The sequence below is a fragment of the Aestuariibacter salexigens DSM 15300 genome (genome assembly GCF_000429145.1).
In the GTDB taxonomy this organism is placed as follows: domain Bacteria; phylum Pseudomonadota; class Gammaproteobacteria; order Enterobacterales; family Alteromonadaceae; genus Aestuariibacter; species Aestuariibacter salexigens.
In genome coordinates, this window is sequence record NZ_AUBH01000002.1 from 57,672 (window position 1) to 115,342 (window position 57,671).

The 57,671-nt window shown below is 50.2% G+C and carries 58 protein-coding genes (2 of these 58 cut by a window edge); 33 read left to right on the forward strand and 25 right to left on the reverse strand.

The window, feature by feature from the left end; genetic code table 11:
- A protein-coding gene (locus G441_RS0104420) for an efflux RND transporter permease subunit (RefSeq protein WP_026375234.1) crosses the window boundary here: on the reverse strand, positions 1-653 show its start. The gene continues 2,488 nt to the left of window position 1, outside the view; only the first 653 of its 3,141 coding nucleotides appear in the window; the start codon lies at positions 651-653; the stop codon falls past the left edge of the window.
- A 3-nt stretch (positions 654-656) separates the two neighbouring features.
- Positions 657-1,718, reverse strand: coding sequence for an efflux RND transporter periplasmic adaptor subunit (locus tag G441_RS0104425; RefSeq protein WP_026375235.1), 1,062 nt, complete (start codon positions 1,716-1,718; stop codon positions 657-659).
- Between the two features lie 161 nt (positions 1,719-1,879).
- On the opposite strand from G441_RS0104425, the gene G441_RS0104430 reads away from it, so the two are divergent.
- Positions 1,880-2,851, forward strand: coding sequence for a Gfo/Idh/MocA family protein (locus G441_RS0104430; protein WP_026375236.1), 972 nt, complete (start codon positions 1,880-1,882; stop codon positions 2,849-2,851).
- Entirely contained in the window at positions 2,830-4,026 is a 1,197-nt protein-coding gene (gene chrA / locus G441_RS0104435; protein WP_026375237.1) for a chromate efflux transporter, read from the forward strand. Before G441_RS0104430 ends, chrA begins: the two co-directional genes overlap by 22 nt.
- Here the strand turns inward: chrA and G441_RS0104440 are convergent.
- From G441_RS0104440 to G441_RS0104490, 11 genes are all read right to left on the reverse strand, one after another.
- Positions 4,020-4,781, reverse strand: a complete 762-nt coding sequence (locus tag G441_RS0104440; protein ID WP_026375238.1) for a type 2 periplasmic-binding domain-containing protein — start codon at positions 4,779-4,781, stop codon at positions 4,020-4,022. The genes chrA and G441_RS0104440 overlap by 7 nt on opposite strands.
- A 67-nt stretch (positions 4,782-4,848) precedes the next feature.
- A complete protein-coding gene (locus tag G441_RS0104445; RefSeq protein ID WP_026375239.1) occupies positions 4,849-6,528 on the reverse strand; it encodes a Na(+)/H(+) antiporter subunit D in 1,680 nt (559 codons plus the stop codon).
- Positions 6,528-6,842, reverse strand: a complete 315-nt coding sequence (locus tag G441_RS0104450) for a hypothetical protein (RefSeq protein ID WP_026375240.1) — start codon at positions 6,840-6,842, stop codon at positions 6,528-6,530. The genes G441_RS0104445 and G441_RS0104450 overlap by 1 nt, the downstream gene beginning before the upstream one ends.
- 2 nt (positions 6,843-6,844) lie before the next feature.
- Positions 6,845-8,305 carry a proton-conducting transporter transmembrane domain-containing protein gene (locus tag G441_RS0104455; protein ID WP_026375241.1) on the reverse strand — a complete coding sequence of 487 codons (1,461 nt, stop codon included), beginning with the start codon at positions 8,303-8,305 and terminating at the stop codon, positions 6,845-6,847.
- A gap of 4 nt (positions 8,306-8,309) precedes the next feature.
- Positions 8,310-9,806: a monovalent cation/H+ antiporter subunit D family protein gene (locus G441_RS0104460; RefSeq protein WP_026375242.1), complete on the reverse strand. Its 1,497-nt coding sequence runs from the start codon at positions 9,804-9,806 to the stop codon at positions 8,310-8,312.
- Positions 9,803-10,162, reverse strand: coding sequence for a cation:proton antiporter subunit C (locus G441_RS0104465; protein WP_026375243.1), 360 nt, complete (start codon positions 10,160-10,162; stop codon positions 9,803-9,805). Before G441_RS0104465 ends, G441_RS0104460 begins: the two co-directional genes overlap by 4 nt.
- Entirely contained in the window at positions 10,159-10,581 is a 423-nt protein-coding gene (locus tag G441_RS19890; RefSeq protein WP_026375244.1) for a Na(+)/H(+) antiporter subunit B, read from the reverse strand. The genes G441_RS0104465 and G441_RS19890 overlap by 4 nt, the downstream gene beginning before the upstream one ends.
- A complete protein-coding gene (locus G441_RS19895) occupies positions 10,571-11,134 on the reverse strand; it encodes a DUF4040 domain-containing protein (protein ID WP_026375245.1) in 564 nt (187 codons plus the stop codon). The genes G441_RS19890 and G441_RS19895 overlap by 11 nt, the downstream gene beginning before the upstream one ends.
- On the reverse strand, positions 11,131-11,469 hold the full coding sequence (gene mnhG, locus G441_RS0104480; RefSeq protein WP_034474449.1) for a monovalent cation/H(+) antiporter subunit G: 339 nt from the start codon (positions 11,467-11,469) through the stop codon (positions 11,131-11,133). The genes G441_RS19895 and mnhG overlap by 4 nt, the downstream gene beginning before the upstream one ends.
- Entirely contained in the window at positions 11,466-11,777 is a 312-nt protein-coding gene (locus G441_RS0104485) for an MrpF/PhaF family protein (RefSeq protein ID WP_026375247.1), read from the reverse strand. The genes mnhG and G441_RS0104485 overlap by 4 nt, the downstream gene beginning before the upstream one ends.
- Positions 11,777-12,268 carry a Na+/H+ antiporter subunit E gene (locus G441_RS0104490; RefSeq protein ID WP_156896271.1) on the reverse strand — a complete coding sequence of 164 codons (492 nt, stop codon included), beginning with the start codon at positions 12,266-12,268 and terminating at the stop codon, positions 11,777-11,779. Before G441_RS0104490 ends, G441_RS0104485 begins: the two co-directional genes overlap by 1 nt.
- A gap of 237 nt (positions 12,269-12,505) precedes the next feature.
- Here G441_RS0104490 and G441_RS0104495 point away from each other — a divergent pair, with 237 nt between their 5' ends.
- The 11 genes from G441_RS0104495 (at position 12,506) to G441_RS0104545 (ending at position 22,688) form a co-directional block, all read left to right on the forward strand.
- Complete coding sequence (locus tag G441_RS0104495; protein ID WP_026375249.1) at positions 12,506-14,446, forward strand: DNA repair helicase YoaA; 1,941 nt, start codon at positions 12,506-12,508, stop codon at positions 14,444-14,446.
- Positions 14,427-15,107, forward strand: coding sequence for a tRNA (adenosine(37)-N6)-threonylcarbamoyltransferase complex dimerization subunit type 1 TsaB (gene tsaB, locus G441_RS0104500; RefSeq protein ID WP_026375250.1), 681 nt, complete (start codon positions 14,427-14,429; stop codon positions 15,105-15,107). The genes G441_RS0104495 and tsaB overlap by 20 nt, the downstream gene beginning before the upstream one ends.
- A 93-nt stretch (positions 15,108-15,200) precedes the next feature.
- On the forward strand, positions 15,201-15,521 hold the full coding sequence (locus G441_RS0104505; RefSeq protein WP_156896272.1) for a hypothetical protein: 321 nt from the start codon (positions 15,201-15,203) through the stop codon (positions 15,519-15,521).
- Positions 15,522-15,624: 103 nt separating this feature from the next.
- Positions 15,625-16,290, forward strand: coding sequence for a Slp family lipoprotein (locus G441_RS17865; RefSeq protein WP_051275331.1), 666 nt, complete (start codon positions 15,625-15,627; stop codon positions 16,288-16,290).
- A gap of 79 nt (positions 16,291-16,369) precedes the next feature.
- Positions 16,370-17,224, forward strand: a complete 855-nt coding sequence (locus G441_RS0104515) for an alpha/beta fold hydrolase (protein ID WP_026375252.1) — start codon at positions 16,370-16,372, stop codon at positions 17,222-17,224.
- 152 nt (positions 17,225-17,376) lie between these two features.
- Positions 17,377-19,029, forward strand: coding sequence for a long-chain-fatty-acid--CoA ligase FadD (gene fadD, locus G441_RS0104520; RefSeq protein WP_026375253.1), 1,653 nt, complete (start codon positions 17,377-17,379; stop codon positions 19,027-19,029).
- Between the two features lie 57 nt (positions 19,030-19,086).
- Complete coding sequence (gene rnd / locus G441_RS0104525) at positions 19,087-20,232, forward strand: ribonuclease D (protein WP_026375254.1); 1,146 nt, start codon at positions 19,087-19,089, stop codon at positions 20,230-20,232.
- Positions 20,233-20,240: 8 nt separating this feature from the next.
- A complete protein-coding gene (locus tag G441_RS0104530) occupies positions 20,241-20,522 on the forward strand; it encodes a YcgL domain-containing protein (protein ID WP_026375255.1) in 282 nt (93 codons plus the stop codon).
- 2 nt (positions 20,523-20,524) lie between these two features.
- Positions 20,525-21,502, forward strand: a complete 978-nt coding sequence (locus G441_RS0104535; protein WP_026375256.1) for a lytic murein transglycosylase — start codon at positions 20,525-20,527, stop codon at positions 21,500-21,502.
- Positions 21,502-22,194 (forward strand): fumarylacetoacetate hydrolase family protein, encoded by a 693-nt coding sequence (locus tag G441_RS0104540; protein WP_026375257.1) that lies wholly within the window; start codon positions 21,502-21,504, stop codon positions 22,192-22,194. Before G441_RS0104535 ends, G441_RS0104540 begins: the two co-directional genes overlap by 1 nt.
- Positions 22,191-22,688 carry a YcgN family cysteine cluster protein gene (locus G441_RS0104545; RefSeq protein WP_026375258.1) on the forward strand — a complete coding sequence of 166 codons (498 nt, stop codon included), beginning with the start codon at positions 22,191-22,193 and terminating at the stop codon, positions 22,686-22,688. Before G441_RS0104540 ends, G441_RS0104545 begins: the two co-directional genes overlap by 4 nt.
- Here G441_RS0104545 and G441_RS0104550 read toward each other — a convergent pair whose 3' ends face one another.
- Genes G441_RS0104550 through hutI form a run of 4 tightly spaced genes read right to left on the reverse strand, consistent with a single transcriptional unit; the run spans position 22,689 to position 26,002 of the window.
- Complete coding sequence (locus tag G441_RS0104550; RefSeq protein WP_026375259.1) at positions 22,689-23,441, reverse strand: substrate-binding periplasmic protein; 753 nt, start codon at positions 23,439-23,441, stop codon at positions 22,689-22,691.
- A complete protein-coding gene (locus G441_RS0104555) occupies positions 23,442-23,822 on the reverse strand; it encodes a hypothetical protein (RefSeq protein WP_026375260.1) in 381 nt (126 codons plus the stop codon).
- Between the two features lie 48 nt (positions 23,823-23,870).
- Positions 23,871-24,815, reverse strand: a complete 945-nt coding sequence (gene hutG, locus G441_RS0104560; RefSeq protein ID WP_026375261.1) for a formimidoylglutamase — start codon at positions 24,813-24,815, stop codon at positions 23,871-23,873.
- Positions 24,806-26,002, reverse strand: coding sequence for an imidazolonepropionase (hutI, locus tag G441_RS0104565; protein ID WP_026375262.1), 1,197 nt, complete (start codon positions 26,000-26,002; stop codon positions 24,806-24,808). Before hutI ends, hutG begins: the two co-directional genes overlap by 10 nt.
- A 106-nt stretch (positions 26,003-26,108) precedes the next feature.
- Between hutI and hutC the strand changes: the two genes are divergently transcribed.
- From hutC to hutH, 3 genes are read left to right on the forward strand one after another with little or no spacing between them, the layout of a single operon-like run.
- Positions 26,109-26,807, forward strand: coding sequence for a histidine utilization repressor (gene hutC / locus G441_RS0104570; protein WP_026375263.1), 699 nt, complete (start codon positions 26,109-26,111; stop codon positions 26,805-26,807).
- Between the two features lie 11 nt (positions 26,808-26,818).
- Entirely contained in the window at positions 26,819-28,486 is a 1,668-nt protein-coding gene (hutU, locus tag G441_RS0104575; protein WP_026375264.1) for a urocanate hydratase, read from the forward strand.
- A gap of 11 nt (positions 28,487-28,497) precedes the next feature.
- Entirely contained in the window at positions 28,498-30,018 is a 1,521-nt protein-coding gene (gene hutH / locus G441_RS0104580) for a histidine ammonia-lyase (protein ID WP_034474555.1), read from the forward strand.
- 37 nt (positions 30,019-30,055) lie between these two features.
- On the opposite strand, the gene dsbB is transcribed toward hutH, so the two are convergent.
- Positions 30,056-30,580, reverse strand: coding sequence for a disulfide bond formation protein DsbB (gene dsbB / locus G441_RS0104585; RefSeq protein WP_051275332.1), 525 nt, complete (start codon positions 30,578-30,580; stop codon positions 30,056-30,058).
- Positions 30,581-30,625: 45 nt separating this feature from the next.
- Positions 30,626-32,206: a sodium/proton antiporter NhaB gene (gene nhaB, locus G441_RS0104590; RefSeq protein ID WP_026375267.1), complete on the reverse strand. Its 1,581-nt coding sequence runs from the start codon at positions 32,204-32,206 to the stop codon at positions 30,626-30,628.
- A gap of 220 nt (positions 32,207-32,426) precedes the next feature.
- Between nhaB and fadR the strand changes: the two genes are divergently transcribed.
- From fadR to arsB, 7 genes are all read left to right on the forward strand, one after another.
- Positions 32,427-33,137 (forward strand): fatty acid metabolism transcriptional regulator FadR, encoded by a 711-nt coding sequence (gene fadR / locus G441_RS0104595; protein ID WP_026375268.1) that lies wholly within the window; start codon positions 32,427-32,429, stop codon positions 33,135-33,137.
- A 154-nt stretch (positions 33,138-33,291) separates the two neighbouring features.
- Complete coding sequence (locus G441_RS0104600; RefSeq protein ID WP_026375269.1) at positions 33,292-33,651, forward strand: phasin-related domain-containing protein; 360 nt, start codon at positions 33,292-33,294, stop codon at positions 33,649-33,651.
- Positions 33,652-33,734: 83 nt separating this feature from the next.
- Positions 33,735-34,373 (forward strand): hypothetical protein, encoded by a 639-nt coding sequence (locus G441_RS17870; RefSeq protein WP_156896273.1) that lies wholly within the window; start codon positions 33,735-33,737, stop codon positions 34,371-34,373.
- A 138-nt stretch (positions 34,374-34,511) separates the two neighbouring features.
- On the forward strand, positions 34,512-34,850 hold the full coding sequence (locus tag G441_RS0104610) for a metalloregulator ArsR/SmtB family transcription factor (protein ID WP_026375270.1): 339 nt from the start codon (positions 34,512-34,514) through the stop codon (positions 34,848-34,850).
- Between the two features lie 9 nt (positions 34,851-34,859).
- Positions 34,860-35,330, forward strand: a complete 471-nt coding sequence (locus tag G441_RS0104615) for an arsenate reductase ArsC (RefSeq protein WP_026375271.1) — start codon at positions 34,860-34,862, stop codon at positions 35,328-35,330.
- Between the two features lie 3 nt (positions 35,331-35,333).
- Positions 35,334-36,050: an arsenical resistance protein ArsH gene (gene arsH, locus G441_RS0104620; protein ID WP_026375272.1), complete on the forward strand. Its 717-nt coding sequence runs from the start codon at positions 35,334-35,336 to the stop codon at positions 36,048-36,050.
- Between the two features lie 8 nt (positions 36,051-36,058).
- Complete coding sequence (gene arsB / locus G441_RS0104625; RefSeq protein WP_026375273.1) at positions 36,059-37,078, forward strand: ACR3 family arsenite efflux transporter; 1,020 nt, start codon at positions 36,059-36,061, stop codon at positions 37,076-37,078.
- Between the two features lie 16 nt (positions 37,079-37,094).
- Here arsB and G441_RS0104630 read toward each other — a convergent pair whose 3' ends face one another.
- Both G441_RS0104630 and G441_RS0104635 read right to left on the reverse strand, forming a co-directional pair.
- Entirely contained in the window at positions 37,095-37,754 is a 660-nt protein-coding gene (locus G441_RS0104630) for a hypothetical protein (RefSeq protein ID WP_026375274.1), read from the reverse strand.
- Positions 37,755-37,869: 115 nt separating this feature from the next.
- Positions 37,870-39,357 carry a DUF3336 domain-containing protein gene (locus tag G441_RS0104635; RefSeq protein WP_051275334.1) on the reverse strand — a complete coding sequence of 496 codons (1,488 nt, stop codon included), beginning with the start codon at positions 39,355-39,357 and terminating at the stop codon, positions 37,870-37,872.
- A 295-nt stretch (positions 39,358-39,652) separates the two neighbouring features.
- Between G441_RS0104635 and G441_RS0104640 the strand changes: the two genes are divergently transcribed.
- Genes G441_RS0104640 through G441_RS0104650 form a run of 3 tightly spaced genes read left to right on the forward strand, consistent with a single transcriptional unit; the run spans position 39,653 to position 43,028 of the window.
- Positions 39,653-40,861 carry a DUF445 domain-containing protein gene (locus G441_RS0104640; RefSeq protein ID WP_026375276.1) on the forward strand — a complete coding sequence of 403 codons (1,209 nt, stop codon included), beginning with the start codon at positions 39,653-39,655 and terminating at the stop codon, positions 40,859-40,861.
- 9 nt (positions 40,862-40,870) lie between these two features.
- Positions 40,871-41,539 (forward strand): TetR/AcrR family transcriptional regulator, encoded by a 669-nt coding sequence (locus G441_RS17875; RefSeq protein ID WP_084407272.1) that lies wholly within the window; start codon positions 40,871-40,873, stop codon positions 41,537-41,539.
- A 1-nt stretch (position 41,540) separates the two neighbouring features.
- The gene (locus tag G441_RS0104650) at positions 41,541-43,028 is read left to right on the forward strand and encodes a wax ester/triacylglycerol synthase domain-containing protein (protein WP_026375277.1); all 1,488 of its coding nucleotides are present in this window, start codon (positions 41,541-41,543) and stop codon (positions 43,026-43,028) included.
- On the opposite strand, the gene G441_RS0104655 is transcribed toward G441_RS0104650, so the two are convergent.
- Entirely contained in the window at positions 43,025-43,762 is a 738-nt protein-coding gene (locus G441_RS0104655; RefSeq protein ID WP_034474452.1) for a DUF1439 domain-containing protein, read from the reverse strand. The two genes, G441_RS0104650 and G441_RS0104655, sit on opposite strands and share 4 nt — an antisense overlap.
- A gap of 177 nt (positions 43,763-43,939) precedes the next feature.
- Here G441_RS0104655 and G441_RS17880 point away from each other — a divergent pair, with 177 nt between their 5' ends.
- Together G441_RS17880 and G441_RS0104665 are read left to right on the forward strand one after the other, a co-directional pair.
- Positions 43,940-45,634 carry a GMC family oxidoreductase gene (locus G441_RS17880; RefSeq protein ID WP_084407273.1) on the forward strand — a complete coding sequence of 565 codons (1,695 nt, stop codon included), beginning with the start codon at positions 43,940-43,942 and terminating at the stop codon, positions 45,632-45,634.
- A gap of 282 nt (positions 45,635-45,916) precedes the next feature.
- A complete protein-coding gene (locus G441_RS0104665) occupies positions 45,917-48,313 on the forward strand; it encodes a TonB-dependent receptor (protein WP_034474567.1) in 2,397 nt (798 codons plus the stop codon).
- A 48-nt stretch (positions 48,314-48,361) separates the two neighbouring features.
- Here G441_RS0104665 and G441_RS0104670 read toward each other — a convergent pair whose 3' ends face one another.
- Positions 48,362-49,594: a M24 family metallopeptidase gene (locus G441_RS0104670; RefSeq protein WP_026375280.1), complete on the reverse strand. Its 1,233-nt coding sequence runs from the start codon at positions 49,592-49,594 to the stop codon at positions 48,362-48,364.
- A gap of 12 nt (positions 49,595-49,606) precedes the next feature.
- Complete coding sequence (locus G441_RS0104675; RefSeq protein WP_240485082.1) at positions 49,607-51,448, reverse strand: DUF885 domain-containing protein; 1,842 nt, start codon at positions 51,446-51,448, stop codon at positions 49,607-49,609.
- Between the two features lie 178 nt (positions 51,449-51,626).
- Here G441_RS0104675 and G441_RS19155 point away from each other — a divergent pair, with 178 nt between their 5' ends.
- The 4 genes from G441_RS19155 to G441_RS0104695 all read left to right on the forward strand — a co-directional run bounded on the left by G441_RS19155 (position 51,627) and on the right by G441_RS0104695 (position 55,714).
- A complete protein-coding gene (locus G441_RS19155) occupies positions 51,627-53,114 on the forward strand; it encodes a glycoside hydrolase family 16 protein (RefSeq protein WP_051275335.1) in 1,488 nt (495 codons plus the stop codon).
- 81 nt (positions 53,115-53,195) lie between these two features.
- On the forward strand, positions 53,196-53,663 hold the full coding sequence (ybaK, locus tag G441_RS0104685; protein WP_026375282.1) for a Cys-tRNA(Pro) deacylase: 468 nt from the start codon (positions 53,196-53,198) through the stop codon (positions 53,661-53,663).
- 115 nt (positions 53,664-53,778) lie between these two features.
- Positions 53,779-54,678, forward strand: coding sequence for an alpha/beta hydrolase (locus tag G441_RS0104690; RefSeq protein ID WP_240485083.1), 900 nt, complete (start codon positions 53,779-53,781; stop codon positions 54,676-54,678).
- A gap of 358 nt (positions 54,679-55,036) precedes the next feature.
- Entirely contained in the window at positions 55,037-55,714 is a 678-nt protein-coding gene (locus tag G441_RS0104695; protein ID WP_169726044.1) for a PEP-CTERM sorting domain-containing protein, read from the forward strand.
- 76 nt (positions 55,715-55,790) lie between these two features.
- Here G441_RS0104695 and G441_RS0104700 read toward each other — a convergent pair whose 3' ends face one another.
- A complete protein-coding gene (locus G441_RS0104700) occupies positions 55,791-56,840 on the reverse strand; it encodes a helix-turn-helix domain-containing protein (protein WP_026375285.1) in 1,050 nt (349 codons plus the stop codon).
- Positions 56,841-57,006: 166 nt separating this feature from the next.
- On the opposite strand from G441_RS0104700, the gene G441_RS0104705 reads away from it, so the two are divergent.
- Positions 57,007-57,671, forward strand: the 5' portion of a protein-coding gene (locus tag G441_RS0104705; RefSeq protein ID WP_026375286.1) for a DUF2306 domain-containing protein. It continues 178 nt past the right edge of the window; 665 of the gene's 843 nt are visible here — the first part of the coding sequence; it begins with the start codon at positions 57,007-57,009; the stop codon falls past the right edge of the window.

The following is a 57,671-nucleotide window of genomic DNA, read 5'->3' on the forward strand; positions in this document are numbered from 1 at the left end:
CTGCCTGCTGGTAATTCTACGTTTTCGGCACGTAACGCCCGCTCGACATCTGATACGCTAAGCCCTTTTGCGGCCAGTTTCTGTCTGTCCAGCCATACGCGCATCGCGTAGCGCTGACTGCCGCCAACGCGGATACGGGCGACACCGTCCAATGTTGAATATTGGTCAACCAGGTAGCGTTCGGCATAGTCGGTCAGCTCCGGAACTGACATGTCAGTACTGGCCAGGTTTTGCCAGATAATCACGTCATCGCTGCTGTCGACCTTCTGCACTTCGGGCGGCTCCGCCTCTTCGGGCAGATTATCCTGCACGCCGGCAATGCGATCTCGAATGTCGTTTGCCGCGGCGTCGACGTCACGTCCAATAGAAAACTCGATGGTCACATTTGATTCACCATCCTGTGACGAAGACTGAATAAACTCTATGCCTTCCACGCCGGCAATGCGCTCTTCGATCACTTCGGTGATGCGTGTTTCAACGATATTGGCAGGGGCACCAGGGTAGGCGACCTCAACCGTGACAATAGGCGGGTCTATGTCTGGGTATTCTCGTAGCGACAGACGTTCAAACGACACCAAGCCAAACGCGATGAGCAGCAATGAAATGACCGATGCAAAGACCGGGCGCTTTACTGAAATATCCGACAGGATCATGATTTACCCCGCCTTTTTTGCTTGTTCAATTAATGCCGCGATGGATGTCGACTCGGTTTGCGTGCCGGTGATGGTAACTTCGCTGCCTGGTGCAGCACGGGAAGTACCATGGGTGACCACTTTATCGCCTAATGACAGACCTGACAGTATTTCAGCCTCACCTTTGCGACGCGCGCCTAATTCGACTTCCGTGCGTGATACTGTTGTTTTACCGCCTTGCGATTCAATGCGCAGGACAAAGCTCTTATCCCCTGATGGGATCAGCGCTTCTTCCGGTATCACCAATGAATTTCTTGGATTGGCAGCAATAGTGACGGTCATCAATAAGCCCGGCTTTAAGCGCTTTTCGGGGTTATCAATCAACGCGCGTACCAGCACCGAGCGGGTAACGGGGTCGATTCTGCTGTCGACGCTGAGTATCTGACCTTCAAAGGTTTCTCCGGGGTAGGCATCGCTGCGCGCAGTCACCGGCACGTCTGGACCCAATACGGGCAGAAATACCGACGGAACAGAGAAATCCAGCTTCATCACGCTATCATCATCGAGCGTTGTGATCGTCTGACCTGGCTGAACCAGCGAACCCACGCTGACATTTCGTAAACCCAAGACTCCATCAAAAGGTGCGACAACGGTGCGCAGCTTGATACGGGACTGTGCCGCGCGAATACGCGCCTGCGCTGTTTCCACCTCGCGCTGCTGCTCATCCAGTAGGGACTCCGTCGATGCATTGGTGGCGGTAAGCTTGCTCAGTCGTGCTACCTGTTTTTGCGCCTCATCCAGGCGGGAGCGCTCTTCTGCCAGCTCTGCGAGCTCTTCGCTATCATCCATCTCGACCAGCACATCGCCCTTCTTGACCCGCTGACCGTCCTGAAAATATACGGCAGTGATCATCTCTGTCACGTTCGCTGTTAAGTCGACACTTTCATTGGCGCGTAGTGTGCCTAACGCCTCAACCTCGTCAGCAATAGCTTTATTCTCAACGTTGGCAACAATGACCGGCGTTTGTGCTGCACCTGTCAGTGGCATGAATAAAAGGAACAGTAGAGACAAGAATGACCTTTTCACAGAGACCTCATTGGTTTTTCCATTGCCTATGGGTACTGTGATTATGGCAAACAAGATTAGTTGGAATACCGAATAATCTCATATCGATTGTTCGAAAAAGTCGAAAATATCCATTTTTGCGTGGCTGTGATGTACATTTACACGAAGAGAAGGAGGAAAAAATGTCACACGTACGCTGGGGAGTGCTGGGAGCGGGTCGTATCGCACGAACCTTCTGTCAGGATATACGCTTTGCATCCAATGCACAGCTCACCGCCATTGGTTCCAGACATGCCGCGCGAGCATCAACGTTTGCGACCGACTTTGTCATCCCTCATAGTTTCGGCAGCTATGCTGAACTCTGTCAAAGTAACGCGGTGGATGCCATTTATGTTGCGACGCCACATAACTTTCACTTCGAGCACTGCCTCCTGGCGCTCGAGCACGGCAAACACGTGCTTTGTGAAAAGCCTATTACGGACTCGCCTGAACAATGCGAAAGACTATTTACTCTGGCGAGTCAGCAACAATGCTTTTTAATGGAAGCCATGTGGACACTGTTTTTACCCGCAATCCAAACGGCTAAGTCCTGGCTGGATGCCGGTCGCATCGGCGAATTACTGCATATCAAAGCCGATTTTGGTTATCCAATTGAATTTGACGCTGAAGGCCGCCATTACAACCCTGCACTGGCGGGTGGCTGCGTGTTGGACATGGGCATTTATCCTCTCGCATTGGCGCTTTACATGGCAGGCCAGTTGCCAGACAGCTGGACAGTTAATGCGCACATTGCCGACACCGGCGTAGAAGACGATGTAGTGATGCTGGGACAATGTGCGGGAGTATCCCTTCAGCTTGCAACATCATTTCGAACCCGTTTGCCCAATACGGCTTATCTGATTGGCAGCAAAGGATACATTCGCATCGATGATTTTTTCTGCGCCCATGAATGTGTGCTATGTGTCGTGGATGAGGAAACGGACAAGTTTGTCGACCGGCGCCAAGGCTCTGGCTTTGAATTTGAAATTGAGACCGCTTCACAGCATATTTTGCGTCAGCAGCATCAGTCAGACGTCATGACCGCTGCATTTAGCCTACATTTACAACAGCAAATGGATGGGATCCGCGCATTATGCAACCTACAACGTCAGTGAGAGGCCGGGCGCTCGAAGTTCTTGTCGTGTTTTTTTTATTGGGACTGACATCGTTTGGTGGTCCCGTTGCGCACATTGGCTATTTTCGTCATGCATTGGTTGAAAAACGCCGTTGGATAAGTGAACACGACTTTACGCAGCTACTTGCCCTTTGTCAGTTTTTGCCGGGACCTGCGAGTAGTCAGCTGGGTTTTTTACTTGGCTATCAGCGAGCCGGATGGTGGGGAGCGGGTTGTGCCTTTGTAGCATTCACCCTGCCATCTGCTCTAGTGCTAGCTGTGTTTGCCTACTGGTTATCGTCTAACAGTTCTTTCGAATTGGGCGCGGTAATCGATGGCCTGAAATTGGTCGCCTGCGTCGTTGTATTCGATGCCGTGCTGGGCATGTTCCGCAATTTGTGTCCCGATCGTGAGCGACAAACCATCGCGATAGCGTCAGCCGTCATTGTAATTTTCGCTGATAGCGTGTGGGCACAGCTTGCCGCGGTATTCGCGGGCGCTATCTTCGGCTTGTTGTTATGCCCAGCCAGTCAACGTAACGCGTCTGGCATCACTGTCTCGTATGGAAAAAAAGCCGGGGCAGGGATGCTAACGGTGTTTTTGGCTCTATTACTGACATTACCATTTTTTGCCCAGAGTCATGGCGGAGTCGTTGCTGTTATTGATGCATTCTATCGTGCTGGTGCATTGGTGTTTGGCGGTGGACACATTGTACTACCTCTACTGGAGGAGGCCGTTGTCACGCCGGGCTGGATACCTGCTGATACCTTCCTGGCCGGCTATGGTGCAACGCAGGCTGTGCCCGGCCCCATGTTTACCTTTGCCGCCTTTCTTGGTGCGTCGATCGCCACGCCGTACTCAGCCGCAATGACGTCGTTGATAGCCGTTCTGGTCATTTTCCTGCCTGGCTTCTTACTGGTGACAGGCATGATCCCCTTCTGGCAACAACTGATGGCACAGCCCAAAGCAGGCGCTTTGGTTGCCGGCGTCAATGCCGCGGTAGTCGGGTTATTGGGCGCGACGTTATACGATCCGATTATGACATCAGGCATTCAGCGGCAGTCAGACTTGCTGATTGCTATTGTCGGCATTGCGATATTATCAATATGGAAACGTTCACCCTTGTGGGCAGTGTTATGGTGTGTGGGCGCGTCGCACGTTATATCACTTTACTGATAATTGCCGCGAATTGATTCTACCGCTTCCCAAAACAGGTCAATCTGTTCGGCATGTCGCTGATAGATGTCCTTGGTGAAAGCAATGTGGATGTCCTGCTCGATAAACGCCGGCTGTTTTTTACGAATAATATTGTGCTGCTGTAGGGTCATTACCATGTTATCTCCCATCTCCTCAGCAATCAGATAGGCATCGAGCTTGTTCATGCCCAGCATCGTGAAACCTTCCTTTATGCTGTAGTCGATCGGAGAGAGCCAGCCTTGCTCCTCGAGATAGTCGCGCACTACGTAACCCAATGGCGCACCGATGCCAAACTCGAGATTGTCTACATCCAGAGGTTTATTAATGTTCTCATAAAAGAAAAATTGTGCCGTACGCAGGCGGGTGATGTTTGCGCTCGATTCGCTCCCTTGAGGAAAGGCTAAAAAGCGCGCGCGCTCCGGTGTCCAGAATAACGCATATATACCGTCTACACGATTATCCTGAGCCATCTGCAGACATCGATTCCAGGCCCGATACTGGACATTGAAGTGGATACCCGACTGGTTTCCTGCACGGATAATCTGGTCAGTAGTCGAACCGGTGATCACTTTGGTCACGTCTGCATGTTTGGATAATTCAGTGCATACTGACAGCGTCAACGCTGCCTTTTTTGCATTGTCGTTGGCAGCGGCTACAACACAGAAAAACAAAGGGGCAAAGAAGAATGCTCTCACACGTCTATTAATATATTGTTGTTTTAGTAACCTTAGCATAGTCAATCTGATACAAAAAAGCCTGCGCAAGCAGGCTTTTTACTCTTGCTGAACGTATCTCGATTGCTTAGAAGATTTGTGCCAACAGCGCAATAAACACCATAACAACCAGCAGGATTGCCATTCTGCGTGTTAGCTCAGCAGCAGTGGTGCCGTCGTGTTCATTGTAAGAAGGCAATCTATGCACGGCTGCATCAATCTGACTCTTACTCCAGTCTCGCAACGTGGCAAGTCTGTACGATACCCAGGCGCCGGTTATCGGGAACAGACGGCGATAGAACCACTCCATATCCAGATTGACGGAGCGGAGTTCTGGTGGATACAGGCCCTGTTTGTTTAGCCACACGAACGCGAGTGCTGAGAAGAACAGCAGCTGCAGTTGGGTCAACGTATGCGTAACATCATATGGCACATAACTGTTTTCCCACGGCAGTAACTGGTACATCAGCTGTGGATAGCTACCAATTGCGATACACAGCACCGACGCAATGCCCATGGCAATAAGCATATTGGTTGGCGCTTCTTTAACACGGAGCCCTGAATCATGGTGGAAGAAGGCAAAATACGGAATTTTAATGCCTGCGTGGTGGAATACACCTGCTGAAGCAAACAACAGCATCAACCACAGGTATTCATGACCCGCCTCAATCATGGCCGCCATCACCATCGACTTTGATACAAACCCACTGAACAGCGGGAATGCAGAAATAGACGCTGCGCCGACAATACAGAAGACGGTTGTTTTGGGCATCGATTTATACAAGCCGCCGAGGTCTGAGCCGTTTACATGGCCAACCCGATGCAGTACGGCACCCATAGTCATAAACAGCAAACCTTTAAAGATAACATCGTTGAAGGCGTGCGCTACGGCGCCGTTAAGTGCCAGTGCGGTACCGATACCGATCCCACACACCATGAAACCCAACTGGTTGATCAGGCTGTATGCCAATACCTTGCGTAAATCGTTTTCTATTACTGCATAAAAGATAGGAAAACAGGTCATCGCCGCGCCGATGTAGACCAACAACTCTTCGCCAGCGAAGGTTCTGGCCAGCGCATACACCGCCACTTTAGTGGTGAAGGCGGACAGGAATACCGTACCTGTAGGCGTGGCCATAGGGTAGGCATCGGTCAGCCAGGTATGCATGAATGGGAAGGCACATTTGATACCCAATGCAATAAACACCAGCCATGATGCAGCAGAATCCAGACCAATGTAGCCAACATCCAGCGAGCCTGTTTGCTGATATAGCATCAACGCGCCAATCAACAACAATACCCCTGATAACACCTGGATCACCAGGTAACGCAGGCCAGCAAGACGGGCTGTCTGGGTGCGTCTTGCCCAGATTAAGAAAACCGACGTTAAGGCCAGCATTTCCCAGAAAATAAAAACGGTTACCCAGTCACCCGCAAATACAGCACCAAGCGCACTACCAGCGTACAGCAGCCCGGTCGACTGTTGCAGTTTATCATCCACATGCACCGAATAAATTAATGCCAGCAATCCAGCAATATGGAACAGGTAGCCAAACATCAGACTGAGTTTGTCGACTTGCATTAACTGTAAGTCAAATATCACCAGTGGCACAGTGACGATGCTGTCGTAGGAATGCGTGAAAAACAGATTCAGGCCACCCCAAATGGGGGCCAGCAGTAATAAATAACGGGCCTTGCCGCTAACGAACAGCGCCAGTAAAGCGGCAATATAAAACGGAATAAAGGGAGGAAGATCAGCAATCCACATCAGTGTTTTTCCTCCCCGTGAGGCGTGTCATTTTTACGCGTGTCGAGCAGCTCCTGCTCGAGAGGTTCGTAATAATCTTCTTTGCGCATCAACACCTTGCGCATTTCTTTGGCAATGACGACCAACACCACGCAAGCTACAAATCCGTATAAGGCATAAAACGCCGGAATTTCTTCAAATGAGACATAGATATGACGGTGTACCACAAAGTCCAGTACGACAAGGATCACGCAGATGGCGTAGAACACCCTAAGGATCCAATTCACATTGTTCGGTTTGTCGAAGAAATCAGCTTCTTGCTTTTGTTCGCTCACTGTTAACCTCCTGCCATGGCAAGGTTAAAGAAGGGCTGCGGGTAAAAGAACAGCACGATACACATCAGCGCGGGTACTGCCATACCAATAAGACATGGCAGCGGCGCTTCTTTGATAGCCATTTTTTGATCGGACGAGACAAAGAACCCACGCACCGGTATAGCGGCCAGATAAACAATGTTGAGCAGAGAGCTCAGCATCAACGTACCCAACAGTGCCCAGCGCGTGAATTCAGGTCCGCTGTAATCAATGCTGCCAAGCAGCAGATACCATTTACTCCACATGCCGCCAAATATTGGCAATCCGATGATAGATAAAGTGCCAATTAAAAATACCCCAAAAGTAAACGGCATTTGTCGACCGAGTCCATCCAACTCACTGACTTTAGTCTTGTGCGTGGCCACCAGAATGGCACCTGCTGCGAAAAATAGGCTGATTTTCGCAAATGCGTGCATGGCAATGTGTAAGCTACCGCCGAGCAGTCCCAGAGAGTTGGCCAACAACGCGCCAAGCACGATGTAGCTGAGCTGGCTGATGGTGGAGTAGGCCAGGCGCTCCTTAAGATTATCGCGGGTCATTGCGACCAGTGAGCCAAGCAGTATGGTGAGCATGGGTAACCAGATAAGCCAATGTGTAGCGCCGCTCTGGGTTAAGAAATCAGTACCAAACACAAAGCCGACGACTTTCACCATTGAAAACACACCTGCTTTCACAACGGCTACTGCATGTAATAGTGCGCTCACCGGCGTGGGAGCCACCATCGCTGCGGGTAACCAGCGGTGCAGGGGCATCACTGCCGCTTTACCAATGCCGAAGATAAACAATAGCAACAGGGGAGCTGCCCATTTAGGGTCAAGCTTGCCAGCCAGCATGCCGCCGGAGGCAAAAGTGGTATCGCCCGCGACGTACCAGACAATAACCAGCGCAGGTAAGAAGAACGCAATCGACGAGCCCATCAAAATGCCGAGGTAGGTGCGTCCTCCTTTGCGGGCTTTATCGTTACCGGCATGGGTAACCAGCGGGTAGGTTGTAACGGTCAAGATTTCGTAGAACAAAAATAGCGTAAACAGATTATCTGCATAGGCCACCCCCATTACGGCGGAGATCGCGACGGCAAAGAAAGTATAGAAGCGGGTCTGATTTTTCTCGTGATGGCCGCGCATGTAGCCGATGGCGTAAATCGAGGTCACTATCCACAGGCTGCTGGCGATAAGCGCGAACAGCATGCCGAAATGTTCAACTGAGAACGCAATCGTCAGGTTTGGCATGGGCTCAGCGACAATCAGTTTAGCATCACTGTCAGTAAACTGGCCAAATATGAGGATGTTAACGATAAACAATATGACTGCCGTAACAAGCGTGGCCGCTTCACGAATGTTCGGGACACGGTCGAGTCTGCTGACGACGATGGCGCCGGCGAGCGGCAACAACATACTGATGGCAATTAGCATTGTCATACTCATGGCGTTACGCTCCTGTACCTAATAACGATCTGACTGCATCGCTAGCGGCACCGAGTGATAACTCAGTATCGATACCGAAATAGATGTTGGCGATGACGATAAGCCATGTTGCCACCAGCATTAACATAGGCGACTTCGCTATTGTGTCGCTGCCTGAGTCGACGTTCTGCACTCTCGGCTTTTGCGGTGCAGCAAAATACAGGGCTTCAACCAGTTTCCACACATAAGCGATGGCCAGAATAGACCCAACCAGAATGACGATAACTACGCCCCAGTGATCGGTTTGCATGGCACCTTCCAACAAGTACCACTTGCTGATAAAGCCTACCGTGCCGGGCACGCCAATCAGACTCAGGCCGGCAATCACCATGGCACTAAACGCGTATGGCATGTCTTTGCCTAGGCCATACAGGTCATCTAATTCTGTGCTGTTCGCACGCAGCAGATAAATACCCGCCACCATGAACAGTGCGGCCTTCATTAGCGCATGGTTAAACAAATGTAACAGCGTTGACGTCATGCCTGACTCATTGATTAAGCCAATGCCAATGATCATGTAGCCAATTTGCGCCACGCTCGAGTAGGCCAGAAGGCGTCGCATGCCGGTCTGTTGAATGGCTCTGACTGAGCCATAGATTACGGCAACTGAACCAAGCGTTATCATGATGGTTGGAAGCATCTCGAGCCAGTACTGCATCGGGAATACGTCAAACAAACAGCGGATCAGTGCGTACACTGCCACTTTTGTTGCTGTGGCTGCTAAAAATATGCTCACAGTCGACGGCGCATAGCTGTATGAAGCGGGCAACCAGCTGTGTAGCGGGAATACTGCAGCCTTTAACGCAATACCAACAACGATAAACATCAGCGCTGTGCTGACCAGTTGCAAGTTTTCAAATTCTGCAAAGCGGGTTTGAATATCAGCCATATTCAGGCTGCCCGATGCAGCATACAGCATACCTACGCCAAGCAGAAAGAAGGTGGCACCAATCGTTCCCAGGATCAGGTAGTTGAACGACGCAAATAAAGCCTTGCGATTCTTGCCAAGGCTGATCAGGGCGTATGATGATAATGACGATATTTCCAGGAAAACAAACAGGTTGAATACGTCACCCGTCAGTGCGATGCCCAACAATCCCAGTAAACAAAGCTGGAACATCGCATAGAACATCGGGATAAGATGGTCCGGAATTTCCTTTTCTACACTGCGTGGAGCATACAGCATAGTCGCTGCGGCGATACCGCTGACAATCAATGCCACAAGTGCATTGAGTGAGTCGATGGTGTAAACAATACCCCATGGCGGCTGCCAACCACCGAGCTCATAATGAATGACCCTGCCTGTGGTCACATCCATCAGGATCCACAGGGAAATGCCAAAACAGACTACGGTGAGAACAAAGGTGATTAGCCAGGCCAGATTTTTGCCGCGCACTAGCGCTGTGATGGGGGCGGCAAGAAGAGGCAGTACTACCAATAAAATACTTATTTGCTGCATCATGATTTGGCGTCCAACTCCCTGATTTCATCTTCTTCGATGGTGTTGTATGCCTCTTTTATACGAATGACTAGCGCAAAACCCACCGCAGTGGTCGCCACACCCACCACAATGGCCGTCAGCATCAGTACCTGAGGGAGGGGGTTAGAATAGGTCGAGAACCCTTCTGCCACGATTGGCGCTGTGCCATCTTCAACTTTGCCCAGACTGACATAGAAGAGAATAACGGCGGTTTGAAAAATACTCAGTCCGGCCAGCTTCTTGATCATATTAGTGCGGCTCATCAGGGTGAACATGCCTACCATCATGACCGCGATAATCAGCCAGTAATTAATGTGTCCAATGATATAGTCCATCATTTCGGCAAGACCCTCCGCGCAAAGGTAAAGAAGATCAGCAGCATGACCGAGCCAACGGTGATGCCGACGCCCAACTCAATAAGAATGATACCGATGTGCTGACCCGCGACCGGCTCGGACGCCAGTGCACTATAGTCCAGGAAATTACCGCCCATCAGCATGGCGACGACGCCCACACCAGCGTAAAGCAACACGCCGAAGCAGGCTGCCACTTTTAACCAGTGGTCTGGCAATACTTTTATTGCAGATTCAAGTCCATACACGAGCGAGTAAAGCAAAAATGCAGAACTGAATATAACGCCGGCCTGAAAGCCGCCGCCGGGGCTGTAATCACCATGAAACTGCACGTAAAAAGCAAACAGAATAATGACGGGGATCAGCCATTTGGCAACAACCCTGAGGATGAGTTTATCCTGCATCTTTTTTCTTCCCCTTGACTCGTGGTTTTTCTGATCGCAGCAGAAGTAACAGAATCCCCAACCCAGCAGTCAACACTACGGTGACCTCCCCTAGGGTATCGAAGCCTCGATAGCTGGCCAGTACTGCCGTTACGAGATTGGGTACACCTGTCTCAGCCTGACCTGACTCAATAAAGCGCGCTGCCACTTGCGTGTGCGCAGGTGCGGTTGGGTCGCCCAGTTCGGCGATGTCGTGAATGCCGTACATCAGAGCCACGCCCATCACTACTGACAGTAATAATGCCAGTGATGAATTACGGCCCTTGTTTTCAACTTCGTGGCTATCACGCACAGAAGCGATTGTGACCAGCATCAACACGGTTGAAATACCGGTGCCCACTGCAGCTTCGGTGAAGGCAACATCAGGCGCATCCAGCACCACAAACAGCCCCGCCACTAACAAGCTGTAGAGGCCAAATAACATGGCCATGGCCAGCAGGTTTTTAATGCGTAACACCGCGATCGCCATGATCACCAGAAACGACAGGAGTACGATGTTTACAAGCAAACTCATTTAGATGCGCCCTCATCGTTGTTGTCAGTCTCAATATTTTCACTTAACGGTCTAAAGCCCCAGTGCCATGCGCCGCTGGCAAGGGCGAAAGAGGATGTCGGACTGGTAAACAGTAAAAACAGGAAAATGAACAGCAGTTTGACCGTGACCAGGGTCAATCCCGACTGCAATGCCAAACCGAACAAAATCAAGAAAGTGCAAAGTGTGTCAGTCACACCGACAGCATGAAGTCTGGAAAACATGTCTGGCAGGCGGATCAAGCCGATGCCGCCAATTAAGCTCAAAAAGCACCCGAGAGCCAGACAAACGATGGATAAAATATTGATTATGCTCATGCGTTTTCCTCTTCGTCTTCTAAGTCTTCACGAGAGAAGCTGTTGGCATAGTGCTTGCCACGTTCAACCAGCCTCAAAGCGGCAATGACGCCCACGAAATTGAGTAGGGAATACAGTAACGCGATGTCTAAAATGTCAGGACGACCAGAGAAGAAGGCGAAAACTGAGACGAGCAGCACCGCTTTGGTACCGAACATATTCACCGCCAGAATACGGTCGAATACCGTCGGTCCCAGTACCGCTCGCGCAACACCCAACGCCATACTTACCAGGATCGCTATCCCGGCCGCCAGATAATAGATTTCCATCAGAGTGAGTCCTCAGCGCGTTGCTCTCGTGCTATGGGTGGAATGATTTTCTCCATATCCCCATCCAGCAAATCTTCAGCACCTTCAGCGCTGATGGTATGTACATACAGGTCGTTACCTTCCATATGCACGCTTGCTGAGCCAGGTGTCAGAGTAATGGCGTTAGCGTAAAGTACTTTGCTCAGGTCATCTTCAAACGGCATGTTGACTTTGATAAAGCGGGCCGAGACCGGTTTGATGCCCAATACGCGTAAGGTGACGTCAATGTTTGATATCAGTATGCGCTTCGCCAACCGGGCAGTAAACTTAATAAATTGCCAGTTTACCAACAGAGGGAATTGTTGACGGTCAGCGTCGACCATTCTTGTGGACAACCAAATTACCATGAGAACGGCAATTACGCCGAATGTCAGCATCAATGGCTGGAACATTCCTGATAACAATAGCCACAGGATGCCCATAAAAACGCCAAGCCGTAGTGTATGTTTCACTTCGCTTCGCTCCTCGATTAACGTGAACGTTAATGCGTACGCTTCAGGCTTTTCGCACTGAATTTGTTATTAGTATAGTGCGCTATTTTTAATAGTTATACGCCGAACAATCAAGCTCTTAGTGTCCTGTTCGCTGGTTAATTAGGCATCACATCGTTGCGTTTAGATGCTTTTCAGCGAAGACCTTTTTGCAAAACTTTGGCATAATCGCGCTAATTTTTATTATTAAATCGTATTATGACCCGGGTGTCAGCGCTTTTTAGTGCAAAAGGAAAGTTATCCGACCACATCGCCGGCTTTTCGCCCAGAAAGGCACAAACGTCAATGGCTGAGCAGGTCGAACAGGCCATTGAAAACAAGCATGCCTTGATTGTTGAAGCTGGCACCGGCACCGGTAAGACGTTCGCTTATCTTGCTCCGGCATTGGAGCTCAAGACTAAAGCCATCATCTCTACTGGCACCAAAAATCTGCAGGAGCAGCTGTTTCATCGGGATCTACCGTTGCTCAGAAAAGCCTTAGGTTCAAATCAGCGCACCGCGTTATTGAAAGGCCGCGCCAATTATCTGTGTCTGAATCGGTTGCGTCAGCATCGGGGTAACAGCACCTTACTTGACGGACAGACTCTGTCAGAACTGACTCAGGTAAGAACTTGGGCATCGACTACCACCAGTGGTGATATTGGCGAGTTGAAAACCCTGCCTGAAGATGCGCGGGTGATTCCGTTAGTGACCTCCACGGTAGATAACTGTCTGGGTAAAGATTGTCCCGACCTGGAAGATTGTTATTTATTCAAGGCGCGGCGCAAAGCCATGGAGGCCGATGTCGTTGTGGTGAATCATCATCTATTCTTTGCGGATATGGCACTGAAAGACACCGGCTTTGGCGAATTGATCCCTGAGGCCGACCTGATTGTCTTTGATGAAGCCCACCAGATCCCGGATATAGCCAGTGAATATTTCGGTGAAGCACTATCCACCCGTCAGCTGCAGGACACCTGTCGGGATATATCGATGCTGTATCGCACTACGCTTAAGGATGCTCAACAGCTTGATAAAGCCGCCGAGAAGTGTCGCATGCTGAGTGCTGATTTGCGGATCCTTTTCCCGGATACGCCGCAGCGAGGTAACTGGCAGCAGGCCTTGCGACGTCAGGAAGTGAGCAGTTGCCTCAGTCGCATCAGCGAGAGTTTAAGTGGCCTGTATGAGGTGGTAAAACTGCATCTGGGACGCGATAAAGAATTGGATAACCTGTTCGACAGAGTCAGCGAGATGCGCTCACGACTGACCACACTGACCGACACCTATCAGACTGGTGTGAGTCTGTGGTATGAAACCACGCAGCGCCACCTGGTAATGCATCTTACGCCTTTGAGCATTGCGGATAAATTTCGCGGTTTTGTGGAGAGTCCAAAACGAGGCTGGGTTTTCACATCAGCCACGCTAGTCGTCGATGAGTCTTTTGACCATTTCCAGCGATTAATGGGGTTGAGCGATGCTCATACGTTGGCCCTGGGCAGTCCCTTTGACTATGCGAAACAGGCTATGCTATGTGTGCCACGCTTTTTGCCAGAGCCCAGCAGTCCAGCGATGCGCTCGACTTTATTAGACATTGCTAAGCAACTTGTCGATGCCAGCAACGGTCGATGCTTTTTACTGTTTACCAGTCATGCAGCATTACGAGATGTCGCAGCGCAGCTATCTGAGCAGGTGGATAACCCGATTTTAGTGCAGGGCAGCACGACCAAACAGGCCTTACTTCAGCAATATCTGGACGATCCACGAGCGGTGCTGCTGGGTACCGGCGCATTTTGGGAAGGCGTAGACGTGCGGGGCAGCGATTTAGTCTGCGTAATGATAGACAAACTGCCGTTTGCCGCACCGGACGATCCTTTATTGCAGGCCCGCATTGAAGACTGCCGCAAACGTGGATTAAACCCTTTTGCCAATATTCAGATCCCGCAGGCAGTGATCACCCTCAAGCAAGGGGCGGGCAGATTAATCAGAGATGAGACTGATAAGGGCGTACTGGTGATATGCGATAATCGCCTGGTAACAAAAGACTACGGAAAAACCTTCATTGCCAGCCTGCCGGAAATGAAACGCACCCGCACGCTGTCTGAATCATTAGCATTTTTACGTGCATTAAATGAGGAACAACATGAACCTGTTAGCGATTGATACGGCCACTGAGGCATGTTCAGCAGCCCTGTCAGTAAAGGATAATATCAGCAATCTGTTTGAAGTATGTCCTCAGCAGCACAGTCAGCGCTTACTGCCGATGGTCGACAGTTTGTTACAACAGGCCAATGTGAGTTTGCAGAATCTGGATGTATTAGGTTTTGGTCGTGGGCCGGGAAGTTTTACGGGGGTTCGTATTGCAACGGCAATGCTTCAGGGATTGGCACTCGGTGCAGAATTAAAGTGTGCCGGCATTTCCACCATGGCCACTATGGCACAGCAGGCCATTGAGCAGTGCAGTGCGCAAGATATTGTGGTGACCATTGATGCACGAATGGGAGAAGTGTATTTCGCTCATTATAAAAATGCAGAGGGCGTGGCTACTCTTGTGGGACAGGAAGCGGTGCTCAGTCCGCAAACGGCGGCATCGCTTTTACCGACAAGGGCATTTCACAGCGTGGGGACAGGCTGGCAATCTTATGCACAGGAGTTGGCTTGCGAAAACATGACTGGCACGGATATTCTTTACCCAGATGCGAGGTTTATGATTGCCCTTGTTCAACAAGCCGTGAATAACGGTGATATTTGTGACGTAGAGCAGGTAGAGCCAAGTTATGTCAGGGATACGGTGACCTGGAAAAAGCTGCCAGGCCGCGAATAATTCCGGTACGATTCTTGTTTACAGTTTTGAGTTTAATGACTCATTGTGAATCTGTAATCGGGTATGCCACCCGATGTTGATGATGTAAGTTGTATGGAAATCGAATCGTCTTTAGTTGCGTCGCAAAATGCTCTGGTGACCAATCCGGTCAACCGGCAGCCAGAGCGTGAGGCCGAGGCCAGACAGCAGCAACAGCAGCGTGAGACCACCGAACTACCGCGTACCCAGGTAGTATCCCGACAGGCTAGTGCTGAAGCATTCGAGCAGGCCGAACGGTTTCGACAGCGTCAACAAACCTCATACGATCAGCCCGGCAGACAGGGACAGCAAGCGGTGAACGCCTATCAGAGTCTGGCGATTGAGCAACAGCGTGAACAGGTGCGCACTATGCTCGGCGTGGACGTCTACGCCTGAGGTGATTTTTCCAACACTGTTCAGCTTGTCTTCAGTTTTCATGTGTAATGCTCAATAATGTATTAATACATGTGTTTTTTTGAGGCATGACAGGAGGTTACCGGTGAAGCATGTCGTTTTTGTGTTGCTGGCAGCGCTGGTTTCAGGGTGCGCATCCATACCGGATAGCATACAAGTCGAGAAATCTGTACAACTGGTGAGCTATCAGCAGGTTGCTATGGCACCTGAACAGCAGCAAGGCAAGATGGCGCGCTGGGGCGGCGTAATCGCTGACGTGAAAAACCAGGCCGAGCAAACCTTACTTGAAATCGTATCTTACCCGTTAATTTCCTACGGCAAACCTACGACCCGTGGTGATAGTCATGGACGTTTCAGAGTCTATGTGGACGGTTTTTTAGACCCGGTAGTATATGAAAAAGGCCGCACTATGACCTTTACCGGCACTGTCAGCGGTATTGAATTGGGGCAGGTTGGGGACCACGTCTACCATTACCCCACCCTCAACGCAACGGGTTATTATCTTTGGAAAGATACCCAGCATGTTGATGTCAGCGGCGTGATTTGGGGGGGAACGTATTGGGATCCTATGTGGGGATACTACGGCTGGAATACCTGGCCACGATATCGTCGGCCACATTATTATCGTGGCAGTATCCGCATAAACGGGTCGAATGAATCGTCAGGAAGTCCGGCAACACCTTCATCGTCAGGCAAGCAGGATACCTATCGGCATGAAACGGCGGAAAAGGGCTTGAAAAAGCAGCGCTGACGGCATCACAATGCCGTTATTGTGGCAACGTAAAGTAAGCAGGCGGCAACATATTGCCGCCTTTTTGTAGGAGCCTTCCTTGCAAGACATCACCATTTCTCTTCCGCATATCACCCTTGCCGGGCTTGAGTCAGGCAGTCCTAAAGATATTCCGATATTAGCAGTACACGGCTGGCTAGATAACGCTGCCAGCTTTGTGCCATTGATTGAGCATTTGTCTGGTCGGTTGCCCGATCTCTATGTGGTTGCCATTGATCAGGCCGGGCATGGTCTATCAGATCATCGGCCACCCGGTGCGAACTATCATCAAATGGACTACGTGCAGGATATCTTCGAGTTGATTGAGACAAAGGGATGGCAAAAAGTACACCTACTGGGGCACTCAATGGGAGGGATCATATCCAGTTTATTTGCCGCCACGTATCCAGATAAAGTGGCCAGCCTTGTGATGATGGAAGCCTTTGGTGCGCTGACCAAACCCGCCGATACCAGCACGGCACAGCTGCGCGAATCCATTGAGTCGAGACACAGGCTGATGCATTCGGATGTCAGGCACCCTGTATCATTGGATGCCGCAGTAAAAGCCAGATTAAAGGCCGGTGGCATGACCGAAGCGGGAGCCAGATTATTAATGCAGCGAAACCTGACAGAGGAAGATGGCACAGTAAAGTGGCGCACAGACAGACGTCTGCGCAGTGTGTCATCGCTGCGCCTGACTGACGATCAGGCGCGTGCGTTTGTCGCAGGCATCAAGTGTCCGACTCTGGCAATGTTGGGGGAGGACGGCTACGAGCGAACGCGCACGTTGGTCAACACGCGAAGAGAGCTGGTTGACGATCTTAAAGTGGTGACGTTATCCGGAGGTCACCATCTGCATCTGGATAATCCCGCAGATGTGGCGGCCGCGTTGCAGTCTTTTTATCAGACACTGTAGAGCGCGGTACAGGGTTAAAATTAACGTTTAACTTTGTATACCCTTTGGTTAGACTGGACAAGATAACTGGTCTAGCCTGTTATGACGCGTGCGGGACACCGACTGGCACGTCGTAACATCCAATATGATAAAAATAAGCCGAGGGAAGCACCGTGGATAAAATCTGGCTTGAACATTACGACCCCCGTGTCGCAGCTGATATTAACCCCGAGCAGTACAGCTCAATTGTCGACATTTTCGAACAGTCTGTCAGTAAATACAAAGACGGCACAGCGTTCATTAATATGGGGCATTCGATAAGTTTTAATGAGCTGGACGCATTATCCAAACAGTTCGCGGCTTATCTGCAAAACAGTGGCTTGCAACGCGGTGACAGCGTTGCGGTCATGATGCCCAATCTGTTGCAGTATCCTGTGGCACTGTTCGGCATACTGCGTGCCGGCATGGTGGTGGTGAATGTCAATCCGCTATATACCGCCAGAGAACTCAAACATCAGCTCAACGACGCCAATGTTAAGACCATTGTTATTGTCGAGAACTTTGCCTGTACCTTACAAGAGGTGCTGGCAGAGACTACCGTTGAGAACGTGCTGCTCACGTCACTTGGCGACATGCTACCGGTGCCAAAGCGCTGGGTCGTCAACTTTGCCGTTAAGCACATCAAGAAGATGGTGCCGGATTATCAATTGCCCAATGCCGGTCGATTTACTGACGCGCTGAAACAAGGTGCAAAACAGACCTATCAACGTCCCGATATAAAAAGCGATGATCTTGCGTTTTTGCAGTACACCGGCGGTACCACAGGCGTATCAAAGGGTGCCATGCTGACCCATCGAAATATGGTGGCTAACCTCGAACAGGTGTCATCGTTGCTCGCCACCGTAGTAGAAATTGGTAAAGACATGGTAGTGACTGCATTACCCCTTTACCATATCTTCGCGTTGACCAGTAACTGTCTGACGTTTGTTAAGTTTGGCTGTCCCAACCTGCTTATTACCAATCCCCGTGACATGCCTGGTTTCGTTGAAGAACTCAGCAAGTATCCGTTTACTATTTTGCCCGGCGTCAATACCTTGTTTAATGGTCTATTAAACACCCCCGGATTCGCTGATCTGGACTTCAGTAACTTCAAATTCGGTCTCGGCGGCGGCATGGCAGTGCAGCGTCCGGTGGCCGAAAAGTGGCAGCAGGTCACCGGCACAGTGCTACTGGAAGGCTACGGTCTGACTGAATGCTCCCCGGTGGTAACCTGTAATCCTCCGCATCTTGAAGCGTACAAAGGTTCTATTGGCATGCCAGTGCCCTCTACCGACATCAAACTTTTGGATGACGATGGCAATGAAGTGGCGTTTGGTGAGCCGGGTGAAATGTACGTCAAAGGACCGCAAGTCATGCTTGGTTACCTGAACCGACCGGAAGCGACTGACGAAATAATAAAAGATGGGTGGCTCGCCACCGGTGATATTGCCAAAGTGGATGAGCAGGGCTACTTCTACATTGTCGACCGCAAAAAAGACATGATCCTGGTATCGGGTTTCAATGTGTTTCCTAATGAAATTGAAGAAGTGGCGGCAATGCATGAGGGGGTAATGGAGGCCGCCGCAGTGGGTATACCTCACGAGGTGTCTGGCGAAATCGTTAAACTGTTTGTGGTGAAGAAAGATCCAGCCTTGACGGAAGAAGCGGTTATCGAACATTGTCGACAGCACCTTACCGGTTACAAAGTCCCGAAAAAAGTCGAGTTCCGGGACGAGCTTCCAAAAACAAATGTTGGTAAGATACTGCGCAGAGAATTACGTGATTAATCGCTTTCGCGCCGCTAGTTAACCTAAGGAAAACCGGCATCTGCCGGTTTTTTTCATATGCACTATACCCTTGTTACATCATTTCAGCAGTTATCTCAGGTGTGTGAGCAGGCCCAACAGTCTGCCATGGTGGCGCTTGATACAGAATTTGTGCGCACGCGCACCTATTATCCCGCACTTGGCTTAGTGCAACTTTATGACGGTCAAACACTGAGCCTGATTGATCCACTGGCCATTGATGATTTGACGCCCCTGTGCGACCTGTTGACCAATAATAACGTGATAAAGGTCCTGCACAGCTGTTCAGAAGATCTCGAGACGTTTTTGCATGCACTGTCTGTAGTGCCGACTCCAATATTTGATACGCAGTTCGCTGCCGGGCTTTTGAACATGGGACCCTCACTGGGCTACGCAAGACTGGTTGAGCTTATGCTTGATGTCAGCCTGGATAAAGGCGAGTCCCGCACTGACTGGCTAGCCAGGCCTCTGACCGACAAACAGCTACACTACGCGGCCAATGACGTTGAGTACTTATTCGCCTTGACGCCGACATTACTTGAGCAGATCGATGCATTGGGTCGTCGCCAATGGGTATTTCAGGAAATGGCACAGCTTGCCGAGAAAAAACGTGCCCAGTTGCCGGATGAGTTTGCCTATTTGAGCGTAAAGAATAACTGGCGATTGCAGGGCGAGTCGTTGTTGCTGCTCAAGCTCATCGCAGGATGGCGTGCCAGGCAGGCCAGAGAACGCAATCTGGCGTTAAATTTTGTTCTCAAAGAGTCCGCCATGCTGGAAGTGGCAACCAAAAAGCCTGCGCATCGCGGCGCATTGTATGCGATGGAAATCCTCAATGCCCATGAAGCGCGCAGACATGGAGACACATTGTTGCAGTTTGTGGCCAGCGCGCGGCAGGCTCCTGAACAGGACTATCCGCCGCGGGTGAGACGTTTGAATGATATCAATCAGTACAAGAAAACCATGCAGGCGATTAGGCAGTATTGTATTGACGTTGCCGAGCGTGAGTCGCTCAGCGTCGAAATGCTGGCATCGAAAAAGCAGATCAATCAGTTACTGAAATGGTGTTGGTTCGAACTTGACGAGACGCGTCTGTCGGGTATATCGCCAGATCTTATCAGCGGTTGGCGCAAAACTCTGTTGCAGGCAGGGCTTGAGAATATTTTGGGTAAATCACTTAACTGTTAAGGATGGTTATGCTGTGTGGTATCTATAAAAGCAGCAAAAAAGATGAAACGTATTTGTACCTGAAAAACAAAGACGACTTTTCTGATGTGCCTGAGGCGCTGCTGCAAACCTTTGGTAAACCGCAGTTTGTCATGGTAATGCCGTTAAACAAACCGCGTAAACTGGCGCTGGTGGAGTGGGATAAGCTGCTCGCTGAATTAGATGAAAAAGGATACTACCTGCAGCTTCCTCCACCCAAAGAAAACCTGCTCAAACAGCATCTTGAAGCGCAAAAAAAGGAGTCTGATTAATCATGTTGAAGCGCGTTGTCATGTTGCTGATGTGCGTCAGCATCTCCACATTTGCGCAGCAAACAGATGCAGAATTTGCGGAATATGTCAGCAACCTGAAACAGGAAGCCTTGCAGAAGGGCTTTCAAGCACCGCTTGTAGAGCGGGCATTTGCCAACCTGACATATAAAAAAAAGGCCGTCACCGCCGATCGTAATCAGCCTGAAACCAAGTTAACCCTTGATCGCTATCTGGCAACCCGGGTGCCAGATTGGAAGGTTCAGCAGGCGGTAGAAAAAGCCGCGGAATACGAGTCGTTGCTTTCTCAAGTCGAAAAGACATACGGTGTACAGAAACGCTTTATTGTCGCGCTGTGGGGCAACGAGAGTAATTTTGGGCGTATCCAGGGTAGTTTTCCTGTGGTCGGCGCATTGGTCACGCTGGCATTCGACGGGCGTCGTGAAGCGTTTTTCAAACAGCAGTTATTTGCGGCGTTGACTATTCTTGAACAGGGCCATGTTGATTTTGAGCAGTTCACCGGCAGCTGGGCTGGTGCAATGGGACAAACACAGTTTATCCCAACATCCTTCCTGAATTACGCGGTAGATTTTGACCAGGACGGCAAGAAAGATATCTGGAGCAACCCGGCCGACGTATTTGCCTCCATCGCCAATTACCTTAGCAGTGAAGGTTGGCAAGGCGACTTTACCTGGGGTAGACAGGTAAGCATGCCTGATGCGCTTGCCGCTCAAAATTATGCGGGCCTGAGTAAAGAGCTGATGCAGCCGCTGTCGCGCTGGCAGGATTTGGGGGTACGCCGTTATGATGGTTCAGATCTGCCTGACGTCGATATTAAGGCGTCGCTGATCATGCCTGATGGCGAAAAAGGACGTATTTATCTGGTTTACAACAACTTTCATACCTTGATGCGTTGGAACCGCTCCTCCTACTTTGGCGTATCCGTCGGGTATTTGTCCGACCGTATAAAGCGAGGTTACTGATGTATTGTCATCACTGGATTGACGGTCAAGCCACTGCTACACCAGCCGGTAAAGTCGTATGCGTAGGACGTAATTATCTTGACCATATCAAAGAGTTGGGCAATGACATTCCAGAACAGGCGCTGCTTTTTATCAAACCCGCATCGGCGCTGTGCGACATGCGCCAGCCATTGTGTATCCCAACTGATAGAGGTGAGTGTCATAATGAGTTGGAAGTGGCGTTATTGATTGGCAGCGAATTATCTGGTTGTGCGTTGACGGATAGCCAGGTATCAAATGCTATTGTGGGCGTTGGTCTGGGACTGGATTTGACTCTGCGCGACGTGCAAAGCTCGCTGAAAAGCAAAGGTCAGCCGTGGGAGCGTGCGAAAGCCTTCGATAACAGCTGTCCATTAAGCCCATTTATGCCAATGACTGAATCGATTGACCTTAACGATTTACATTTTTTACTGACAATAAATAAGCAGGTTCGCCAGCAGGGGCATACTGCGTTAATGATGCGGGACGCGCTCAGTTTGGTGAAAGAGATAGCGTCCATTTTTACGTTATTGCCAGGTGACGTGGTATTAACCGGTACGCCGAAAGGAGTAGGGCCGCTATTGCCGGAAGATGAGGTTGACGCGGAACTGACGGGGTACCTCAAGGTGCAGACTCAGGTGAAAGCTCGGGTGAAAGCTCGGGTGCAGCCATGACACAGAAACCCTTCTGGGAAGTCGTTAAGCTCGAGGACATGACCGACAGCCAGTGGGAAGCGTTATGTGATGGCTGTGGTAAATGCTGTCTGCACAAATTTATCGAAGACGATGACGCCGATGAGGCGCAGTCAACTGACGTTATTAATGCGCATGAGCAGGTGCACTACACCAATATTGTGTGCAGCTTGCTAAATACTAAAACCTGCTCATGCACACGATATGAAGAGCGCACAAAACTGGTGCCTGATTGTGTCAAACTGACCAAAGAAAACCTCAAAGACATTTTCTTTATGCCACCCAGTTGCGCATACCGCCGCCTTCATGAGGGTAGGGGGTTACCTTCCTGGCATCCACTGTTGCACGGCGGTAAAAAGAGCGCAATGCACAAAGCCGGAATGTCGGTCAGAGGAAAGACAGTATTTGAAACCGATGTTGATCTCGACGAATTCGAAGACTACATTGCGCGCTGGCCGCTCAACGACATCGATTAGCTACAGGCTGTCTTCGATATTATAGTTGCGCAGGATTTTTTCTATCGTGCCATTTTTTCGTAACGTGATGATGGCTTTGTTTAACACTGGCAGCAAATCAGCGTGCTCTTCTCGCAGTCGCATTCTGACGGGGCCCGAGGTATGCACCACTGCAAATGCAATATCCAGCTGGTGTTGCGACGCCCAATACTGAGCGCAGTGTTGCTCTAGAATGATAGCCTCAAAGCGTTGTTTCTTGAGGCCCAGAATTAAGGCTTCTTCGGATAAGAAGTCGACCCGTGAAAACTTTGCATCATCAAAATAGAAGTAGCCTGCGATGGTGCCAATAGGTTTACCATAATAATCCTCGTGCTCCGAGTACTTATGCTGATGCTCGGGTGTGGTGACCAGATATTCAGTAACCGAGTACAGTGGCTCACTGAGCACGAAACCTTCGCCTGGTGTACCATCCTCCATCCATTCCAGCACATTAAAATCGAAATCAACCAACCCGGTATTGAGTGCCAATGCCGCTCTTTTCGGCGGCATATGAACCTCTCGTATCTGGATCCCACTTTGCTGCTGCAGGGCATCCATCAGCTCTGCATACACGCCAGGTTGACCAGGCTCCAGGCCACGCTGATAGGGTACCCAGCCAGAATCAAGACCCAAGTCATAATACAAGGTGGGTGTATCTGCCTGGCCAGGAAAAGGAGACAATAAGGCAATCAGCAGCGTGAATAAGAAAACAAAGCGGCTATTCATTGTCATCATTTAATCACATAGTTTCATGCCGCTGAGCAGTTCACCGTCCTCGACATAGTCGATCACTTCGCCATCTCTTATCAGCACGGTGTCTGACCTGAAGCCTGTCATGTTGCCGAACAGATTCTTTGAGTTAACCTGCACGCAGACAACATAACCGTACTTGATGCCCGTCACCTTATCGCCGATCCAGCGCCGTTTAGGCTCAGCAAAGCCATCGAACTCGATAGTATCAGGATCGCGCAGAGTCGCTCGTAAGTATTGCTCAGCAATCTGCTGATAATTGCTCGGATAGGCGCCATAGTCTGCGTCTTGTGTCTCATTGGGAGAGGGCAGGCTTTGACAGGCACCTATTAGCAATGTGAATAAAAAAACAAGGCAATAACGCATAGTTAAACTAAGAGTTAATTTACGTGCTTACAGGCTATCAGAACAGTATCAGGTAGCGCCAGAAAATCGCGCTTCCAGTAGTTCAAAAATCAATCTTGCAGCAAGTTTTGCCGTTCGTTGGTCCTGGTCAAACGCTGGATTCATTTCAGCAATATCCGCCAACGGCCAAGCGATGCCACGTTGCCTGACCTGCTCTCCCACCCAGCGGACAAGCTGAATGATGTCCGAGACATCCACACCCAGGGCTGATGGTGCGCTGACACCGGGCGCCACCGCAGCATTAAATGCATCCAGACAAATGGTCAGATACAGGGTATCGACCTCGTCAAGCATCGCCAAGACCGTTTCTGACATGCGAGAAAAAGTACACTCTGTGTCCAGCACGTAGCGGGTGCCCGTTTGCTCTGCGCGCGCAAATAATGCCTGCGTATTGGCGGTTTTGGCGATGCCCAGACAGGTGTAATGAAACGATTGTCGCTCAGCCTCGCAGTGTTGGGCTATCTGATAAAAAGGCGTGCCAGAGCTGGTATTCGGGGCGGGGGTCCTGAGATCAAAGTGAGCGTCGATATTAATAATACCGATGCGGCCTTTATCAATTTTTTCGATACCCTGATAACTGGCCCATGCAATTTCATGGCCGCCACCAAGACCGATAACAAAGCGCTGTTGGGCAAGCTGCTCACTGACAGCCTGTGCAAAGCCCTGCTGGGCCTGCGCGAGGTCATACTGAGCGACAATATCACCACTATCAGTTAGCGTTGTATCCGTGTGCCAGGCGAGATTACACAGGGCCTGACGGATCGCATTTGGACCCTGTTTCGCACCGGTGCGTCCCTTGTTGTTAGCGACGCCCAAATCGCAGGCAAAACCAAGCAAGGTGGCTTGTGCTTTATCGCTATCAGCGCGGGTGATGTGTTGATGCCAGCGGGTGCCTGATGTTCCATCTTCACTGTCGGTGCGCCCCTGCCAGGGAAAGGTTCTGACTAACGACATGGCTGTCCTCCAATCCAAACGTGCTGTGGCCTGATCTGACCCATACTGGCGACAAGCTGCGCCGGGTGTGTCATGTCCCACAATACCATATCCGCATCCTTACCTGGCGCAATGATGCCCTTATTCGGCATGCCGAGTGCCTGGGCTGCGTGTCTTGTGACGCCTTTGAGCACCTCTTCCGGCGTCAGACGGAACAACACGCAGGCCATGTTCATAATGGTCAGCAGTGAGCAAATTGGCGAGCTGCCGGGGTTAAAATCGCTGGCAATGGCCATGGGGACTGAATGTTGACGCAAAGCCTCTATGGGGGGCAACTGTGTTTCCCGTAAAAAGTAGAACGCGCCGGGCAGCAATACGGCGACGGTGCCAGCCTGTTTGATGCTGGGTATATCCTCAGGTTGCAGATATTCAATATGATCCACTGACAAAGCCTGATAGTGACTGGCCAGTTTCGCTCCTTTCAGATCGCTGAGCTGTTCAACATGCGCTTTGATAGGTAAGCCCAACTTGTGTGCCGCCTGATAAACCTTCTCACACTGTGCAGGCGAAAACCCAATGCCTTCACAAAACACGTCCACCGCATCGACAAGACCATTATCATGTAATTCGGGCAATACCTTATCAGTGACAAAGTCTATGTAGTCATCAGCACTACTGAATTCCGGTGGTAGAGCATGGGCACCCAGATAGGTCCGTGACAGACACTGTGGCATCGCTTTATTAAGCTCGGTCGCGACACGCAATAGACGCTGCTCAGTGTCAAGATCCAGACCATAGCCTGATTTGATTTCAACAGTCGTCACGCCTTCATTTAATAGCGTCTGCAGGCGCTGCTTGCCCGACTCAAATAATGCATCTGCCGATGCATGACGAGTTGCATTCACGGTAGATGCAATGCCGCCACCGCGCTTGGCAATATCTGCATAGCTCACCCCCTGCAAACGTTGCTCAAACTCCTCGGCGCGATCGCCAGCAAAAAGCAGGTGAGTGTGACAGTCAACCAGCCCTGGGGTCAGCCACCCGGACTGTGCATCAACATGATGGCGTGCTTGTGTGTGCTCGCCAACACTGACAATTTTGCCTTCTGACACCGCCACACAGGTATTAAGTATTTGACCGTACGGCGCTCCGTTATCGTCCATGCTGGCAATGTTCACATTGCTGATAAGCATATCAACTTTAGACATTCACTGACCTCATCATAGGTAATGGGTAAAGTTTACTTGTATGTACTTGTATATACAAGTTGTTTGAAGTAGAGTATCGGCCAATAATCATCGGCACTGTTATGTCATGTTGGCTCGCTATTCACAGATCAAACTCGCTATCCTCGAACAGATAGAAGCTGGCGACATGCGTCCAGGAGATCGTGTGCCATCTGAAAATCAGCTCACTGAAGAGTTTGGTGTGAGCCGCATGACCGCGCGCCGGGCGCTGACAGAATTGGTAGACGAAGGGATCCTGATGCGGTCGCAAGGCATTGGAACCTTTGTTTCTGATGACCGGCCGATGAGTTCAATGCTGACCATTCGTAGCATTCACGACGAAATAACGCAGCGTGGCCATCAACACAGCTGTCAGGTTATACAGCTCGCTGAAGTCAAGGCTTGTCATCAGATGTCAATCTGGATGAGTGTGACTGAGGGCGATAGCCTATATCACAGCCAGATTGTGCATTTTGAGAATGGCAAGGCGATACAATTTGAGGACCGCTTCGTCAATCCGCTGCTTGCGCCGGCTTACCTGCAGCAAAACTTTTTAACCATTACCCCCAATCAATATCTTAACAAGGTGGCGCCGCTCACTGAGGCGGACCATGTGATTGAAGCGATGTTACCGGCTATGGACGTTGCGCAGAAACTCGACATTGCGGTGTCCCAACCCTGTTTAAAAATAAGCAGGCGTACGTTTTCGGCACAGGGCGTGGTCAGTTATGCGCAGCTTTATCACCCTGGTCATCGCTATCGTCTCGGCGGACACCTGGACTTTTAACTGGAGAAACTATGCATCGTCACGACCCGACACGCGTGATCCGCGCGCCGCGCGGCACTGAGCTGAATGCCAAAAGCTGGCAGACTGAAGCCCCGCTTCGTATGTTGATGAATAACCTTGACCCTGAAGTGGCTGAGCATCCGCAGGATCTGGTGGTATATGGCGGCATTGGCCGCGCAGCGCGGGACTGGGACTGTTATGACGCGATAGTGGAGACTCTGAAACGGCTCAATAATGACGAGACATTATTGGTGCAAAGTGGCAAGCCTGTCGGCGTATTTCCCACCCATGAGAATGCTCCACGCGTGTTAATTGCTAATTCAAATCTGGTACCACACTGGGCGAATTGGGAGCATTTTAACGAATTGGATAAAAAGGGCCTGATGATGTATGGCCAGATGACCGCTGGCTCGTGGATTTATATTGGTTCACAGGGCATCGTTCAGGGCACCTATGAGACCTTTGTCAGTGTCGCAAAAACGCACTTTAATGGCGATGCGACAGGGCGCTGGATTTTAACCGGTGGTCTCGGTGGCATGGGCGGGGCACAGCCTTTGGCGGCCACCATGGCCGGCTTTTCGATGCTGGCGGTTGAGGTTGACGAGAGCCGTATCGATTTTCGTCTGAAAACAGGCTATGTGGATCACAAAGCTACCTCACTGGCAGAAGCTATGGCGTTAATTAATCAGGCGACTGAACAGGGTAAAGCAATCTCAGTCGGACTGTTGGCGAATGCCGCCGATGTGTTCCCTCAGTTATTGAAAGACAACATTATCCCCGATGTTGTGACTGACCAGACGAGTGCCCACGATCCGCTAAACGGCTATCTGCCGCAGCATTGGACCATGCAGCAGGCAAAGGAAAAACGTGAATCAGCGCCTACCGAGGTGGTTAAAGCCGCCAAGCAATCCATGGCGGTGCAGGTTGACGCCATGCTTGGTTTTCAATCCGCGGGTGCCGCGGTGCTCGATTATGGCAACAACATCAGGCAAATGGCCTTGGAAGAGGGCGTAAAAAATGCGTTTGATTTTCCTGGATTTGTGCCGGCTTATATTCGTCCATTGTTCTGTCAGGGTATAGGTCCGTTCCGCTGGGCAGCCTTGTCGGGTGATCCTGAAGATATTTATAAAACGGATGCCAAGGTAAAAGCGCTTATTCCCGATAATCCGCATTTGCACAACTGGCTGGACATGGCCCGTGAACGTATTCAATTTCAGGGATTACCGGCCCGTATTTGCTGGGTTGGCCTGGGTGAAAGGCAGAAGCTTGGGCTGGCCTTTAATGAAATGGTACGAAATGGTGAGCTTTCTGCACCGGTAGTCATTGGCCGTGATCATCTGGATTCAGGCTCTGTTGCCTCTCCCAACCGTGAAACCGAAAGCATGATGGATGGTTCAGATGCCGTATCTGACTGGCCATTACTTAATGCACTGCTAAATACGGCCGGTGGTGCCACCTGGGTGAGCTTGCATCACGGTGGTGGCGTGGGCATGGGCTTTAGTCAGCACTCCGGTGTCGTGATCGTTTGCGACGGCAGTGAAGAAGCCGATAAGCGTATTGCCAGAGTGCTGCACAACGACCCTGCTACCGGCGTGATGCGTCATGCCGACGCAGGTTATGATATCGCCAAGGAGTGTGCTGTTAAGCACAATCTTGATCTGCCGATGCTGAACAAATAATGGGGCTGAGTATGACTGAATTTGCACTGAAACCGGGTCAGCTTAGCTATGAGGACATCCAGTCTGCCCATCTGATTCATCAGCCTATCGCACTTGATCCTGCAGCAATACCCGCGATTAACGCTGCACAGCAAACTGTCGATGATGTTATCCGTCAGGGCAAAACCGTGTATGGCATCAACACGGGCTTTGGTCTTTTAGCCAATACGCGCATTGCGGCCGATGATCTTGAGTTACTGCAGCGCAGTATCGTGCTCTCCCACGCCGCCGGGATCGGTGACTTTATGCAGCCTTCAACGGTGCGGCTGATGATGCTGCTTAAAATCAACTCGTTGGCACGAGGTTACTCCGGTGTCAGGTTGGAGGTGATTAATGCACTGATCGCGCTATACAACGCTGAAGTGTATCCTGCCGTGCCAGAGAAGGGTTCAGTTGGTGCATCTGGCGATCTTGCGCCGCTGGCGCACATGAGTGCAGTGCTGCTCGGTGAAGGCGAAGTTTTGATTGATGGTATGCGCTGCGCGGCCAGTGAAGGGCTGCAAAAGGCCGGACTGACACCGCTTTCACTGGCACCGAAAGAAGGGTTGGCGTTGCTTAACGGCACCCAGGCATCGACAGCGTTTGCACTGCAGGGATTAATTTATGCCGAGAATGCGCTTTGCAGTGGCATCGCGATAGGGGCGCTGTCTGTGGATGCAGCATTGGGTTCTCGTGCGCCATTTGACGCTCGTATTCATGAAGTGCGCGGTCATCAGAGTCAATCTGATGTGGCTGCGGCATTCAGAACGTTGCTGGACAGCTCTGAGATTGAAGCGTCGCACAGTAGCTGTGAAAAAGTGCAGGATCCCTATTCGCTGAGATGTCAGCCTCAGGTGATGGGCGCCAGCCTGCAGCAACTGCGTTTTGCCAAACAGACTCTTATTACCGAGGCCAACGGTGTGACCGACAATCCACTGGTATTTGCCGATAGTGGTGACATTCTGTCGGGAGGCAATTTTCATGCAGAGAGTGTCGCCATGACAGCCGACATGTTGGCGATTGCACTGTCCGAGATTGGCAGCCTGTCAGAGCGTAGAATGGCACTATTGATTGACAGCAACCTGAGTGGACTGCCGCCGTTTCTGGTTGAAAATGGCGGGGTTAACTCCGGTTTTATGATTGCTCAGGTGACCTGTGCGGCACTGGCCAGTGAGAATAAAACCCTGGCGCATCCAGCTTCAATTGATTCGTTGCCAACATCGGCTAATCAGGAAGATCATGTATCGATGGCGACCTTTGCTGGCCGTCGTCTGCGCGATATTTTTGATAATGTTGCGGGCATTCTGGCCATCGAGTGGCTGGCAGCGGCGCAGGGGATAGACTTTAGAGCGCCATTGGCCACCAGTCAGGCACTGCAAAATGTGCATGGGTTGCTACGTCAACATGTACCTTTCTATGACAAGGATCGCTATTTTGCGCCGGATATCGAGGCCGCCAAAGCACTGATAGAAAACCATGGATTGAGCAAGGTTGCTGATTTGCAACTGATGTAACACAGATTGCAGGCGGCTGCTGCCGCCTGCGTTTTGGTTAGAGTTTTTTGGCCGACAGTAAACGTGCCCCTAGCACGCTGATGAACAATACTGAGTATATGGCAAACACCACCACCATCCACTCAGGCATAGCAAGCCCCGCAAACACCCAGTCTATCTCGCCGCAGTCGCCGGTAGCAGCAAACATTGACGGTAGCCATTCGTGCAGTAGTAGCCAGTCAGGAAAATTCGGTACGATGTCGCAGGTCACGAAAAACGGATTACTCGCACCCAGCATATCGACGTGCTCGCGGGCAATAAAAAAGCCCCATATGGCACTTACACCCCAGCCGATAAACGCCAACAACCGCGTGATGGTATTGTTGCTGAATAAAGGCAGCAGTGCCGCCACACCAATGGCTATCGTTGCCACTCGCTGGTAAATACACATAATGCAAGGCTCAAGTCCCATACTGTACTGGAAGTACAGCGCGGTCAGGACCAGCGCCAGAGAGGATAAGAAAAGCAGCAGCCAGGACCAGCTTTGTTCTGGCCATTGGCCGATAGATGTAAACACTTTCATTGTTCTCGCTATTGTTATTGTTGGTTTATCTGATTCACGTTAGCGTCAGTGGCTCCCTTCAACCGCGCCTGGCATTTCCAAGTGATGGTTTATCAGATGCAGGTTGTAGAGCATTTCCGTTGCATCGAACAGCACAAAGTACGTGGTGACCAATCCAACGATGGTTAACACAAAGGTGTAAGGTAACGCCATATAGACCATTCTACCGTATGACAGTCTAAGCAAAGGCGCAATGGCCGAGGTGAGCAGAAACAGAAACGCGGCCTGCCCATTAGGAGTCGCAACGCTGGGCAGATTGGTGCCGGTATTGATGGCCACTGCCAGCATGTCGAACTGATCCCGTGTGATGGCGCCTTTTTGCAGCGCGGTCGTCACTTCAGTAATGTAAACGGAGCCCACAAAAACATTGTCACTGACCATAGATAAAACACCGTTGGCAAGATAGAACATGACCAGCTGCGTCTTGCCTTCATAGGTCAGCACCCAATCTATCACCGGCTGAAACAGTCCCTGGTCGATAATGACTGCGACTACGCCGAAAAAGACACACAGCAAGGCAGTAAAGGGCAGGGCTTCTTCAAACGCTTTACCCAAGGCGTGCTCTTCAATCACGCCGCTGGCAGACGTAGCCAAAACGATGACCGACAGCCCAATCAGACCAACCGCCGCGAGGTGAAACGCGAGTCCCACGACTAACCAGACGCCAATCAACGCCTGTAAAGTCAAGCGGGCATTGTCACGTGGCGTGCGTTCAGCGTCCATATGGGAATCGTAGTCGATAAGGATTGAGCGGACAGATTTAGGCATCTGCGCGCCATAGCCAAACCAGCCGGTTTTTTCCAGTGTCAGTGCCGTTAACAGGCCGCATATAAACACCGGTAATGTCACTGGTGACATACGTAGAAAGAACTCGCCGAATCCCCAGGCGGCCTTATCGGCAATGATAAGGTTTTGCGGCTCACCCACCATCGTCATTACCCCGCCAAGGGCCGTGCCGATAGCCGAGTGCATCATCAGGTTGCGCAAAAATGCGCGAAACTTATCGAGGTCGCCATGATTCGGTGCGCTTATCTCATCATCGGCGGTATGGTCATGTTCGCTTTGAAATTCCCTGCCTGAGGCAACGCGATGATAAATGGTGTAGAAACCCAATCCCACCGCAATGATGACGGCGACAACGGTTAACGCATCCAAAAACGCTGACAACACTGCCGATGCCGCCATAAAGCACAGTGACAACACGGTTTTGTTCTTCACCTTTATGACCAGTTTGGTGAACAAAAACAGCAACAGGTCTTTCATAAAATAAATACCGGCGACCATAAACACTAACAGCAGTAATACTTCAATGTTGGTTTCGATTTCGTGCATCATGTGTTCGGGCGAGGTCATGCCAATAAACAGTGCCTGAATAAGCAACAAACCGCCCGGTTGCAACGGGTAGCATTTCAGCGCCATGGCCAGAGTAAAGATGAATTCAGCCACTAACAGCCAGCCGGCAGCAAACGGACTGACCATAAAAATCAGTGGGTTGATGACCATAAACGTGATGATGGTCTGTTTGTACCAGTCGGGTGCATGGCCCAGAAAGTTTTTATAGATAGAGCTGACGAGCGAGGCTTGCATGGATATGTCCGAATTAAACACAGGGCGTTAGGGGATGTTGTAAGAGCTGCCGCCGCCAAATGCAAGGCAAAACTGCCGTTATTCCGGAAATTGCCGAATTAACCATCAGCATCGTCCATTTTCATACGTGTTTCAGTATGTACATTCACAGTGACAAGTTAAATTCATCTGGTACAATCAGTTGAGATTACAATAATGATAAACAATACACGGTTGCTGAATGATCTATAAAGCGCAGAGTCCCGCAGGGTTCGCCGAAGAGTACATCGTCGAATCAATCTGGAGCGGACGTTTCCCTCCAGGAACCATTCTTCCCGCTGAGCGTGAGCTATCTGAGTTAATTGGTGTGACGCGTACCACGCTGAGAGAAGTGTTACAGCGACTTGCCCGTGATGGCTGGCTGACCATTCAACATGGCAAGCCAACCCGCGTAAATAATTTCTGGGAAACCTGTGGTCTGAACATTCTGGAAACACTTGCGAGGTTGGATCAGGATGGCATTCCCGAGCTGGTCGACAACTTGTTGGCTGCGCGCACAAACGTGAGCGCCGTATTTATACGCGGTGCGATTCGAAATAACCCTGAAAAATCCAAAGAACTGCTGCAGCGCTACCGTGATGTGGAGGAGGACGGTAAAGCTTTTGCGGAGTACGATTACAGAATGCTGCACGATCTGGCGTTTGCCTCTGGTAACCCTGTCTTCGTGTTGATGATGAACGGCTTCCGTGGCCTGTATTCCAGAATAGGTGGTTACTTCTTCTCATTTGAGAAGTCCCGACAAGTGGCGAAAGATTACTACCAGGCGTTGCTCGACCTTGCCGAGAAGGGCGACTATGAAGCAGTACCGAATGTTATTCGCTCGTACGGTATCGAAAGTGGCAAGATTTGGCAGGAGATTCGTATGGACATGCCAAAGGACCTCGTTGACTGATTTTTATCTTCAATAAAATCAATGTGTTATATAAAAAGGCGAAAAAAATTCAAATTTTTCGCCTTTTTAGTATGTGCTTTCTAATTGCAAAATTTATTCTTTCTCCAGGCTAAAGATTGATACCCAATTCAGGGCACCATTAGGAGAAAATATCATGACTAAGACTGAACAGTTCAAAGCTAAAGTTTCTGAAGCAGAAGAGTTTGCACGTAAGATCTGGTTGGCAGGTTTGGGTGCATACGGCAAGAGCATCGACGAAGCACAAGGTCGTTACGAGAAGTTGAGCGCTGACGCGAGCAAAGTTTTCGAAGAGCTTGTATCTAAAGGCGAAGGTCTTGAAGCAGAAGCGAAAGGCAAGTTCAAAGCGACAACTAATGAAGTTGAAGAGCGCGTGGCGGACGTACGCAAGAAGCTGGGTCTGGACAACGATAACACTGACCAGCGCATCGACGAGCTGTCAGCGAAAATCGACGCTCTGACTGAAGCTGTTGCTAAGCTGGCTGCTAGCAAGTAAAGCATTGCTTAAAGCCCGGCCACGCCGGGCTTTAACTATCTCGAGTCAGGCAACGACTGTTTATAAAAGCGAGGAGAGTGAAGATGAGCACAATGACAAAAGCGAATCAATTTAAGTGTGCAGGTATGGGCTCTGTCATGAAAAGTGCAGAGGCATTGACACAGCGCGCTGATGAGCTATACCAAGGATCCAACGCTTTTATAAATGGTCTGCTGGTAAGAGGCGAAGTGGTTGAAGCACAGCTGAAAGCGCGTGTGGCAACAACCAGGGCCAACTTTACATCCACCTTAAAGGGGACAAACATGATTGACCAAGCTTTCAACAGCTTTTTGGCTAAATTTGGATTGGTAGAAGACAAGCGCGAAAAGAAGCTCGATGAGTTGTCGACTAAAGTCGACAATTTGGTCGAGGTCGTTGCCAAACTGGCGGCGATGAAGGCTGCAGAAAAGCGTGCGCAGGCCGACAAACCGGCTGCAACTGCGGCTAAAAAGCCTGCGGCCAAGAAGACAACGACACGTAAAGCTGCCTCAACCAAAACGGCTGCAACAACCAAAAGTGCGACGGCAGCATCAGATTCAAAGCCTGCGGCAAAGGCGACCACAACGCGTAAGCGCGCCGCCTCGGCGAGCAAGACGACAACAAAGCGTGCTTCGACAGCCAAGACAGCAACGAAAACAGCAAGCAAAGCGGCAGACAAGCCTGCTGATGACAGTAAAGAGTAACGCTTTAACGATTCCCTTCCTTAGCCCGCGATAGCGGGCTTTTTTTTGCCTTCCTTTCACCATTGCGAAATATATCTGTTGACATATGAAATTTCATATATATGATTTTTCGTATGTGAAGTTCTCGTTAGCAATGCCATGAGCCCATTACAGCTTTTTAAGTGTCTGTCAGACGACACCAGACTCAAATCCGTTTATATCATCCAGGCACTCGAGGAAGTGTGTGTCTGCGATCTGATGACCGCATTGGATCTGGAGCAGCCTAAGGTGTCCCGCCACCTCGCAGAACTACGAAAGTGTGGGGTATTGCAGGATGAACGCAGAGGAAAATGGGTCTATTACCGGCTCCATGCCAACCTGCCCGACTGGGCAACGGAACTTATTTCCCTGTCAGCGGCAAAAAACACACCGTATTTTTCTGAAGCTTTGGCCAAGTTGCATACCGCACAGCAGGCTTCAGACTCCCTTTGTTGTTAGGAACACTACATGAAAATTCTCTATATATGCACGCACAATCGTTGCCGCAGTATCTTGTCCGAAGCCATTACCAACCATGTCTCGCAAGGGGCAATTATTGCAAAGAGCGCGGGCAGTCAGCCGTCAGGTCAGGTTCATCCGTTATCGATTCATTATTTGCAGGAAGCAGGCATTCCCGTAGCGGGCTTGCAAAGTCAGTCCTGGGATGAATTTGAAGACTTCGCCCCCGATGTGGTTGTGACAGTGTGTGATTCTGCAGCGGGTGAAGCGTGCCCTGTGTGGTTCGGCAACACCGTCAAAGTGCATTGGGGATTGTCTGACCCTTCAAAAATTGAAGGCTCGGAGGAACAAAAGGCCGACGGATTTCGAGCATGTATCGCCGAAATTACTGAACGCGTGAATAAGCTCATGCCGCTCGCTAACCAAGCAATGACGGCACAGCAGCTTCGTGAAGCACTTGCCGCGCTAGGAGCAAAATAACCGATGTTAAACGATCTGAGTTTACCCAATGTGGACAGTGAGCAGTTGGATACACCAACGTTAGAAAAGTGTCAGTCTGCGCCCAGTCAGCATGCCCCTCGTATTTTGCTGTTGTACGGCTCGTTGCGTGAACGCTCTTTCAGCCGACTGGTTATTGAGGAGAGCGCACGCTTGCTTGTTCAGTTTGGCGCAGAAGTAAAGATATTTAATCCTGAGGGACTGCCCCAGCCTGACAGTGGTGATGAAACGCACCCAAAAGTGCAGGAATTGCGTGAGCTAATGCAGTGGTCAGAAGGGCAGGTATGGTGTTCACCAGAGCGTCATGGCGCGATGACCGGGATCTTCAAAAGTCAGATTGACTGGGTACCGCTCAGCATCGGCAGCGTGCGTCCAACCCAGGGCAAAACCCTGGCCGTCATGCAGGTGTGTGGCGGTTCTCAATCCTTTAATGTGGTCAATCAACTGCGTGTGCTGGGCCGCTGGATGCGTATGGTGACCATTCCAAATCAATCAAGCGTGCCTAAAGCTTTCCTTGAGTTCGATGAGTCAGGCCGAATGAAACCGTCGGCATTTTATAACCGCATCGTCGACGTGATGGAAGAATTGATGAAATTCACACTGCTGCTTCGGGATAACAAAGACTATTTCGTCGACCGATATTCTGAACGGGTGGAAACGGCCGAGCAACTTCGACAGCGTGTTAATCAGCGAGCCAGTTAGGAGCAAATATGGGACTTTTTGAACGTTACCTGTCGGTTTGGGTAGGGTTAGCGATCATCGTTGGTATTGTATTGGGTAGTGCCATACCAGAGGTCTTCCAGCTAATCGCCGGATTTGAATATGCCCGGGTAAATTTGGTCATTGCAGTGCTGATATGGCTAATGATCTACCCCATGATGGTGCAGATTGATTTCTCTTCCATTAAAGATGTCGGCAAAAAACCCAAAGGATTGGCGCTTACGCTAATCATCAACTGGCTGATAAAGCCCTTTACCATGGCGGCGCTGGGCTGGTTATTTTTTAAAGGCCTGTTTGCCGACTGGGTTGACCCGCAAACTGCCAGTGAATATATCGCCGGTATGATCCTCCTCGGCGTGGCGCCCTGCACGGCAATGGTGTTTGTGTGGAGTCAGTTAACCAAAGGCGACCCTAATTACACGCTGGTGCAGGTGTCGATTAACGATATCATCATGATTTTTGCGTTTGCGCCCATCGCTGGGTTATTGCTTGGCGTAACAGATATCACCGTACCCTGGGATACGCTGTTTTTATCCGTAGTGTTGTATGTGGTTATCCCGCTTATTGCTGGTGCAATCACGCGCAAAAAGTTGGATAGGGGCAGTGACCATTCCCGCTTGAATCATTTCCTGGCGGGCATGAAACCCTGGTCTATTATCGGTCTGCTTGCGACCGTGGTCTTGCTATTTGGATTTCAGTCACAAACTATACTGACCAACCCGCAGGCTATTGTGCTGATCGCTATCCCGCTGTTGATCCAGACCTATGGCATATTTGCTATCGCCTATTTAATTGCGAAAAAACTCAGGCTGACGCACAACGTGGCAGCACCTGCCTGCATGATTGGCACATCCAATTTCTTCGAACTTGCCGTGGCGGTAGCGATTTCACTATTTGGCCTGCACTCTGGTGCTGCCCTTGCCACTGTCGTTGGCGTGCTGGTTGAGGTGCCGGTCATGCTATCGCTGGTGTGGTTTGCTAACCGCACTCGACATTGGTTTCCGGGCTGATTTGCCTAGTGTTTAGTTATTGAGAAGCTCTGGCCTGCTCGATTCGTTGCGCCAGAGCTTTTGATAAGGCGTCTACCAAATGCGCATGCTTTTTATGTATTACATGATAGGTGGATTCTCGCCCCACGGTGTAATACGAAAACTCTGGGTATTCTTGCCGCGTCAGCGCATCACTGGGCAGCAGTGCATAAGATAGCCGTCCCTGCATGAGCAGTCGCTGAACCTGGCTCATGGAATCCAAGGTAAAAAGCTCTGCCTTAATCTCTGGATAACGGGCATGGATGACATCAAGCTGGCCGTAATAGGTCGCCAGCGTTTGCTCAGGATCATTCAGCACTGAGCTGTCGCACACCGTTTGTTGAACACAATACAGGTCAAAGTAAGCTTCAACCAAAGGCGGAGGCACGATCATGACGTTTTTAAATTGCGCAGCGGTGCTTTCAAATCGGGTCGCATCGGCGTCAATCAGTCCTTGATTAAGCATTGTCATGCCGCGTTTCGAGCCGACCGCAATCAGCTCAATATCCTGACCGATGTCGCTGTAAGCCTGTTCAATGATGGGCAAGTAGTATTCAACGATATGAGGATGATCTAAATATCCGACCAGGAAAGACTTTGACGAATTCGCCTGAACATTCCATGCAATGATAACAAGTGTAAACAAAACAAAGCGCATAGGGCACACCTCATGCAAGCAGCCAAACCTCTGCAATTAGTGTAGACCAGTTAGTTAATGCGTGACGAAAAAATGAGCGGTGGCAAAGGTAATGTTGCCACCGCTGAGTTCTTTATCAGGCGCTGCGTTTTTCCACCACAGATAAACGGCCGGGATGGCCCAGTACTCTGGCCTCCCTTTCTTTCAGCGCTTTCAGGTGCTTGCGGAAGGTTGTGCTGATGGCAATATTGCGCTTGATAGTATTGATGTGCGGCCAGGTGGCACGCTCACCGCTTTCAATCAAATCGGTAATGGTTGCTAATGTCGGATTAGAGAGAATACGGCTGATGTTGCCAAGGTTTCGATCCGGCAGGATATTTACATCGCCCACGTATTGCTGTTCGATGACCGAGCGTACCTTATGTAAAGCAAGCTTCGCAGCTTTGTTTGAGGTCAGGTTTTCCATCACATCAAAGGCAAATACGCTGTTCATTTTGGCCAGGTTAGCCAGGTGACGCATGGTTTTTGAACCAATACTGTCGCTGTGCTTTCGCTCTCTGGACAAGAAGGGTACAGCGATAGGGTTAGTCTGACTAACGATACTGTGGTTAACACCGTACAAGCGCGCCAGACGGCTAAACGGCATATCCGCCATCAGTGAACCATCGGCAAATCGTCGGTTGGGAATGTAGGGCAGAATATCACCGTTAGCAGCTTTGGCTTTAAGCTGCACCGGGTCGAAAATTACCGGTACTGCGCAGGACGCACGCACCGCCTGGGTAATAATGGCATTGGGCGATGTTTTGGCGTTGAGCAAACGGGAATATTGGTGCAAATCGGCCGGTGAAACGGTGACCGTGATGTGCTTACCGGTTTTCTGAAACGCCTCTTCAAAGGTCATTAAATCAAACAGTTCAATCAGCGCGTTTTCAAGGTTGCGACTGTTAAGTAAACCGCGCTTGCTAATGCCACGCCACAGTCGCCAGGAGTGGAATTTTTCATATATGAACTCTGGGTTCACGCATTCAAGCAGTTCATCATGGGTGCGGGTGCCGACCATAGCCGCAATGATGGAGCCTGCGCTGGCACCAGAAATGACGCCTGGCAGCAAATCGTGCTCATTTAATGATTTCACTACGCCACAGTGGAAGAAGCCGAGGCCTGCACCACCGCTTAACATCAGACAGCTGCGTCCAAAGGCGTGTGCAGTCTCTTCAAAAAAGTGCAGCTTCTCGTAAAAGTCGACTTCGTTCTCATCGGCTTCGTAGATAAAGTCTAGCGCCTCGCACACTTGTGCAATAAATTCTTCAATCAGCAGCTTGGTGCCGAGCTTGGCCTGATGGTTGAGTGCCGGGTTAGCAATGTTGCCAAGGTTACCATGGATCCCCTCATGCAGAATGGACATCAGTCCAATGGCGTCGCCACGGCTTTTGGCCAGCTTCATGCGCTGTACCCGTTTACGGATCAGACGGTAGTCGTACTCGCGGCACGCTTCTTTGGCTTTCCACTCGACGGCACCGGACAGTTCATCATGTTCGGCCGCTGCCTCGGTGTATTCGTCGTAGTTTGACGCGTGCTCCATCACTTTTTCGAGCTCGGATAACCGGCTGGTCAGTAGTGGCATGGTAAGACCCTCATAGACTGCTTAGTATGGAATCTAATGCTAAAAATTAGAAAGCGCTACCAAATAACATACATTTTACATTTAGAACACTGACGCATAGGTATAAGTTCACTGAATGATGGAGATTTATGCAGTATCGCGTATTTTTTAGACGTATTGGCGCCACGATCGCCACTTTATCGCCGATCAGCAAACATTAGTGATTGACCATTGCGCAGGCAATCGATAGCCTTTCTGTGGGGCGATTGGGCCCCAGCCACAACTTCAAATAATCTTAAGGCGCAGTGCTTCCTGTATGGATTGGATCCTCGAAAATTTAAGCCTGTTATCCATACCATTGATTAGCGCGATCGTTGGATGGGCAACTAATTATCTTGCCGTCAAGATGATGTTCTATCCTATTGAGTTTATCGGCATTCGGCCCATTTTTGGCTGGCAGGGACTGATCCCCGCCAAGCGCCGTGAAATGGCTGAGATTGAGGTCGAACTGGTACTGGGCAAATTGCTCAGCGTACAAGAGCTGGCTGGGCGTTTGGATCCCGATAAGTTGACAGAATCTATTCAGCGGCGCCTCAAACAGGTGGTGCGTAAGATTGTCAACGATGTGATGAGAGAGTCTGCGCCAACGCTATGGGCCAGTTTGCCAGTGCAGGGAAAAAACCTGGTCTACACACGCATTGAAGCGGATATCCCAAACGTCGTGGCAAAAATGGTCGACGACTTTAAGCACAACATTGACGAGATCCTTAATATTGAGGAGCTGGTGGTAAATCAGCTGGTTGATAAGCCCGAGCTGATTAACGAGATTTTCCTGACTGCCGGCGATAAAGAGTTTCCGTTTATTGAACGTTCCGGATTGTATTTTGGTTTCCTGTTTGGTCTGGCCACCGCGGCCTTCTGGTATTTTTATCAGGCATGGTGGATTTTGCCACTTGGCGGGCTGATCGTTGGCTATGCAACTAACTGGATAGCCATCAAAATCATTTTTGAACCGAAGCAGCCTATAAAAGTGGGGCCGCTAACCGTGCAGGGCACTTTCCTGAAACGTCAGAACGAAGTGTCCAGAGTGTATTCAGACATTATCGAACAGAAGCTTATCAACCCCAAAAACATTACCGATATCATTCTCAATGGCTCGGGTTCTGAACAGCTTCTTGAACTCATTGAACTGCACGTTAACGATGCGATTGAACGCTACGTCGCAATCGCCCAGCCCTATTTCGCACTGGGTGTGGGCTCAGAAAACTACTTCAGAATGAAACAGCTTGCTGTCAAACAAATGTTTGATAACTCAGACAAATATCTACACTACGCGTATGAGTATGCGAATAAGGCCCTTAGAGTTGGCGATGATCTGTGTGAGCGCATGCAGGCCCTGTCTCCGGAAGAATTTGAGGGTGTATTACGCCCCGCTTATCAGCAGGATGAGTGGAAACTGATCGTGACCGGTGCCATCCTTGGTATGCTTGCAGGGTTTATGCAGCTTTACCTAATGGGGATATAGGAGGCGTCGGTGAAAACAGCGGAAAGGATATTAGTCACGTCACTCGCGCTGTTCAATCAACATGGCGAGCCAAATGTCACCAGCGTTGATATTGCCATGGAGCTGGATATCAGTCCCGGTAATCTGTACTACCACTTCAAAGGCAAGGAAATTATCGTTTCGGCCTTGTTTGAGTTATATCAAAAGCAGATGACACAACTGCTCAACGCATCCATCGGAAGAGAACTGAGCGTTGAGGAATTCTTTTATTACGTGTATCTGATCCTCGAGAAAATCCATCTGTTCCAGTTTTTCTATCGCAGTCCGGCCGATTTGGCCGACAAGTATCCGGATATTCACAAGGGGTTTGTTAAACTGATTGCCACCCAGGAGGCAGTGATTGAACGTCAGATCCGCCAATTTGCTGATAACCAACAGTTTAATGCCGGAGCGGCACAGCAGTCGCAATTGGTAGAAGTCTTCAGCCTGGTGTTTTCGCAGTCGACAAACTTTTATATGCTGAAGGGCATCGATGAGTCCCATCAGGTCTACCGCAGTCTGGCAATGATTCTGGCAGCTTGTTTGCCTTATCTGTCGATAGACAGTGAAGAGTTATTAAATTTGCAAGCGGCGGTTGCCGAGCATGCTATGGGTGGTCTGGTTGATGATTCAGTCAGACAAGCCTTACAGGAAAACTGATATGGCCAGGAAGATTACATTTTTAGATAAAACCTTCTGGATCACTGAGTCAGAAGATAATCCTAAGCATGTCGCCTGTCTGCAGATCATCAAAAAACCAGCCAATGCCTCAGCGTCGTACGTGTCTGACTTATACCATGAAGCGAAACAGCACAATGAAGCCAGCGAACCCTTTAACTGTCGGGTGGTCAGTTTTCTGCGCTTTCCACTGATGCTCAAAACCGTCGACAAGGTTGATATGGATTACCATATCAAAATGCACCATGTCGATGACGTGACGGACAGAGAAGCGCTACACGAATTTATCGCCAGATTGCATGAAGAAATACTCGACCGAGACAAACCGCTCTGGCAGTTTCACCTTATCAGCGATGATAAGTCCGACACTTTTGCGATTTATGCCAAAATACATCACATCTATGGCGACGGCGCGACACTGGTGCGCTGGTTCCAGGCCGGCTACCTCACTGAGCCATCAGATAAGCTGACGCCGCTGTGGTATAGCAAACGTAAACGACGTGAGCGCCCGAAACCTAACATTTTCAAGCAGATCGTGCGCGGAGCCTGGGAATTTATCAATGTGGTCAAAGATCTCTTGATCGTGCTGATCCGCATCTTTATGAAGATCCTAAGAATCAACCGCCACTACATGCCCGTACCCTTCACTGGTACACGCACGGTGCTGACAGGTCAGGTCAAGAAAGGGCGCTGTGTATCGACCATGGATATTGATTTTAATCGGGTTAAAGCGCTGGGCAGACGGGCTAGGGCGTCCGCCAATGAAATACTGCTGACTGCCTTTGATATCGGCGTACACAGATTCTTGCAGGACTATGGGCAAACCTTTGAAAAGGCGCTGTTTACCAACATGCCAATTAACCTGCGCAAACCGGGGGACCACACTGGCGGCAATAAAATTGCCATTGTACCGGTAGAGCTGGCGCATGATGAGCATGATCCATACTTGCGCATGCGGCAAATTATCGCCAACCATCGCATCGTTAAATATGCTGCTATGCACGCCCGTCCCGGCGCATTCAGCTACTACACTATCTTGATTCAGTCATTTGCCCTGCTGTTTGAAGTGTTTCGACTGTCGGATTGGGTCAAACCGATTGCAAATATTCTGATCTCTAATGTGCCCGGGCCGGAAGAAACTCGTTACCTGAAAGACGCAGAGCTGCTGGCGGTGTATCCCATCTCTACCATGACACCGGGCGGGGGGGTAAATATTACACTGATGTCCTACGATGGCACGGCCAACGTTGGCATCGTATGTACCAACCGAAAGGTGGAGTCTCTTGAGCCATTGGCTGAGTATTTTGCTGAGGCGTTTGAGATGCTGGAACGTTCAATTGACGATCCAACGCTCAATATTGATGACATTGGCGAGCATAATCCGGAAGTACCGCAGTCGATCATTACCGAAGAGATGACCGGTGATGAGCATCACGATATCGCGCGCTTGTCTTATGCCAATACGGATTAATCGAATCGAAAACGTAGCTCGTTGTTTTCAATCACCACGCGTTTACCCCATTTAGCAAACAGGTATTCCTGCCAGTCCGTCTGATCCATGGTGTATTCAAAATGCTCCTGCTCGGCCAGTTCGGTGACAAGCTGTTGAAGCTGCGGTTTGTGATAGTCCAGCACGCGCTGTTTGTTGCCATCAAAATACAACCTGACATAACGTAGCGCCTGTTCTGATACGCCGGCGGTCAGCAGGCTAATGGCGCCCTTAAATGGTCCTTTGAGCGTGGTGGCGAATAATCCTGCTACCGGAATAGGTAAGAGTTTATCTAATACCGCGGTGCTGTCATTCAATAAGGCATAATCATCGTCTATCAAATAGATATCTTTGACTTCGATATCTTGCATCATCACTTTGGTGGTCTGCGCTTCATAGTGTGGGCGGGCTGCAATGATGACATTCAAATGGGCACGATATAACGGATTGCCGACCGCGCTGATAGCCAGACTAGCGAGGATTTGCACATCAATACGCTGTCGCTGTTCGTCGAGGTGAACTTCTGCCTTGTGCAACGTGAGTTCGCCGCGCCCGACCGGTACCGGCACCTCAACTTCCATACTGCGCGGGAAATGTCCGGCCAATAGCGCATTAAGCTCAGTGATGGTGTAGGCATCATGGGTCAGTCGTCGACTTTTAATCAACAATCTGGCAAGCAAGATTTGCCATTTCTCACGCCAGGAAAAGTGTTGCAAGACCGTTTCTGCCTAGTAAAGTTAGCGATGTCGCAAGTGTGTAGGCGGCACGCTGGGCTTGTCAATAGGCGCTCTATTGGTATCACGTTGGTGAAATGTAATAGGTGTTAACATTTTGCTAACGCATGGTGGCCTTTTTTGCTAGACTGGTAGGATGTCAGAGCAGTGAGTTTTCTTATGTCTACCACACTCCCTACACAGTTTGATTATATTATTGTCGGCGCAGGCTCCGCTGGCGCGGCCCTGGCGCATCGACTTAGTGAAGACGCTGAGGTCAGCGTTTGCTTGTTGGAGGCAGGCGGTAAGGATCGTAATCCTCTTATTCACATTCCCTTTGGGTTGTCCTTGATAAGCCGAATAGAAGGTATCGGCTGGGGATATAACACCGCACCTCAGGTTAATCTGAATGGTCGCGAACTCTTTTGGCCGCGCGGCAGAACGCTGGGCGGCTCCAGCTCAATTAATGCCATGTGTTATATCCGTGGTGCCAGTAACGACTACGATAACTGGGCTGCTCAGGGCGCGTCTGGTTGGGATTGGCAGTCTGTTCTACCGTATTTCAAAAAAGCCCAGGACCAGCAGCGCGGCCCCGATGAGTTTCATGGCGTCGGCGGGCCTTTGACGGTCAGCGATTTGCGTCAGGTTGATGAGCTTTCTCAAACCTTTGTTGATGCCGCAGATAATGTTGGTTTAGAAAAAGTCAGTGACTTCAATAGCGACAAACGTGAAGGGCTAGGCCTGTATCAGGTGACTCAGCGGAACGGTCAGCGTTGTTCGACCGCTAAGGGCTATCTGTCAGATGCACGACAACGTCCAAATCTGACCATTATGACTGGCTGTATGGTTGAGCGCATTATCATCAAGCAGGGCAAAGCACAGGGCGTGCAGGTCCGCCGTAATGGCAAAGTACAGCGCCTGGCAGCCGCGCAGGAAGTGATTTTGAGCGGCGGCGCTATCAATTCGCCACAGCTTCTGATGCTGTCAGGCATAGGTCCACGCGAACACCTGCAGGATAAAGGTATTCATGTGCAGGTTGACCTGCCTGGCGTGGGACAGAATCTTCAGGACCACCTTGACGCCATTGTGCAGTATTACTGTAAAGCCCATGAAGGGTATGCAGTGGCAGCGTCGGCACTGCCTAAATATATCGGTGCGGCGTTTGAGTATCTATTTAAGCGTAAAGGCATTCTCTCTTCTAATATTGCAGAAGCCGGTGGTTTTATGAAAAGCTCGCTCGCTTCTGACGATCCGGATATCCAGTTCCATTTTCTGCCGGCTATCCTGAAAGATCATGGTCGTCAGATTCAAACCGGTTACGGATTTGGCATACACGTATGTAATCTGTACCCGAAAAGCCGCGGTGAGATTCGCCTGCAAAGTAATCACCCAGACGATCACCCCCTAATTGATCCGCGCTATCTGGAGCATCCAGATGACGCCCAAGTCATGATAGAGGGGATCAGAAAAGCCCGTGAAATTCTTCAGTCACAGGGGTTCACGAAGTATGTTGGGCGCGAGGTGAGTCCCGGCATTGATCAGATGAGCGATGAGCAATTGCTGGAGTTTATCCGCAGCAACAGTGAAACCATTTATCATCCTATTGGCACCTGCAAAATGGGGCAGGCAGATGATCCAACCAGCGTGGTTGATGAACAATTGCGGGTCAAAGGCGTGGATGGCTTAAGGGTCGTTGATGCATCGGTTATGCCTTCATTGATTGGTGGTAACACCAACGCGCCTACTATCATGATTGCGGAAAAGGCGGCTGATATGATCAAACAGAGTCGCAAGCTGCAAGCACTTACCACGCCTCAACAGTCTATTATCGACAGCACCGACGACACGCCGCTTCGAGAGGTCGTGACGTCCTGACCTTATCCGTCGATAGGCAAACAACGATGCGGCTTTCACAGCAAATGTGAATGCCGCTTTACTCTTTACACATTTGTAACAATTTCCCTGTCTACACGCTTGCAACAGACGGTGTTAACTGATAAACCTTTGTATGAGCTCGATATTCTGCCGAGTCTTATGCTTAGCAGAGTCGCGCGTGATAGCCGCAGGACAATGCTGCACACATTGCCCTGCGTCGTGGTTAAAGGCGTAACAGACACACACACAACTTACCCGGCACTCGCCGGTAAAGGAAAAAACATGCCTATAAAACAAAAACATCTTAACCGTACGATATTAGCAACAACGATCAGTACGCTATTATGCGCACCGCTGATAGCGCAGGAAGCAAATTCTGAGGACGACGATTTTGAACGCATTATGGTAACGGCAACCAAGCGTTCTACAAGTATTCAGGACGTGCCGTTCTCGATCAATGCGCAAACCCAGAAAGACATTGAACGTTCCGGTGCAACCAGCCTGGAAGATCTGACCCGCAACGTCGCGGGTGTGTCCATCCAGAACCTGGGGCCGGGACAAAGCCAGGTCGCCATGCGTGGCGTGTCGGCCGGTCAGATTGTCCGTGACCAGCCTGGTGTAAAAGAACAGGTTGGCGTGTATCTGGATGAGAGCGTGATCTCCTTGTCACTGTTTACACCTGATCTCGACCTGTTCGATTTGGCCCGCGTAGAAGCGCTGCGTGGCCCACAGGGCACACTGTTTGGCTCGGGTTCGATTGGCGGTACGCTACGTTACATTACCAATCAGCCTGAATTCGGGATTTTTGAAGCGTCGGTTGAAGCCAACGTCAACACCGTCACCGATGGTGATACAGGTGGCCATTTGAAGGCTATGGTCAACGCGCCATTGAACGATGACACACTGGCATTCCGCGGTGTGTTTTACAGCACAGAATATGCAGGCTTCATCGATGCGCTCGGTGAAAACGGTGCCCGCTACAACGATGTAAATGGCGGTGACCGCACCGGTGGTCGCGTCGCCTTGGCATGGCAGGCAACCGATAACCTGAAAATCACGCCTCGTCTGGTGTTTCAGGAAATCAACATGGACGGCTTCAACCGTCAGGAAGTATTCAACCTGTTTGCCAACCCCTACACCAGCGCGCGTCCGGCTATCCAGCTAGGTGAGCGTGAGCAGTATCTGCTGCTCGAGGAAGGCTTTGAAGACGATACGCTGATCGCTGACGTAACCGCAGAACTGACCACGGATACTGTCGACTACACCTTAGTGTACAGCTACACAGACCGTGACATTCTGGTGTCCCGTGACGCCAGTGCTCTGACCGGTAGTGTCAGCGTAGACCTTGGCTTCCCGGATGCTGCCGTATTATTGCCGTCAAACTTGCAGGACCGTACCACTGTCGAACAGGACACGTTAGAAATCCGCGCGGCCTCGAATACCGGCGATGCGCTGCAGTGGTTAGTGGGGATGTTCTACTCAGATACCCAGCGTAAGTACAGCCAGCGCTTACCGACCCCGGGTTATGACGCCTATGTGGACGCAGGCTTCGGAGCTGGTACATCAGCAGCCGTTGCCAATGGCATTGCACCGGTCGATTCGCCGTATTCTGCAGACTTGCCCTATGATCTCGAGCAGCTTTCTGTATTCGGTGAGCTCAATTATGAGGTTAACGACAAGCTGGGTCTGACATTTGGTACACGCTGGTATGACTATGAAGAGACACGTCGCTTCTTGTCAGGTGGTCTGTTCGCCAACGGCGATGACCAGACGGATTCAACCGAGTCAGATGGTATTAACTCTCGTATCATTGCTAACTACAAGCTGAATGAGGCGACCAGCGTTAACGCACAGATCTCGCAAGGCTTCCGTCTTGGCGGGGTAAACGATCCGCTTAACGCAACCTTGTGTAACCCATCCGACCTGGAAACCTTCGGTAGCTTCCAGGACTACGATGACGAGAAACTGGTCAACTACGAGGTAGGCTTCAAAACTATCGAACGTGGCTGGACAGCCAACTTCGCAGCCTTCTACAACGATATAGAAGACTTGCAGGTGACGCTGGACGCAGGTTCGTGTTCTTCGCGTATCTCATTCAACGTGCCTGAAGCGCACACTACCGGTGTTGAATTTGAGATCACCAAGCAGGCGACGGACAACCTGTTCGTATCCTTTGCGGGTAGTTACATCCAGTCTGAGTTTGATACCACTGTAGTAGACAGCTCGGGTGCCGTACTGGGCGGTGTTGCAGAAGGTAACCGTCTGGCTTCTGTACCAGAAGGTCAGTTTGCCATTGCCACAACCTACAACCTGTCAGAGCCGGTGTTTGAATCAGACGACACCTACTTCTCGGCCTCATGGCAGTATGTGGGTACGCGTTTCACGCAGCCTAGTGACCAGGTAGAGGGTGCAGGACGTTTCGTATCGGGCCTGCCGTTTGGTGGTGCACGAGGCACGGAAGAAACCAACCTGGATCTGGAATTGGGCAGCTACAGTATAGTGAACCTGTCTGCTGGTCTGGTGTATGAGGATTGGGAGATGCTGTTCTACATCAACAATGTGTTGGATGAGAATGCACTGCTGTCATTTGACCGCGAGCGCGGTGGTCGTGCACGTCTGGCATTCAGAACGAATCAGCCACGCACGTTTGGTGTGACCTTCCGCATGCACTTCCAGTAAAAACTGGTGTGATAATGAAAAAGCCCGCTTCATGCGGGCTTTTTACTATCAGACGTGCAGGCCAAAGGGATCATCAATACTGTGTGACGGCGCTGTGAACCAGCATGGGCCTTTCTCGCCCATATAGAAATGATCTTCCAGCCTGATACCAAATTGCCCAGGTATTACCAGCATAGGCTCATTGCTGAAACACATGCCCTGTGCCAGTACCGTTGGATTATCTTTGACCAGATAAGGCCACTCGTGAATATCCAGTCCTAATCCGTGCCCGGTGCGATGTGGACATCCAGGCAGTTCGTACTCTGGCCCCAGTCCAACTGACTGTAGGTAAGTCCTGGCAGCCGCATCAACGTCACCGCAGGTAGCACCATACTGTGCGGCATCAAACGCGGCTTGCTGGGCCGCCTTTTCGTGTTGCCACATGCCTCGCTGGTAATCAGTGGGTTCGCCAAACACATAGGTGCGGGTGATATCTGAGTGATAGCCATGCAGTCTGCAGCCGGTGTCAATCAGCACCACATCGCCGTATTGCAGTGTTTGTGGTGTTTTGACGCCATGCGGAAACGAGGTCGCCTCGCCAAACAGGACAATACAAAACGAACTGCCAGTGGCGCCAACCTGTTTGTGTGCCTGGTTGATAAAGTTCTGTACTTCGGTAGTGGTGATCCCTTCGCGCAAAATACTTGCCATCGCTTTATGTACTTCCAGAGTCATGTCCATGGCTCGTTGGATCAACGCAAGCTCATTTGTAGATTTATGCATGCGACAATGCGCGGTAACCGGCTGCGCGTTGACCAGAGAGAATGTCTGGTTAACCGTTCTCAGACCATCAACGATGAAAAACGGTGTGCTTTCGTCAATCGCAATCGTGGCGTTTTTTTCTATTCCTAATTTGGTGAATACGTGGAATAACAGCTGATAGGGGTTTTCATGCTCGTGCCACAGGGCCAGTGAAGCATCAATCACCAACGCGTCATGAATAGAGCCAAGCTCAAAGTGCGGCACGATATATTGCACATCGCCACGTGCCGGCAGTACTGCGCCAACCATACGTTCGCTTGGATACCACTGTAGGCCGGTGAAATAGGTCAGGTTAGTACCCGCATTTAGGTACATGGCATCAATACCATGCACCTGCATAAAATGCTGCGCCTTACTGAGCCGCTGGCGGTATTCCTCTTCACCAATCGGCATGACATCAGATGTCATGTTCTTCAATTTATCGAGAGCTTCCTGCGGCGTTGCGCCGCCAACGCCTACCGGTAATTTATCTGTCTGCATAGCCTGCCTGTATCAGAGTGTATGTTGCTGTGTATCAATCCATTGATTGATACGTTTTTCCAGAATAGAAAGGGGCAGGGCACCACCGCCTAGCACTTCATCGTGAAACGCACGGATATCAAACTTATCGCCAAGCGCCTGTTTGGCCCGCTCCCTTAGCTGGAGAATTTTAAGGCGGCCAATCATATAGGCCGTGGCTTGTCCGGGCCAGACAAAATAGCGACGTACCTCGGCACGCATGGATTGTTCTGAGCGAGGGGAGTTTTGCTTAAAAAAGTTGAACGCCTGCTCTTCGGTCCAGCCTTTGGCATGGATGCCGGTATCCGCGACCAGCCGGATGGCCCGCCAGATTTCTAACACCAATCTGCCAAAATCAGAATAGGGGGCCTGAAATGCACCCATTTCCTTAGCCAGTAGCTCGGAATAGACCGCCCATCCCTCGACAAAGCCATTGAATGAGGCCTGGGTACGAAACTTCGGCACTCCGGTCAGCTCCTGAGCAATGGAAATTTGCATGTGATGGCCCGGATTGCCCTCATGATAGGCAACGGCTTCCATCTCGATAATGGGCATGGCGGTCATATCAGACAGGTGCGCATAGTAGGTACCGGGCCTTGAACCGTCTGGCGTGCCGGAATTGTAGTGTTGCGCCATGCCGGGCTGCTCGCGAAATGGCTCAACGCGCCTGACCACCAAATCAGCCTGCGGCAGCACGCCAAAATAATCGCCTAAGGACTGATTAATAAAGGCCAGATAATCTCTGGAATCCTGCAGGTAAGCCTCACGACCTGCATCGGTATCAGGATAGAAAAAGCGCCGATCCTGTTTATTATCTTTAACGTGTGAAAAGAAGTCCTGCAACGACCCTTTGAACCCCACTTGTTTCATGATGGCCTGCATATCCTGGCGGATACGTTTAATCTGCTGCATACCGAGTTCATGGATCTCATCTGCAGTCATGTCAGTGGTATTTTGTATTTTTAACGTGGCAGCGTAGTAGTTTGCGCCATCTGGCAATGCGCCGACCCCTTTGGCGACCTTAGCAACATTGGCAAGATCGGCCTGCAGCCAGCGAATAACATTCTGATAGGCGGGTTGGAATTGCGTTTGTAATGCCGCAATAACCTGCTGCTCGAACGCGCTTGCCTGAGCCTTTGTGATCACGTCATTGTTCATCAGTGTCGCAATTTTTTGTTTTGCATCTGCGAATACGGGGGCGTCAAACTCAGCGTTGTTGAACGGACGACCAGACAATAAATTCTGACAATGTTCAATCACTTCGGTGTAGGAAAAGTGTGGTGGCCTGACGCCTTTCTCAGCATGCAGTTTTGCGCGCACCAGAAGCTGCTCTATGGCGCGACCAATGCCGCCGATACGACTGACATAGGCTTGCATGTCATGTGCTGTTGAAACCTTATGATTATTAATTAAAAAGTTGGGCAGCCGGACATGAATGCCCTCCATCTGATGGAAGATAAAGCGGTTATAGCGATACTGATAGGCCAGCTCCCGGTATTCAGCCTGCTGCAGGAACACGTCATAAGAAGTCTGCTGCTGCGCTGACAGTGCCTGATAATCATAGTTATCGCGAAGCTCAGCAGCAGCATCCCGAAACCAACTGACCTCGGCAAGATCGGCAGCTTCGCTCATGTCATCAATGCTGTCGTAAAGGTCTCTACGCCCCAGCCGGGTCAGTGTCATAGGCGAGAACTGAAGGTATTCCTCATATTTTACAGCAAACCAATCTTCAAGGGATAGGGAAGTGCTGGGCTGAGCCAGGCTGCCAGCGCTGACCAATAAAATTGACAAGAGCAGAATAAGTCGAAGCATCGTGTTGTCGCGGTAAATCATCATGCTTCATTCTGCACACAGGCAAGGCGGTGTTGTCAATTCCTGTAGAAACGCGATGAACTGGACTGCTGGGGCCGCTAAGCGGATGGCACATCGGTCTGATGGCGTGTGGATATGACATACTTGCACACTGGAATGTTAATGGCTTGTGAAGAAGCCGGTGCTAAAAAGGAACAAAATCATGAACAAGGTCCGCTCGTTCGCCCTTTCATCTGTGTGTGTGGCGTTATTATCAGCATGTGGTGGCTCGGATGTCGCTCCGCCTGATGCGCCAGACTGGACGCCAACCCCGCAGCCAACACCCGCACCTACACCAGCCCCCACTCCAGCGCCGACTCCTGCACCCACACCTACGCCTACTGGCAGTGATATCGATGGATACACGCTGGTGTGGCAGGATGAATTTGATGGTCCGGAACTGGATACTGATACCTGGAATTATGAAACCGGCGATGGTACGGATTTTGACCTGCCACCAGGTTGGGGTAATGACGAACTGCAGATTTATACCAGTAACGCGGACAATGTATCGATAGGCGAGGACGATGGCGAGAGCGTGCTGATGATCACCGCTCTCGACGATGGGCAGGGGGGTTACACATCCGCCAGGATAACCACCGAAGATAAAGTCAGCGTGCGCTATGGCAAGATTGTGGCGCGCATTAAGTTACCTGAATCTCAGGGACTGTGGCCGGCGTTTTGGTTGCTAGGCGATAATATAGATGAGGTCAGCTGGCCCGGCTCAGGTGAAATAGACATTATGGAATTGGTCGGACACAAACCCGATGAAACCTTTCATACCATTCATTACGTGGATGAAAATCAGTCTTATCAGGTAAACGGTCAGGAATACCTGAATGCGACCAAATTCAGTGAGGGCTACCATGAGTTTATGCTCGACTGGACGCCTGAGATGCTGACGTTCAGCGTGGATGGTAATGAAGCCCACTCGATTATGCTGACCGATGGCATGAAGGAGTTTCAGCGCAGCTTCCATATCCTGCTAAATGTAGCGGTTGGCGGCAGACTACCGGGTAATCCGGATGACTCCAGCGTATTTCCGCAGACCATGTATGTGGATTATGTGCGCGCGTATTCACAGGATGGCTTTACTCCAGAAGCACCACCTGAGCTTAATCTTGAAGAAGAAACCGTTGGTGGCTCAGCGGGCGACGCCGATCCAAATGCTGCGATTCAGACCGGCTTCACCGCTTTTGGTGAGGTTGAATTTGCCCGCTTTGGGGCAGGTGGGGAGCCTGACTGGTACAACTCGGATAATGCAGTAGACGGTGATAACAGCGTGCAGTTTGCCTATCCAGGCGGCACCTGGGGCGGCGCATGGATCCTGATGCAAACGCCGGCCGATCTATCGGCATACGCTGATGCGGATTTGGTGTTTGCGATGCATCGTCCTCAGTCTGTCGTCGCACTTGAGCTGAAGCTGGAAGGCGCGAATCAATCCAGCGATGCATCCTTGTTTTTACAGGACTACACCTCGACGGACCTAGGCAACGGCTGGGAAGAGTTCAGGATCCCAATTGCTGACTTTACCGCCGCGGGACTGTCGCTCGATCAGGTTGCTATTCCGTTCGCATTATGGAATCCACAGGATGCGGACGGTAACTTCCCTCAGGCTGACATTCTTTTTGACGCCATTCGACTAGAATAAGTCTGTAAAGTTTTGCGGTCCCTCGATGCTACGGAGAGGGACCGTAAACCATACATGTTAAAAAATTGACCGGGCCAATCAATGACCCCTGCAATTAATCAGGCCAAACAGGCAAAACTTGTCTTTCACATCCACGAGTACGCGCATGACGCGGGTGCTGAGTCTTATGGATTAGAGGCTGCTGAAAAACTTGGCATTGATCAATCCAGAGTCTTCAAAACCCTGGTGGTGCAGATTGACAGCGGCGAGCTGGTTGTCGGCATTATTCCAGTCGCATCTAAGCTGAGTATGAAGCACATTGCTAAAGCAGCAGGGACAAAGAAGGCAAAAATGGCACAGCCGGACGATGTTGAGCGCGCTACCGGCTATGTTCTGGGTGGCGTAAGCCCGTTGGGTCAAAAAAAGCGCCTGCCCACCTTCATCGATATGTCAGCACAGTCTCTTGACACGATATACGTAAGTGCAGGGCGGCGGGGACTGGAGATCGAATTAGCACCCGAGGATTTACGAAATATCACTAAAGGCAGGTTTTGTGAGCTGGCGCAATAAGCGCCCGCATACGTATTCATGCCCAGTTTAGTTTTGCAGCGTCTATAGTGTGATTAACGCAAATTTTCTCTGTTAAACCTGCATGGATTCATTACGTTCGTACGCACTCTTCTTTGTGACTTTTTTACTTTTCGATATGGCCTATGCTCATCAACCCGCAAGCGTTGATGTCGGCCGTGTCGAGAGAATTTCCTCACTTGAATCAAAACATGTGCCTATGCGCGATGTGGATGTGTGGCTACCAGAGGGGTATCCAGCAAAAGGGACGCGATATAACGTGCTGTATATGCATGATGGGCAGATGCTGTTTGATGCAAGCACTACCTGGAATAAACAGTCCTGGCAGGTTGCCAATACTGCGCAACGTTTACAAGACGAAGATAAAACACCACCTTTCATCGTTGTGGGAGTGCATAATGGTGGCGCGAACAGGCACAGCGAATATTTTCCTCAAAAGCCATTTGAATGTTTATCCAAGGACAAACAAAACGATTATCTGAAACTACAGCGTTCGCCCGGCCAACCGCTGTTCACGCAGACTCCTTATTCCGACAACTATCTTCGCTATTTGGTCGAAGAACTGAAGCCCTTTATCGACAAGCTCTATGCAACCAACCCGGACGTTGACTCAACCTTTATCGCAGGCTCGAGTATGGGAGGGTTAATTTCCTGGTACGCATTGGTTGAGTACCCAGACGTGTTTGGTGGTGCCGCGGCGATATCTACCCATTGGCCGGGTATCTTTGATATACAAGGCAACCCTCTGCCTGAAATCTTTAAAGACTATCTGACAGCGCACCTTCCGCAAGGTGGCAACCATAAATTGTATTTTGACTATGGTGATGCCACGTTAGATGCGCTGTATCCACCGTTACAGCAATCTGTTGACGATGCCTTGCGAAAGTTGGCGAGCCCCGATATTGAATGGCAAACGCACTACTTTAAAAGCGCAGCGCACAAGGAAGAGGATTGGGCTGCGAGGTTACATGTGCCATTGGTATTTTTACTGAACTAAGCACAAATGATGGCATAGCCACCACATGCCAGCGCTGCTTTGTGCGATAAGACTTACTGTCAGCTTTCTTTACAACTGTTCTGAAATTTACTGAGTAATCTTGCCTAAGTTAAATTTAATTAGTTGATTTTTATTGCTATTTTTATTCTGGCGTGAATTATGCCTGATTTGACTTCTAGGTAACTATAGGTACATGGGTATAGCTAATGTGTATCTGGTTACAAGGAAAGATGTCTTGTGACAGTACTTCTTCGATTTATTCGCCTGAATGCACCTGCCACGCAGTTTTCATCATCAGTTTTCCTACCAACTATCCATTTCGTTTTCAGATCTATCCATCTGTTTGAGGAAGATGTTTGTGTATAAGTTAAATCGAATGTTAAGTATCTATGGTGTGTTGTGTGCGTGTGTTTTAGTAGTGGGGCAGGCTCAGGCGGCGCTATTGTTAAACGGTGATTTTGAGGATCTGGACACAAGCATGTGGCAGCGCACTCCCACCGCATCTATTGGCGGCCCTGCGATACTTGGCAGCGCCTCAGGGCAATTGACAAGTGAATTTCTTAACATTGGCGATTACGCCGTGTTGTTTCAAACAGTAGCGTTGGATGGTTCCGACTTTAGCCCGGGCGACCTTATTCAGCTTAAAGTGCTGGCTCAGTTTCTTGATAGACAAAACACATACGCGAGAAGTTTTATTGAGCTTGCATTCAGAAACGGGAACAGCGGCGTGTGGGGTGGTATCACCGATGTTGACTTTTCAAGTGCAGTCAGAGTCGAATTAACCGAATCCATTACGTTACAGGAGCTACTCACCTCGGTGGTGGAAATTCCTGAGTTCATTACCAGCGATGCTTTTGGCTTAAGTGCTACAACGGGCATTCGTATAGCATTGGCGATGGGGCCCATTTTACAGACAGGTGAATTGACCCGAGTCGCTTTTGATAACGTAGAGTTGACCCGCGTTCCAGAGCCCTCTGTTTTGATGATGTTATTGGTAGGCTTTATTGGAATGTTGCGACGAAAGCAGACACGTTAGGCGCAGGGAATATTCTTAAAGGCCACAGCGCGTCTGCTCCGGGCGCGCTTAGCATCCACTTTTTGCAACTTTTGTGTTATGACGCTACCTGACGATATTGATTGGGCGTACAGCCCTGATGGGATTTAAAAACCCTGTTAAAGGTCGCCAGTGAGGCAAAGCCCGATTCCATACTGATCACCAGTATCGTCCATTGTTTACTGTCCTCACTGGTTAACAGGCGCTTGGCGTACTCGATGCGGTAGTGATTCACAAAATGATTAAAATTGTCGTAGTCGGATTTTTCCCTTAATACCTTACTGATCTTGTATTCGGGCTCGCCTAGCGCGTTGGCAACATCAATCATTTTCAGTTCTGGTTGCAGAAAAAGTTGCTTATCTGTCATCAGTTGCTTAATGGATTGAAGTAAGACCGCATTTTCATCTTGCTCATCATTTTCAGCAATGCGATTGAATCCCAGTGCCTCCCGATGCTGATACTGCATCCACAATACCGCATAGGTTGATACTAAAATACAACAGGCGGCAATGCTTCTGACCCACAGGTAAATGATATCTATCATTTCCGCTGACATGGGCAGGCTGGGCACAACGATGCGGGTACTGATAACGGCTATCAACATGGTGCTGGCAAACAGCATCTTCTGCTGACGCAGCGACTTACTGCTGGAAGAGTAACTCCTTATTGCTTCCCAGAATCCTAACAGCAGTACGGCTGAGGACAGCAGCTTGAGTAATTCACTAAGAGAGCGTTTAAACCATGCTACGGTATCCTGCTCAATCCACTGCAATGAAACAAAGATATCCAGACTGCGCATCAGCAGAATAAGCAACGCGATAACACCGGCGAGGACATAGTGCTGAGTGGAAAGTGCTTTACCTTTTCTAAATAGCGTTCGGGCGAGCAACCAAAAGACGTTGCAGGTGGCAAATGTGCCAAGTGCTACTAATTGTTGCTCAACAGCAAAGGATGCCGGCAGCAGCTCACTGCTCGCCAGCAATAAAAGTGACAGTGCCAAAATCGCAAATAACCCGTGCTCTAAACGCTTAGGTTTGAAAAGGAGCAAAGCAAATATGCTAAGCAGCGAGGTGACAAGCAATACACTATGAACAATGTCTGTGTTCATGATTTCTACACTGGGCAAACAACGGCGACACACTATCACATATGAAATAGCCACAAAATCCGTGTTTTATCACATTTTCATACTCTCAAATTCTGAATTTGCGGAGTTTTCGTACCGTCCCGCATGAAAAATGGCTTCATCTGATTGATATAGGATGAAACACTTTATGAGCGATACAGCGATCTCAACAACACCAGCAGGTAACCCGTCACACACCATCAAATCCTGGTTGTCAGGTTCAGTGAAAGTATGGGTGAGTGCGGTACTCATTGGGCAATGGATGTTTGGTTTTTACATTCTGGCTCAGTTCACTATGCCATGGCTTATGGGACAGCTTGATGAATCTCAGTTCTCACACATGATCCGAGGCTATAAAAACGGCGAGAGCTTTAACAATTTCGTGTTGTTATTGCATGTTATTCCCGTGATGGTTATCAGCATGAGTGCGACCTTGCAGCTTGTGCCCTTTATTCGAAATCGCTATCGCACGTTTCATCGCTGGAATGGTCGCGTGTTTCTCATCGTCGGTTTCTTCGGTGCCGTAAGCGGTCTCTACATGACCTGGGGTATAGGCAGCAGACTGAGTGATATTGGTGCCCTTGGCGTGACCTTGAACGGTCTGCTCATTCCGGTGTTTGTCTATTTTGCCTGGCGTACTGCGGTGTACAAGAAATTTGCTGAGCACCGGCGCTATGCTGTTCACGCCTTCATTTTAATCAATGGCGTATGGAGCGTGCGTCTGTATTTGATGGCGTGGTTTATGCTCAATCAGGGGCCACTGGGCAATACCCGTCAAATTGATGGTCCGGCAGATATTGCTATCTCTTTTGC

Bases quoted from the DNA above. Each gene is read 5' to 3' on its own strand.
- G441_RS0104610 (WP_026375270.1), top strand. From the start codon at position 34,512: ATGAGCCCATTACAGCTTTTTAAGTGTCTGTCAGACGACACCAGACTC.
- G441_RS0104615 (WP_026375271.1), top strand. From the start codon at position 34,860: ATGAAAATTCTCTATATATGCACGCACAATCGTTGCCGCAGTATCTTG.
- G441_RS0104635 (WP_051275334.1), bottom strand. From the start codon at position 39,357: ATGCCACTACTGACCAGCCGGTTATCCGAGCTCGAAAAAGTGATGGAG.
- G441_RS0104430 (WP_026375236.1), top strand. From the start codon at position 1,880: ATGTCACACGTACGCTGGGGAGTGCTGGGAGCGGGTCGTATCGCACGA.
- ybaK (WP_026375282.1), top strand. From the start codon at position 53,196: ATGACCCCTGCAATTAATCAGGCCAAACAGGCAAAACTTGTCTTTCAC.
- G441_RS19890 (WP_026375244.1), bottom strand. From the start codon at position 10,581: ATGCAGGATAAACTCATCCTCAGGGTTGTTGCCAAATGGCTGATCCCC.
- hutI (WP_026375262.1), bottom strand. From the start codon at position 26,002: ATGTCTAAAGTTGATATGCTTATCAGCAATGTGAACATTGCCAGCATG.
- G441_RS17880 (WP_084407273.1), top strand. From the start codon at position 43,940: ATGTCTACCACACTCCCTACACAGTTTGATTATATTATTGTCGGCGCA.
- G441_RS0104545 (WP_026375258.1), top strand. From the start codon at position 22,191: ATGACACAGAAACCCTTCTGGGAAGTCGTTAAGCTCGAGGACATGACC.
- G441_RS0104650 (WP_026375277.1), top strand. From the start codon at position 41,541: ATGGCCAGGAAGATTACATTTTTAGATAAAACCTTCTGGATCACTGAG.
- G441_RS0104555 (WP_026375260.1), bottom strand. From the start codon at position 23,822: ATGCGTTATTGCCTTGTTTTTTTATTCACATTGCTAATAGGTGCCTGT.
- G441_RS0104440 (WP_026375238.1), bottom strand. From the start codon at position 4,781: ATGCTAAGGTTACTAAAACAACAATATATTAATAGACGTGTGAGAGCA.
- chrA (WP_026375237.1), top strand. From the start codon at position 2,830: ATGCAACCTACAACGTCAGTGAGAGGCCGGGCGCTCGAAGTTCTTGTC.
- G441_RS0104540 (WP_026375257.1), top strand. From the start codon at position 21,502: ATGTATTGTCATCACTGGATTGACGGTCAAGCCACTGCTACACCAGCC.
- G441_RS17870 (WP_156896273.1), top strand. From the start codon at position 33,735: ATGAGCACAATGACAAAAGCGAATCAATTTAAGTGTGCAGGTATGGGC.
- fadR (WP_026375268.1), top strand. From the start codon at position 32,427: ATGATCTATAAAGCGCAGAGTCCCGCAGGGTTCGCCGAAGAGTACATC.
- tsaB (WP_026375250.1), top strand. From the start codon at position 14,427: ATGAACCTGTTAGCGATTGATACGGCCACTGAGGCATGTTCAGCAGCC.
- G441_RS0104465 (WP_026375243.1), bottom strand. From the start codon at position 10,162: ATGATGGACTATATCATTGGACACATTAATTACTGGCTGATTATCGCG.
- hutG (WP_026375261.1), bottom strand. From the start codon at position 24,815: ATGTCGTTAGTCAGAACCTTTCCCTGGCAGGGGCGCACCGACAGTGAA.
- hutC (WP_026375263.1), top strand. From the start codon at position 26,109: ATGTTGGCTCGCTATTCACAGATCAAACTCGCTATCCTCGAACAGATA.
- G441_RS0104485 (WP_026375247.1), bottom strand. From the start codon at position 11,777: ATGGAAATCTATTATCTGGCGGCCGGGATAGCGATCCTGGTAAGTATG.
- arsB (WP_026375273.1), top strand. From the start codon at position 36,059: ATGGGACTTTTTGAACGTTACCTGTCGGTTTGGGTAGGGTTAGCGATC.
- mnhG (WP_034474449.1), bottom strand. From the start codon at position 11,469: ATGAGCATAATCAATATTTTATCCATCGTTTGTCTGGCTCTCGGGTGC.
- G441_RS19155 (WP_051275335.1), top strand. From the start codon at position 51,627: ATGAACAAGGTCCGCTCGTTCGCCCTTTCATCTGTGTGTGTGGCGTTA.
- nhaB (WP_026375267.1), bottom strand. From the start codon at position 32,206: ATGCAAGCCTCGCTCGTCAGCTCTATCTATAAAAACTTTCTGGGCCAT.
- G441_RS0104535 (WP_026375256.1), top strand. From the start codon at position 20,525: ATGTTGAAGCGCGTTGTCATGTTGCTGATGTGCGTCAGCATCTCCACA.
- rnd (WP_026375254.1), top strand. From the start codon at position 19,087: ATGCACTATACCCTTGTTACATCATTTCAGCAGTTATCTCAGGTGTGT.
- G441_RS0104670 (WP_026375280.1), bottom strand. From the start codon at position 49,594: ATGCAGACAGATAAATTACCGGTAGGCGTTGGCGGCGCAACGCCGCAG.
- G441_RS0104455 (WP_026375241.1), bottom strand. From the start codon at position 8,305: ATGAGTATGACAATGCTAATTGCCATCAGTATGTTGTTGCCGCTCGCC.
- G441_RS0104700 (WP_026375285.1), bottom strand. From the start codon at position 56,840: ATGAACACAGACATTGTTCATAGTGTATTGCTTGTCACCTCGCTGCTT.
- G441_RS0104495 (WP_026375249.1), top strand. From the start codon at position 12,506: ATGACCCGGGTGTCAGCGCTTTTTAGTGCAAAAGGAAAGTTATCCGAC.
- hutH (WP_034474555.1), top strand. From the start codon at position 28,498: ATGACTGAATTTGCACTGAAACCGGGTCAGCTTAGCTATGAGGACATC.
- G441_RS0104530 (WP_026375255.1), top strand. From the start codon at position 20,241: ATGCTGTGTGGTATCTATAAAAGCAGCAAAAAAGATGAAACGTATTTG.
- G441_RS0104600 (WP_026375269.1), top strand. From the start codon at position 33,292: ATGACTAAGACTGAACAGTTCAAAGCTAAAGTTTCTGAAGCAGAAGAG.
- G441_RS19895 (WP_026375245.1), bottom strand. From the start codon at position 11,134: ATGAGTTTGCTTGTAAACATCGTACTCCTGTCGTTTCTGGTGATCATG.
- G441_RS0104640 (WP_026375276.1), top strand. From the start codon at position 39,653: ATGGATTGGATCCTCGAAAATTTAAGCCTGTTATCCATACCATTGATT.
- G441_RS0104665 (WP_034474567.1), top strand. From the start codon at position 45,917: ATGCCTATAAAACAAAAACATCTTAACCGTACGATATTAGCAACAACG.
- G441_RS0104550 (WP_026375259.1), bottom strand. From the start codon at position 23,441: ATGATGACAATGAATAGCCGCTTTGTTTTCTTATTCACGCTGCTGATT.
- arsH (WP_026375272.1), top strand. From the start codon at position 35,334: ATGTTAAACGATCTGAGTTTACCCAATGTGGACAGTGAGCAGTTGGAT.
- hutU (WP_026375264.1), top strand. From the start codon at position 26,819: ATGCATCGTCACGACCCGACACGCGTGATCCGCGCGCCGCGCGGCACT.
- G441_RS0104445 (WP_026375239.1), bottom strand. From the start codon at position 6,528: ATGTGGATTGCTGATCTTCCTCCCTTTATTCCGTTTTATATTGCCGCT.
- G441_RS0104675 (WP_240485082.1), bottom strand. From the start codon at position 51,448: ATGATGATTTACCGCGACAACACGATGCTTCGACTTATTCTGCTCTTG.
- G441_RS0104630 (WP_026375274.1), bottom strand. From the start codon at position 37,754: ATGCGCTTTGTTTTGTTTACACTTGTTATCATTGCATGGAATGTTCAG.
- G441_RS0104460 (WP_026375242.1), bottom strand. From the start codon at position 9,806: ATGATGCAGCAAATAAGTATTTTATTGGTAGTACTGCCTCTTCTTGCC.
- dsbB (WP_051275332.1), bottom strand. From the start codon at position 30,580: ATGAAAGTGTTTACATCTATCGGCCAATGGCCAGAACAAAGCTGGTCC.
- G441_RS0104505 (WP_156896272.1), top strand. From the start codon at position 15,201: ATGGAAATCGAATCGTCTTTAGTTGCGTCGCAAAATGCTCTGGTGACC.